The sequence below is a fragment of the Oceanobacillus timonensis genome, from assembly GCF_900166635.1.
Classification (GTDB): Bacteria; Bacillota; Bacilli; order Bacillales; family Amphibacillaceae; genus Oceanobacillus; species Oceanobacillus timonensis.
The window spans coordinates 230,686-288,356 of sequence record NZ_LT800497.1 but is presented as its reverse complement, the minus strand read 5'-3'; the positions used below and the strand labels follow the sequence as shown (position 1 = coordinate 288,356).

At 39.6% G+C, this 57,671-nt stretch carries 52 protein-coding genes and 1 riboswitch (2 of these 53 only partly in view); of the genes, 22 read left to right on the top strand and 30 right to left on the bottom strand.

Annotated elements, in window-relative coordinates; translation table 11 throughout:
• Positions 1–992: the 3' portion of an ureidoglycolate dehydrogenase gene (allD, locus tag B7E05_RS01785; RefSeq protein WP_080872033.1), read on the top strand. It extends 19 nt beyond the left edge of the window; 992 of the gene's 1,011 nt are visible here — the last part of the coding sequence; its start codon lies off the left edge, out of view; its stop codon occupies positions 990–992.
• Positions 993–1,166: 174 nt separating this feature from the next.
• Here the strand turns inward: allD and B7E05_RS01780 are convergent, their stop codons facing one another.
• Positions 1,167–1,931: a 2OG-Fe dioxygenase family protein gene (locus B7E05_RS01780; protein ID WP_080872032.1), complete on the bottom strand. Its 765-nt coding sequence runs from the start codon at positions 1,929–1,931 to the stop codon at positions 1,167–1,169.
• A 321-nt stretch (positions 1,932–2,252) separates the two neighbouring features.
• Here B7E05_RS01780 and B7E05_RS01775 point away from each other — a divergent pair, with 321 nt between their 5' ends.
• Positions 2,253–2,996 (top strand): spr1630 family ClpXP-sensitive toxin, encoded by a 744-nt coding sequence (locus B7E05_RS01775; RefSeq protein ID WP_080872031.1) that lies wholly within the window; start codon positions 2,253–2,255, stop codon positions 2,994–2,996.
• Positions 2,997–3,020: 24 nt separating this feature from the next.
• Positions 3,021–4,217 carry a spr1629 family repressor/antitoxin gene (locus tag B7E05_RS01770; RefSeq protein WP_080872030.1) on the top strand — a complete coding sequence of 399 codons (1,197 nt, stop codon included), beginning with the start codon at positions 3,021–3,023 and terminating at the stop codon, positions 4,215–4,217.
• Between the two features lie 241 nt (positions 4,218–4,458).
• On the opposite strand, the gene B7E05_RS01765 is transcribed toward B7E05_RS01770, so the two are convergent.
• From B7E05_RS01765 to B7E05_RS01680, 18 genes are all read right to left on the bottom strand, one after another.
• Positions 4,459–5,751 (bottom strand): amidohydrolase, encoded by a 1,293-nt coding sequence (locus B7E05_RS01765; RefSeq protein WP_080872029.1) that lies wholly within the window; start codon positions 5,749–5,751, stop codon positions 4,459–4,461.
• A gap of 71 nt (positions 5,752–5,822) precedes the next feature.
• On the bottom strand, positions 5,823–7,337 hold the full coding sequence (locus tag B7E05_RS01760) for an AbgT family transporter (RefSeq protein WP_080872028.1): 1,515 nt from the start codon (positions 7,335–7,337) through the stop codon (positions 5,823–5,825).
• A 15-nt stretch (positions 7,338–7,352) separates the two neighbouring features.
• Positions 7,353–8,789 carry a M20 family metallopeptidase gene (locus tag B7E05_RS01755; RefSeq protein ID WP_080872027.1) on the bottom strand — a complete coding sequence of 479 codons (1,437 nt, stop codon included), beginning with the start codon at positions 8,787–8,789 and terminating at the stop codon, positions 7,353–7,355.
• Positions 8,790–8,818: 29 nt separating this feature from the next.
• Positions 8,819–10,144 (bottom strand): hypothetical protein, encoded by a 1,326-nt coding sequence (locus tag B7E05_RS01750; protein ID WP_080872026.1) that lies wholly within the window; start codon positions 10,142–10,144, stop codon positions 8,819–8,821.
• A 356-nt stretch (positions 10,145–10,500) separates the two neighbouring features.
• Entirely contained in the window at positions 10,501–11,889 is a 1,389-nt protein-coding gene (ltrA, locus tag B7E05_RS01745; RefSeq protein ID WP_080872025.1) for a group II intron reverse transcriptase/maturase, read from the bottom strand.
• 476 nt (positions 11,890–12,365) lie between these two features.
• The gene (locus B7E05_RS01740) at positions 12,366–13,766 is read right to left on the bottom strand and encodes a purine-cytosine permease family protein (protein WP_080872024.1); all 1,401 of its coding nucleotides are present in this window, start codon (positions 13,764–13,766) and stop codon (positions 12,366–12,368) included.
• Between the two features lie 310 nt (positions 13,767–14,076).
• On the bottom strand, positions 14,077–14,430 hold the full coding sequence (locus tag B7E05_RS01735) for a PTS glucitol/sorbitol transporter subunit IIA (protein WP_080872023.1): 354 nt from the start codon (positions 14,428–14,430) through the stop codon (positions 14,077–14,079).
• A 43-nt stretch (positions 14,431–14,473) separates the two neighbouring features.
• On the bottom strand, positions 14,474–15,496 hold the full coding sequence (gene srlE / locus B7E05_RS01730; RefSeq protein ID WP_080872022.1) for a PTS glucitol/sorbitol transporter subunit IIB: 1,023 nt from the start codon (positions 15,494–15,496) through the stop codon (positions 14,474–14,476).
• Positions 15,497–15,505: 9 nt separating this feature from the next.
• A complete protein-coding gene (gene srlA / locus B7E05_RS01725; RefSeq protein WP_080872021.1) occupies positions 15,506–16,057 on the bottom strand; it encodes a PTS glucitol/sorbitol transporter subunit IIC in 552 nt (183 codons plus the stop codon).
• Complete coding sequence (locus B7E05_RS01720) at positions 16,041–16,514, bottom strand: transcriptional regulator GutM (RefSeq protein ID WP_080872020.1); 474 nt, start codon at positions 16,512–16,514, stop codon at positions 16,041–16,043. The genes srlA and B7E05_RS01720 overlap by 17 nt, the downstream gene beginning before the upstream one ends.
• Before the next feature lie 3 nt (positions 16,515–16,517).
• Positions 16,518–18,401 (bottom strand): BglG family transcription antiterminator, encoded by a 1,884-nt coding sequence (locus tag B7E05_RS01715; protein WP_080872019.1) that lies wholly within the window; start codon positions 18,399–18,401, stop codon positions 16,518–16,520.
• A gap of 26 nt (positions 18,402–18,427) precedes the next feature.
• The gene (locus tag B7E05_RS01710) at positions 18,428–19,225 is read right to left on the bottom strand and encodes an SDR family oxidoreductase (protein WP_080872018.1); all 798 of its coding nucleotides are present in this window, start codon (positions 19,223–19,225) and stop codon (positions 18,428–18,430) included.
• Positions 19,226–19,586: 361 nt separating this feature from the next.
• Positions 19,587–19,919: a YflT domain-containing protein gene (locus tag B7E05_RS01705; protein WP_080872017.1), complete on the bottom strand. Its 333-nt coding sequence runs from the start codon at positions 19,917–19,919 to the stop codon at positions 19,587–19,589.
• 133 nt (positions 19,920–20,052) lie between these two features.
• Positions 20,053–20,895, bottom strand: a complete 843-nt coding sequence (locus B7E05_RS01700; RefSeq protein WP_080872016.1) for an aldo/keto reductase — start codon at positions 20,893–20,895, stop codon at positions 20,053–20,055.
• Positions 20,896–21,042: 147 nt separating this feature from the next.
• A complete protein-coding gene (locus tag B7E05_RS01695) occupies positions 21,043–22,053 on the bottom strand; it encodes a TolB family protein (RefSeq protein ID WP_080872015.1) in 1,011 nt (336 codons plus the stop codon).
• Between the two features lie 3 nt (positions 22,054–22,056).
• Complete coding sequence (locus tag B7E05_RS01690; protein WP_080872014.1) at positions 22,057–22,929, bottom strand: permease prefix domain 1-containing protein; 873 nt, start codon at positions 22,927–22,929, stop codon at positions 22,057–22,059.
• Positions 22,926–23,249, bottom strand: a complete 324-nt coding sequence (locus B7E05_RS01685; RefSeq protein ID WP_080872013.1) for a PadR family transcriptional regulator — start codon at positions 23,247–23,249, stop codon at positions 22,926–22,928. The genes B7E05_RS01690 and B7E05_RS01685 overlap by 4 nt, the downstream gene beginning before the upstream one ends.
• Before the next feature lie 248 nt (positions 23,250–23,497).
• On the bottom strand, positions 23,498–24,394 hold the full coding sequence (locus B7E05_RS01680; RefSeq protein WP_080876182.1) for a macrolide 2'-phosphotransferase: 897 nt from the start codon (positions 24,392–24,394) through the stop codon (positions 23,498–23,500).
• 146 nt (positions 24,395–24,540) lie between these two features.
• On the opposite strand from B7E05_RS01680, the gene B7E05_RS01675 reads away from it, so the two are divergent.
• The 4 genes from B7E05_RS01675 (at position 24,541) to B7E05_RS01660 (ending at position 28,089) form a co-directional block, all read left to right on the top strand.
• Positions 24,541–24,915, top strand: a complete 375-nt coding sequence (locus B7E05_RS01675; RefSeq protein WP_080872012.1) for a DUF956 family protein — start codon at positions 24,541–24,543, stop codon at positions 24,913–24,915.
• Positions 24,916–25,341: 426 nt separating this feature from the next.
• Positions 25,342–26,322 (top strand): mannose/fructose/sorbose PTS transporter subunit IIA, encoded by a 981-nt coding sequence (locus B7E05_RS01670; RefSeq protein WP_080872011.1) that lies wholly within the window; start codon positions 25,342–25,344, stop codon positions 26,320–26,322.
• Positions 26,323–26,357: 35 nt separating this feature from the next.
• On the top strand, positions 26,358–27,155 hold the full coding sequence (locus B7E05_RS01665; RefSeq protein WP_245833218.1) for a PTS mannose/fructose/sorbose transporter subunit IIC: 798 nt from the start codon (positions 26,358–26,360) through the stop codon (positions 27,153–27,155).
• Between the two features lie 19 nt (positions 27,156–27,174).
• Entirely contained in the window at positions 27,175–28,089 is a 915-nt protein-coding gene (locus B7E05_RS01660; protein WP_080872009.1) for a PTS system mannose/fructose/sorbose family transporter subunit IID, read from the top strand.
• 58 nt (positions 28,090–28,147) lie between these two features.
• Here B7E05_RS01660 and manA read toward each other — a convergent pair whose 3' ends face one another.
• The 3 genes from manA to B7E05_RS01645 form a co-directional block, all read right to left on the bottom strand.
• Positions 28,148–29,104 (bottom strand): mannose-6-phosphate isomerase, class I, encoded by a 957-nt coding sequence (manA, locus tag B7E05_RS01655; protein WP_080872008.1) that lies wholly within the window; start codon positions 29,102–29,104, stop codon positions 28,148–28,150.
• Positions 29,105–29,292: 188 nt separating this feature from the next.
• Positions 29,293–29,865, bottom strand: a complete 573-nt coding sequence (clpP, locus tag B7E05_RS01650) for an ATP-dependent Clp endopeptidase proteolytic subunit ClpP (protein WP_080872007.1) — start codon at positions 29,863–29,865, stop codon at positions 29,293–29,295.
• A 37-nt stretch (positions 29,866–29,902) separates the two neighbouring features.
• The gene (locus B7E05_RS01645; RefSeq protein ID WP_080872006.1) at positions 29,903–30,568 is read right to left on the bottom strand and encodes a sigma factor-like helix-turn-helix DNA-binding protein; all 666 of its coding nucleotides are present in this window, start codon (positions 30,566–30,568) and stop codon (positions 29,903–29,905) included.
• A gap of 211 nt (positions 30,569–30,779) precedes the next feature.
• A riboswitch (purine riboswitch) is annotated at positions 30,780–30,881 on the top strand.
• 267 nt (positions 30,882–31,148) lie between these two features.
• Here B7E05_RS01645 and B7E05_RS01640 point away from each other — a divergent pair.
• The 4 genes from B7E05_RS01640 to B7E05_RS01625 all read left to right on the top strand — a co-directional run bounded on the left by B7E05_RS01640 (position 31,149) and on the right by B7E05_RS01625 (position 34,777).
• Positions 31,149–32,009, top strand: a complete 861-nt coding sequence (locus B7E05_RS01640) for a DUF3100 domain-containing protein (protein WP_080872005.1) — start codon at positions 31,149–31,151, stop codon at positions 32,007–32,009.
• Complete coding sequence (locus tag B7E05_RS01635; protein ID WP_080872004.1) at positions 32,006–32,455, top strand: hypothetical protein; 450 nt, start codon at positions 32,006–32,008, stop codon at positions 32,453–32,455. The genes B7E05_RS01640 and B7E05_RS01635 overlap by 4 nt, the downstream gene beginning before the upstream one ends.
• 103 nt (positions 32,456–32,558) lie before the next feature.
• Complete coding sequence (locus B7E05_RS01630; RefSeq protein ID WP_245832914.1) at positions 32,559–33,890, top strand: amidohydrolase family protein; 1,332 nt, start codon at positions 32,559–32,561, stop codon at positions 33,888–33,890.
• A 110-nt stretch (positions 33,891–34,000) separates the two neighbouring features.
• Positions 34,001–34,777, top strand: a complete 777-nt coding sequence (locus tag B7E05_RS01625; RefSeq protein WP_080872002.1) for a sulfite exporter TauE/SafE family protein — start codon at positions 34,001–34,003, stop codon at positions 34,775–34,777.
• A 42-nt stretch (positions 34,778–34,819) separates the two neighbouring features.
• Here B7E05_RS01625 and B7E05_RS01620 read toward each other — a convergent pair whose 3' ends face one another.
• Positions 34,820–36,088 carry a cytosine deaminase gene (locus B7E05_RS01620; protein ID WP_080872001.1) on the bottom strand — a complete coding sequence of 423 codons (1,269 nt, stop codon included), beginning with the start codon at positions 36,086–36,088 and terminating at the stop codon, positions 34,820–34,822.
• A gap of 3 nt (positions 36,089–36,091) precedes the next feature.
• A complete protein-coding gene (gene codB, locus B7E05_RS01615; RefSeq protein ID WP_080872000.1) occupies positions 36,092–37,351 on the bottom strand; it encodes a cytosine permease in 1,260 nt (419 codons plus the stop codon).
• A gap of 391 nt (positions 37,352–37,742) precedes the next feature.
• On the opposite strand from codB, the gene B7E05_RS01610 reads away from it, so the two are divergent.
• The 5 genes from B7E05_RS01610 to B7E05_RS01590 all read left to right on the top strand — a co-directional run bounded on the left by B7E05_RS01610 (position 37,743) and on the right by B7E05_RS01590 (position 43,371).
• Positions 37,743–38,732, top strand: a complete 990-nt coding sequence (locus tag B7E05_RS01610; protein WP_080871999.1) for a LacI family DNA-binding transcriptional regulator — start codon at positions 37,743–37,745, stop codon at positions 38,730–38,732.
• Between the two features lie 152 nt (positions 38,733–38,884).
• Complete coding sequence (hisD, locus tag B7E05_RS01605; RefSeq protein WP_080871998.1) at positions 38,885–40,168, top strand: histidinol dehydrogenase; 1,284 nt, start codon at positions 38,885–38,887, stop codon at positions 40,166–40,168.
• Between the two features lie 34 nt (positions 40,169–40,202).
• Positions 40,203–41,522: a GntP family permease gene (locus tag B7E05_RS01600; protein ID WP_080871997.1), complete on the top strand. Its 1,320-nt coding sequence runs from the start codon at positions 40,203–40,205 to the stop codon at positions 41,520–41,522.
• Between the two features lie 135 nt (positions 41,523–41,657).
• Entirely contained in the window at positions 41,658–42,608 is a 951-nt protein-coding gene (locus B7E05_RS01595; protein WP_080871996.1) for a 3-hydroxyacyl-CoA dehydrogenase family protein, read from the top strand.
• 1 nt (position 42,609) lies between these two features.
• A complete protein-coding gene (locus B7E05_RS01590; protein ID WP_080871995.1) occupies positions 42,610–43,371 on the top strand; it encodes an SDR family NAD(P)-dependent oxidoreductase in 762 nt (253 codons plus the stop codon).
• 182 nt (positions 43,372–43,553) lie between these two features.
• On the opposite strand, the gene B7E05_RS01585 is transcribed toward B7E05_RS01590, so the two are convergent.
• The 3 genes from B7E05_RS01585 to B7E05_RS01575 form a co-directional block, all read right to left on the bottom strand.
• Complete coding sequence (locus B7E05_RS01585; protein WP_080871994.1) at positions 43,554–44,243, bottom strand: copper homeostasis protein CutC; 690 nt, start codon at positions 44,241–44,243, stop codon at positions 43,554–43,556.
• A 42-nt stretch (positions 44,244–44,285) separates the two neighbouring features.
• Entirely contained in the window at positions 44,286–44,816 is a 531-nt protein-coding gene (locus tag B7E05_RS01580; protein WP_080871993.1) for a hypothetical protein, read from the bottom strand.
• Between the two features lie 233 nt (positions 44,817–45,049).
• Positions 45,050–46,174, bottom strand: coding sequence for a M20 peptidase aminoacylase family protein (locus B7E05_RS01575; protein WP_080876181.1), 1,125 nt, complete (start codon positions 46,172–46,174; stop codon positions 45,050–45,052).
• A gap of 213 nt (positions 46,175–46,387) precedes the next feature.
• Between B7E05_RS01575 and B7E05_RS01570 the strand changes: the two genes are divergently transcribed.
• The 6 genes from B7E05_RS01570 (at position 46,388) to pdxA (ending at position 55,356) form a co-directional block, all read left to right on the top strand.
• Positions 46,388–47,803 (top strand): YfcC family protein, encoded by a 1,416-nt coding sequence (locus tag B7E05_RS01570; RefSeq protein WP_080871992.1) that lies wholly within the window; start codon positions 46,388–46,390, stop codon positions 47,801–47,803.
• Between the two features lie 319 nt (positions 47,804–48,122).
• Positions 48,123–49,742: an FMN-binding glutamate synthase family protein gene (locus tag B7E05_RS01565; protein ID WP_080871991.1), complete on the top strand. Its 1,620-nt coding sequence runs from the start codon at positions 48,123–48,125 to the stop codon at positions 49,740–49,742.
• Between the two features lie 289 nt (positions 49,743–50,031).
• Positions 50,032–51,795 carry a sigma-54-dependent transcriptional regulator gene (locus B7E05_RS01560; RefSeq protein ID WP_080871990.1) on the top strand — a complete coding sequence of 588 codons (1,764 nt, stop codon included), beginning with the start codon at positions 50,032–50,034 and terminating at the stop codon, positions 51,793–51,795.
• A 255-nt stretch (positions 51,796–52,050) separates the two neighbouring features.
• Positions 52,051–53,043, top strand: coding sequence for a 2-keto-3-deoxygluconate permease (locus B7E05_RS01550; protein WP_080871988.1), 993 nt, complete (start codon positions 52,051–52,053; stop codon positions 53,041–53,043).
• A gap of 29 nt (positions 53,044–53,072) precedes the next feature.
• Entirely contained in the window at positions 53,073–54,368 is a 1,296-nt protein-coding gene (locus B7E05_RS01545) for a four-carbon acid sugar kinase family protein (RefSeq protein ID WP_245832912.1), read from the top strand.
• Positions 54,361–55,356, top strand: a complete 996-nt coding sequence (pdxA, locus tag B7E05_RS01540; RefSeq protein ID WP_080871986.1) for a 4-hydroxythreonine-4-phosphate dehydrogenase PdxA — start codon at positions 54,361–54,363, stop codon at positions 55,354–55,356. Before B7E05_RS01545 ends, pdxA begins: the two co-directional genes overlap by 8 nt.
• A 124-nt stretch (positions 55,357–55,480) precedes the next feature.
• Here pdxA and B7E05_RS01535 read toward each other — a convergent pair whose 3' ends face one another.
• The 3 genes from B7E05_RS01535 to rhuM all read right to left on the bottom strand — a co-directional run.
• Positions 55,481–56,242 (bottom strand): SDR family NAD(P)-dependent oxidoreductase, encoded by a 762-nt coding sequence (locus B7E05_RS01535; protein WP_080871985.1) that lies wholly within the window; start codon positions 56,240–56,242, stop codon positions 55,481–55,483.
• 204 nt (positions 56,243–56,446) lie between these two features.
• Entirely contained in the window at positions 56,447–57,526 is a 1,080-nt protein-coding gene (locus B7E05_RS01525) for a tartrate dehydrogenase (RefSeq protein WP_080871983.1), read from the bottom strand.
• Between the two features lie 75 nt (positions 57,527–57,601).
• Positions 57,602–57,671: the final stretch of a RhuM family protein gene (gene rhuM, locus B7E05_RS22335; RefSeq protein WP_245832910.1), read on the bottom strand. It continues 110 nt past the right edge of the window; 70 of the gene's 180 nt are visible here — the last part of the coding sequence; its start codon lies beyond the right edge, outside the window; the stop codon is at positions 57,602–57,604.

The window sequence follows — 57,671 nt, the reverse complement described above, 5'->3', positions numbered from 1 at the left end:
TGCAACATACAACGAAGCAAATATTTTTAAAGCATGGGGTAACAGAGGAAGCGGCTGAGGCAATTGCCGATGTATTAGTTCACGCAAATTTAAGAGGTGTCGATTCTCATGGTGTTTTACGTGTTGAACATTATATTAAACGCATTCAATCCGGCGGAATTAATCCAGCTGCTCAATTGCAAGCAACAAAAACATCCCCGTCTACCAGTATCTTAGATGGGGATAATGGATTTGGTCACTATATCTCAAAAACAGCAATGGACCTAGCAATAAAACAAGCAAAAGAAGCTGGAACAGGTGCGGTAGCAGTTAAAAACAGCAGTCATTGCGGTGCACTTTCCTATTTTGTTGAACAGGCAGCACAAAATAATTTAATCGGTATAGCTATGACGCATACAGATAAAGTAGTTGTTCCCTTTGGCGGAGCAGAACCCTTTTTCGGTACAAATCCAATGGCGTTTGGTTTCCCGGCAAATAAGGAGGAACCTGTGATATTAGATTTTGCTACGAGTACCGTCGCTTTAGGAAAAATTTTAAATGCAAAAGAAAAAGGAGAGGATATTCCTCATGGTTGGGGAGTCGACAACGACGGAGAAGCTACCCATGATCCAAGTAAAGTTGTTGCATTATCTCCTTTTGGCGGTCCAAAGGGATATGGGCTGGCAATGGTTGTGGAAATCTTCACTGCTATGCTGACTGGCGCAGCTTTTGGACCTCATGTTTCTAAAATGTATGGGGAATATGATAAAAACAGGGAGTTAGGACATTTCTTTATGGCAATTGATCCGGCAAAATTTGTGTCTGCTGATATCTTTACTTCCCGTCTGGACCAAATGATTGAGGAGCTAAGAAGAACTGCTCCTTCCTCAAACACGGATAGAGTTTATGTTCCTGGTGAAATAGAGACATACACTGCACAAAAAAGAGAACAAGAAGGCATTCCATTACCAGATTCCGTTCTGGCATTTTTGCAAAAGGAACTAGAAAAATAAGTAGGTAGATTATTCGCTTGTTATGTTTTTCTTATTCCTACTCTTCAGGTGCTTTAAAAGTTTAAAAATATTATAGATGCTCCTATTCAAATAACAAGGACTATATAAAAAACGTCATGTAAGGCAGACACCCCTGCCCTCGCATGACGTTTTTCAAATATGGAATATATTTTATTAATCGTCTACATCAGCTACAACCGTCTGCTGATAATCAATTAAGATAACAGAACGTACACCTGCTTCTTCTGCATCTCCTTTTTCAATCGGACTGACATAGTGCGAAACGGCCGAATCCTCCACGCCGTAGGACTCCAGAGGTTTTGTAATCTCAAATACTTCTATCACATCATCCTGATTAACTGTATCAAACGTTTCTCCTGCTGCTTTCGGAACACCAATCGCATTTGTACCGCCTTGGACATTTTCCCGTTTGATTAAATGGGCAAAAGTAAACGGCTCCCCATCCTGGTGAAAACAGTTTGGAGAAGAAACAGCTTTATCTGAATCATTCTCTACATACAATTTCACAAAATGCACGCCAACATGTATCGGCATAATGCGGTCTTCTTCTTTCCAGAATGTTTCATGGTAATCAAACAGAATAATTTTTTCTAACAGTTTATTTGCTTGTATTTCTTTATCTATATAAGGAAACTCTCGATATGAGCCCGTATACTCCGGATTAAATTTTCCCTGGAAGTACGCGGAATATTCTTCTCCGTTTTTCGTTAGTGTCGGAAGCCATTCAATCTGGCCAGATGTCGGCAGCACAAGGGCACGAGAATATCTTCTATAACGATTTAATCCTTTTGCATATTCATCGACAGGAAGATCCTCAAAATAATCTAATAAAGCTTGGTAATCTGCTTCGATTCCTTCATAGTCTAATTGCTGCATTAAATCATACCGCGCATAGCCTTTATTTTTTAAATGACTCATCTATAATTACTCCTTTTATTTCCATCGTTTTGCTTTTAAAGAATATGGAATCCAAATTTTAATTTTAGATGATTTGGGTGGAAAATACAAATAGGGGAAGGCTGCAGCGGTTATCAGTAATTGTATGAAAATGAAAATACATATATTCACAGAGAAAATAAAACGGTATTTTTATAATCAAATCATCATCGCATCTTTAAAATAAACAATTATTTTCACATTTACTTTAAAAAATATTATATTTTTCATGGATTTAATACAATCATTCTATTATGATAGAGTTAGATGTTTATTTAAAATCATATCTTACGAGGTGATTACATGGAGCAATATAAATTTGACCCAAATGACAGTAAATGTATCGTAGAAGCTATTGTAGAAGGTTACCGGGATTATGTAGACCATCGTAAAGAACGTCATCAACACATGGAAATCAGCTCTGCCTTTGCTTGGACAAAGGGAAACTTTATCGAAAGTAAGCTTGCCGAAAATAGTGACAGACTTCATTTAACATATAGGCGTGCTAAAGCTGGTTTGACATTGGATTATTTACAATTCGTTCATTGTGATACCAAAAAACTTTTTTTAATTAAAAATGCAGCCTACTTCAATAAAGATTGTTTTTCACAAGCGGTACTTCCCGGAAACACTAACCATAAAAAAGCGAAAAGAACTTATCTCCATGAACTTTCAAAAATAAATAAACACCTTGATTTCACACATACATCTAAGAATGTGAATCATCCAAATGAAATGAGCGAGCAACTTTCTTTATTTATGACTGACAGGCAAGCAAAAGAGGAACTGACAAATCTGCAAACAACTTATAATGAATTTCATATTCTTACCTATAAAATAGATGAAGCTTATCAAATATCTGATATCACGCATTATCTTCCAAATCCTGATGATAATAAAGCGTATATGATTGAAGACCTTTCTGAATATATTTCAGGTTCTGAATTAACCGATGAAGAAAGGGATATCATTGCTCCAGAACAAGATGATGATATAATTGACCCTGCAGCATTTGACATTGGCATATTAGAAGAAGATCAAGAATAGTTTTTACGACAAGGAGGGCAACGCATGTTTCAAGGTGAAAATCTAACTAATTTACGGATGATGCATGGATATTCACGTAAACAGCTCTCTGATATGTTGGGAATAACGGAGCAAGCAGTTTGGCAATATGAAAATAATTATACATCACCAAAAATGCAGATAGTTAATGATTTAAAGAGTATATTTCATGTAAAAAGCAAATATTTTTATAAAAAGGATGTACTCCAAAATGCGAATAACCAGATGAATATTAACATAATGAATATTGCTTATCGATCAAAAGAAATGAACCGGACGTCTAAAACACAAGCAGAGGCAAAACAAATGGAATTTCTCGATCGGTTTGTAGATTATTTATCCAATAAGATTTCTTATCCAACTCAGAGAATTATTCAGCTAAGAAACCGAGTCATTCATTATTTAAATTCTGCAACAGATAGTAGACAAGAAAAAATAAATGCAATAGCTAAGTTAGCACGTAAAGAGCTGGGTCTTAATGAGATGACGAACCATAATCTGATGTTTCTAGTTGAAAAAAGTGGTGTTTTTATTTTTGAAAGAGCTATTGGCGAGGAAATAGATGCTTATAGCTTATGGACGGAGCAGGATAGACCTTTTATTATCTTGGGAAACTTAAAACGCTCTGCCGTTCGTCGGAATTTTGATATTGCTCATGAACTCGGTCATTTATTACTCCATTATCGCGTAGAATTTACGAACTTAGATCGCAAAGAGTATAGAGCTCTCGAGAATGAAGCCAATCAATTTGCAGGTGCCTTTCTACTTCCTGAACATGTCCTGCAAGAAGAGTTTCAGTCCATTGCAAGACCAACTAATCCAGATGCTTATATAGATTTAAAGAAAAAGTGGTTTGTATCTATTCAGGTTTTAGGATATCAGGCATTGAAATTAGGTATTCTGGATTCTAAAAAACATCGCAACTTTTATGCTGCGCTTCATCGAAAAGGATATCAAAAACAAGAACCTCTTGACGATACCTTACCTATTCAAAAACCACAGAAAATCAAATCTATTATCGTTTATGCTGTGAAGGAAAGTATCATTGATATACGGCATATGATAGATGTCGATTGGAGGGCTGAACTTGGCTTCTTTTATCAATTAACAGGAATAGAAGAAAGCTTTTTTAATCAGTACTTGCAGGAAAAGCAGGATTTTGAATTGGCTGATGTTGCGGAGATTTCATCGCTTATAAGATAAAATGATAATAAATTCTGTTTCTCTTCCATAAGATTAGGTCTTATTCATTGTTATAGCCATGAATTATTTATGATTCAATGTCCCTTTCATTAAACTAAAATTGTTTAGTAAAATGTCATGGAACAAATTCATATTCTCTTCCCGTTTCAACGTAATATTCCTACTCTTTGACCTTCCAAGCTAAAAGAAGCAGAAAAGGCTAAACATCGCAATGGTTCGCCTTTTCTACTTCTTTTTCTTACTATCTTTCCTTCGCCCCAAGCTTTTCAACTGCTTGATACAGTATCTCCACCGCAGGCAATAACGTATCCTCATGAATATCAAATTTTTCATTATGATGACCTGCTGCTAATTCGGTTCCAAAGATACAGTAAGTTGCCAAACCGCCATTGCGCTGCACTCTTTCCATAAAATACGTTGCATCCTCTGATCCAGCGCTATCATTGCTTTCCAGCAATGCCTGATCCATTTCAGGGTGCGACGTGGCACATTGTTTTAAAATCTCTGCCAAGTCTAAGGAGCAATCACAATTCAATGCTTCACCAGCGACTTCCAATTGATAATCAAGTTGATACATTTTTGCAGCACCATCTACAATCGATTGTACCTGTTCTTTCACGTACTGGTTTATTTCTGAAGTCTCTCCCCTTGTTTCCGCGATTAATACTGCCTGATCAGGAATAATATTCCTCCCCGTTCCTGCATGCAACTCACCGACATTAACTCGCGAAGACCCGTTCGAATGACGAGCAATAGCGTGCATATTCAAAGCGGCAGAAGCTGCTGCGAGTAAGGCGTTTTTCCCTTCCTGAGGTTCAGCACCAGCATGTGACGCTACCCCTTGAAAGGTAATATTCAGCTTAGAAGTAGCCAGAAAACCGTTGTTTGCCGCTACAAAATGCCGATGCGGCACGCCAGTTCCAATATGGGAAGCAATAAAGTAGTCCACCTGATCGACTACGCCCGCTTCGGCCATTGATTTTGCGCCGCGAGTACCTTCTTCAGCGGGCTGAAAAATAAGCTTAATTGTTCCACGAAGCTTATCTTGATTTTCTGCAATCTGTGTTGCCAATCCCAAACCAATTGCCGTATGCGAATCATGACCGCAAGCATGCATCGTATTCGCGACACCTGAGCGAAACTCAAGTTGATTCGGAACATGGTCTGCTTCTTCGGATTCATGGATTGGCAGTGCATCCATATCAAACCGATACGCAATAGTTGGACCTGGCTGCGCAGTTTCCAGTGTTGCCACAATACCTGTATACCCTTCTGCAAAATACTCTACATATTTCTTATCAGCACCATTTTCCAAGGCCCATTTCACGTGTTGCTTCGTTTCCTGTTCTTCCGGTTTTCCCATACAGTCTGCTTCTGACATTACTTCTTTCCCCAGTGAAAGTTCATATCCCAATTTCTCCAGAACTCCTGCAACCTTGGAAGCAGTCCGGATTTCCAGGAATCCTGTTTCAGGATATTGATGAAAATCTCTGCGCCAATCAACTAACTGTTCTGCCAACACTTCTTGCTTCATAAAAATCATGACTCCTTCTTCATATTTATTTTTATCCTGTTGTCAAACTTCTACTGATTTGAGAATTCATTTTATAAATGCGGATAGATTCCTGGCCCAAACGGTATTCCTGTAAAATAGAATATTAGAATTAATATAATCCATGTCACAAGGAATGTAATGGTATATGGAAGCATGAGAGAAATATATGTCCCAATACTTGCCTTTTTATCATATCTTTGCATAAATGCCAGAATAATAACCATATACGGGAATAATGGTGTAATGATATTTGACGATGAATCCGCGACACGGTACGCTACCTGTGTAAATGCAGGATGATAACCTAACTGCATGAACATAGGCACGAATATAGGTGCTTCAATGGCCCATTTCGCTGATCCTGACGTAATCAGAAAGTTCAACAGTGCGGTGAAAATAATATAGCCGATAATCAAACCTATTCCTGTAAAGTTAATGGAGGTTAAAAAGTCTGCTCCATTTACTGCAAGCCATGTTCCAAGATTACTCCAGTTAAAATAAGCAGTAAATTGCGCAATGGCAAAAACGAGTACGATATAACTTGCCATGTCCTTGATAGATTCAGCCATATAACCACTGACATCTTTTCCTGATTTTATTTTTCCTACAGTGATTCCAAAGGTAACTCCTACAATAATAAATAGGAACAAAACAAGCGGTACGATCCCGTCTAAAAATGGTGAAGAAGGAATAATGCCGCCCTCTTCATTTGTCAACGGACTATTTGGAATAAATACTGCCACCGCAACAATGCCTATATATATAAGTCCTGCAATTACCGCGTATAACAGGCCTTTACCTGCATGAGGCAATTCTTCGGCATCCGCCTCTTCCACGGCATTCCCTTCATATTTACCTAAGCGTGGTTCGATAAAACGCGTTGTGACAAGGCCTCCAACAATCGTCAGAACAAATACAGATACAATGTTGAAATACCAGTTGTCAACAGGAGTTACAAGCATTGTTTCATCTACAATCTGGGCTGCTTCCGTAGAAATCCCGGCTAACAAGGCATCTGTCCCCGCAATAAACAAGTTAGCCGTAAACCCGGCACCAGCACCGGCAAATCCGGCTGTTAACCCGGCTAATGGATGACGGCCTACCTTGTAGAAAACCAATGCCGCAAGCGGAGGTATTAAAACAACCGCTGCATCGGATGCAAGATTTCCCATAATACCTGCAAACACAACTGTGTATGTCAAAAGGAAGGGCGGTGACTTCAGAATCGTTTTTCGAATCGTATAATCAAGCAATCCTACCTTTTCTGCCAGTCCAATACCGAGCATCATTACCAGAACTAAACCAAGTGGTGCGAAGCCTGTAAAGTTATCAAGCATCGATGTTAAGATAAATTCCAGTCCTTCTCCGGAAAGCAGACTCTTAATCGGTACCTCTTCTCCACTTCCAGGGTGAACAACAGACGCATTAAACAAATTAAAAATCCATGAAAGAATAATCATTAATACTGCCAGTCCAATAAATAACACAAATGGATCCGGTAGTTTATTTCCTACTTTTTCAACGATATCCAGAAATTTTTGAAAAAAGCTCTTTTTCTTTTTCATGAATTCACCTCTTCATTAGATTTTTTGTCCATTTAATTTCGATGGTTCTACATTTTGAGGAATAGGACATTGATATGGATTACTTTTCGCAAATGCTTGAAATTCTTCTCTCACCTCATTCAAGTCAGCTTCAGAAGTTAATAAACTTATTCCAGTAAGAGCCATACTCCCCGCAGCACGGAGCATTCCTTTATTAGCAATACTGCTTAATCCTTGTGCTGTCATTTGCCACGTGTGTAAAGGTGTACCCAGTACGGAAGTGGCTGTTGTCAATTGCGCTGTCGGGACCACCCAACTTACATCTGACACATCTGTTGAGCCATGAAACAGCTCGCTGGATGCTTCATACGGTGAAATACAATCTGAAATATATTTACCAGCAAACTCACTTCCATCACCAATGTAGCCAAACCCTCTCATCAACTCTACATAAAAGGATTGCTCTTCTTTGGTATACGTTTCCCAAATGGCTTCGGCAAACACTTCTTCTTCTTTTGTTGCTGCATCCGCACCATATTCCGTTAATTGATGGTGCAATATCTTTTCCAAACTGCGATTCGGAATATAATTTGAGCAAGCTTTATCAAACTCTACCGTCAACTTGGTTCCGGTCATTAAGGCAGCTCCTTTGGCAATATCTTTGACGCGTTCCAAGATTTCTTCTGCCTCCTGCACCCTTGCAGCCCTTACTAAATATAAAACTTCTGCATTCGATTGAACGACATTCGGTGAAATACCGCCGGAATCCGTAACCGCGTAATGTAAACGAGCATCGTCTACAATGTGCTCGCGTAAGTAGTTCACACCAACATTCATCAGTTCGACTGCATCTAAGGCACTTCTTCCCAGATGCGGGGAATTGGCTGCATGCGCAGCTGTGCCCTTAAAACGGAAAAATACCTGATAGTTTGCCAAGGTTGGACGGCTCATCACCGCATTCGCTGGTGATGGATGCCATGTCAACGCTGCATCAACATTATCAAAAACACCCTCCCGAACCATAAAGGTTTTCCCGGATCCGCCTTCTTCCCCTGGGCAGCCGAAGAAAACAACTGTGCCAGCGAGGTTATTTTCTTCCAAAAAGCTCTTCACGGCACAAGCTGCCGCAAACGCACCTGTACCTAATAAATTATGGCCACACCCGTGACCTGCATTATTTTTTAATGGTTCATAGTGCGTCGTCCCCGGCTTCTGACTCAAACCAGATAGCGCATCAAACTCTCCTAAAAATCCAATAACAGGCTTTCCTGAACCATACGCAGCTGTAAATGCTGTCTCTATACCAGCGACATTGCGCTCAACCCGAAATCCCTGTTTTTCGCACTCTCCTGCCAGATATGCTGCAGATTCATATTCTTCAAACCTGGTTTCAGGATGACGGAATATATAACTTGAAACTTCTGAAAAATAATCTTTATTCTCCTCAAGATAGCGTTTAATATATTCTTTCATTCTTATTGATTCCTCCTAGCTTATTTATTTTAAGTTTGTAATTGTAAAAGATTATCATCAATGAAACAATACACGTTTTTAGGTCTTCCTCGTTGATTGGACTGAATTTTCCCGCATTTTTTAATAATGTTGGCCTGTTCCAGCTCTGCCAATATCCTTCTTCCATTCCGTTCTGTACTTTGCAGCCATCTGGAAATATCCTCTGAAGTAAATTCCTGCTGGTGATACTTATGGGAATACACAATAATTCGTAATACATCTCGGGGACTTGCCGACCCATCGGCAAATTTTCTCGTTAATTCTTCTTCCAAACTTTTTAAATCCAGCGATTTCCCCAGCGAGTCAACAGACTTTTCCGATAATTCGCCCGCTCCTTCCACAAGGAGAATAGAGGCTTCTTTTTCATATACATCTTGACTCAAACCATACCTGACATTCTGTTCTGCATGCAGTACGTTCTCCCCAAAACCAATGGCTATAGATGCCTCAAGCTGATCTCTAATCTGGTATTCTTCAATTAGTTTCAATAAAGCACTCTCGGCCTGGTTATCAATCTCACCTTTGGTGGTAAAGATAAAGAATAAGCCATCCCCTTCTTCTACAAGTGACCCTTGAAGCAATTCCGTAATCTCCAGCAGGGATTTGTTCCAATTGAGCTGATGATACTTCCATTGAAAAAGCTGATGCTGTGTCATTGTTTTCTCTGCATTCTTTAATCTGCAGCCGATAATGGCCATTTGCCGATTCTCAAATAGATTCGCCTGAGCTTTCTCTACCAACAATTCAATTGTCAATTTAATAGACATATATGAAGCTGTTAACCGATATACCGGGACTCCCGCTTCCTTCAACTGATAATAAACTGCATTAAGAGTCGTTATTGCCAACTCTATCTTTCCTTCATCATAAAGCTTTTTATGAAAAGTAATGACATCTTTTCTCGAATAATCCGATTGAAAAGGCATGGTATAATATGTCAAAGCATCCAAATGATAAAAAGATAAAATTTTATCCAATTCTGTTCTGGCAATATTATCAATACTGATTTTAGTAAAAATCCTTCCTTCATTTAATTGCGCTTCAAGCAGTTCTCCAAAAAAACTCGACCCATATAAAGTAGGGTAACCCCCCTCGTCTTTTTGAATCAGTTTATTTTCCATAGCATACGTATAATTAAAAAGACCAGAAAACAACCATTGATCAACAACATAACGATTGATTTCAATTATTTCTGACATTTCTTCTATTTCTTCATAAGGGAAGGGTAGAAAAGTTATCGTTTCAAATTCCTTTCCCACTTCCAGAATCTTCTCCACGGACTCAGCAGGTCCAATCACACCAAATTTAAGATGCATATCGTCTACCACCTCCAATCAGATTAATTTTAGAAAATTCATCAATTAAGGAATACTTCCTTAATTGATGAAATATTACTAAAATATTTATTATTTGTCAACTACCTTTTAAAGGTTATAATATTCGTTAATAATGACTGTTTATCTCTGATTTTATGTTACTTATATTTATTTTCAAAACACTTATTAACGGAATTCTTCTTAAATCATGCTATTGATTAGAGAGAGACTGCCTACCTCAAGGTCTTCAGAACCAAGAATACAAACATTCACATCTCTACATCGAGTAGAGGGAAAAGCTAAGTAACTTCTCGCCCCTCTCACACCACCGTACGTACGGTTCCGTATACGGCGGTTCAATAGTTTGAGTGTACGAACTGGTATTGAAGAGCGATATCTTTATATCCTCTCGATGCCAGTTCTTTGTCTGTCAATGAACGGTGGAGTACATAGCTACCTGATATAATCCAGTAACCTTTTCTTGTATTCGACCATTCATAAGCTTTCCGTTTATCGATACCTAACTGAATTAGATTCTTTCGTTTCGTACGTGGATTTTTCCACTGTTTCCAGATATATTGTCTAATTCTTCGCTTCAACCACCCATTCAGATTCTTCATAAATCCTTTCATTTCTCCTATGCCATAGTAATTTATCCACCCTGTCATAAGTTGCTGGATTTCTTTTAAAATCCTATCGATACTTCGTCCACGATTACGTTTCGTGATTCGTCTGAGTTTCTGTTTAACGGTCTCTTTTGCTTTATAATGCGGACGAATCTGAACACCTTTCTTTGTGACGAGGAGACAGAAGCCTAGAAACTTTCGTTTCAGAGGGCTTCCAACCGCACTCTTCTCCCGATTCACGGTAAGACTTAAATCCATCTCGAGAAATTTCGTAATACTTTTCATTACGCGTTGACCTGCTCTTTTACTTTTTACATAAATGTTACAGTCGTCTGCGTAACGCACGAACCGGTGTCCTCGTTTCTCCAGTAAATGGTCTAACTCGTTTAAGTAAATATTACTGAGTAACGGAGACAGGTTCCCGCCTTGAGGCGTTCCTTCCTCTGATTTTTGAAAGATGCCGTCAATCATGATTCCACTTAATAAATATTGTCTTATCAAGCGTAGTACGCGTTTATCTGTGATCTGTTTTTCCACAAAATACATCAGTTTGTCATGATTGACCGTATCGAAATAGGCTTTCATATCCAAGTCCACCACATGTTTGTACCCTTGTTCGTAATGCGATTTTGCCCGTATGATGGCTTGATGTGCACTACGTTTTGGACGAAACCCAAAACTATTATCGGAGAACGTCGGTTCAAATATGGGTTGTAACACTTGGTTTATTGCTTGTTGAAGCATTCGGTCAATAACGGTAGGGATTCCAAGTTTTCTTATTCCGCCGTCTTGTTTTGGAATGTCAACCCGCATTACGGGTTGAGGTTTATACTTCCCAAGATACAACTGCGTTAATAGTTCTTCCCTGTGCTCCTTCAAGTATGGAAGCAGCTGGTCGTATGTCATACCATCCACTCCCGCTGCTCCCTTGTTTCTGACCACTTGAAGGTAAGCTTGATTTAGATTGTCCCTTGAAAGGATTCTTTCAAACAGATTGGATACACCATTTTGATTGTTCTTTTCACCATGAAAGGCACTATGCACTTCGACATACCCTTCATGTTCCACATTATCTCTCTGCCGATAGCCAGGTTCTCCTGTTTTCTGCAGTTCTCGCACCTTTCACACCTCCTAGACTTTTCAAAATTACGATTGTTCGGTCCTTCATGTTTTGGCCTTTTCACACTACTACGACCTCTGCTGACTTCTTGTGATTCACCAAGATGTCACCACCTTAGTTGTGTTGACTCGTTATTCTTCAACTTGTTCATCACCCTCACAAGACCTCCCCCGGTAAGAGTGAGAACTTTCCTCCCATATAACTGCTAGATTTACTGTATAGGTTTCGGGCAGTATTGGACTTCATCTTGTAGTGCAGATTTATCCGACCTAATCCAGCCTTCTATCTAATTTCTGTTCGTCAGTCCAGGAGTTTGCGTCTGACTTCCTTCAGCCACTATCTCACAATAGCCACCTTGTCTTTCGCTAACAGTTCCTACTGCCAAGCCTGTAGTGGACTTTCACCACCAAGTTCTCACCCATGCAGGGCGCACACTGAAAAACCTTCTACAAATTCATGTAGAAGGTTTCACGTATCAGGCTATATAGTCTCCTTTTTCAATATCATGCGCTTCTTTTTTAATATAGTATTTTCCTTTCGTTATCATGGCGATAACAACAGTTAAGATAGAGGCAAGTACTGCAGCAAAAAATGCTGCCGTGCTTTGCAGAAACTCTCCCATAAAACCCAGCGCAGCAATCGTTCCGAGACCACTTGCGATAACAAGTGAAGCAACACCTACCGGATTCCATTGATGAAGATTCTCTTGTCTCGCCTCATAATATCCAGGTCCAATTTTTAAAACCCGCTTCACAAAAACAGCATCCGTTACAAGAACAGCCGCCCAAGATAATAGGAAAACGCCCTGGAATGTCAACGCTGTGTCAAGATGGTTCACAATTTTTGCGAGCATCAAAACCATCGCAGATACACCTGTTACAACAACCCAAAAACGTCTGCCCGGTTTAAAATGAAAAATATTTTCAAAGAAACTGGATAATGATAGGGATCCACTATAGATATTCGTCACATTAATTCTTACTTGCGTAATCATCGTGAATAATGCGCCCCATATTCCAAGCAGTGTCACAATATATACACCCGGATTGGCTTCTCCTAGACGAACACCGAACCAAATTCCAAGTCCGCCCATCACACCGAAACAGAAAATTTGCGGGATAAATCCAATAGCGAGTATACCTATTTTCCGGTCTTTTGGTTTAAGAAAGCGAGCATAATCGGAAGCCAGAAGTGGTGTTAGTCCCATAATACCGTGCTGCATTCCGATGCAAAGCAGTAAGGCTGTTCCACCAACTTGCACATTTTCCGGCATATAAGTCCAAAAACTACCCTCATAAAGAGATGGTTTCATTGCCGCTACAATAATGGCAGCTAGTAAAAATAGAAAGAATAATGGCAATGACCATTTTTGTAATTTATCTAATTGCTTTATGCCAAACCAATTCAAAGGAATAACAAGTGTGCCGAAGAAAAGAATCAGAGCCCATTCCGGGATAACAGGAAAGAATTCATGTACAGCAGCAACTAGAATTAACCCCTCAAGTGCGCAATACATAATAAAATTAGTGGCGTAAATCAGAGAAGTCAAGGATGCGCCAATATAGCCAAAACCGCCGCCCCTTGATAATAAGTTTACGTTCATACCAGACTTTGCAGATAGATATGCAATGAATGTTCCGAGGATACCAGCAACAACAATGGCATAGACAGCAGATATAATGGCGTTAATTGCGCCAAATTGAAGTGCCATAACACTTCCCATTTGAAAATAGAAAATAGCAGTTGCAATGCCAAATGTAATATTCGTAATACTTAACCAGCCCATATTTCTTTTATGAACAGGGACTCTGCCCAATGAGTAATCATCACTTGATTCTTGGTCCTGATTTTGATCCGAAGAAATCTCAGATCTCATATGATCATCTCCTTTTGTACATTTTTTCACATATTCTGTGCCTCATATGTTTTACTTAAGAAAACGACTATTTTCTCAGTCGAACTTTTACATACTATCAATTAATTAGGAGATGAACAAACCCTATTATGGTGCATATTCCCCTGTAAAATACGGTTATTCTTCTTTTATCTGCTTAACGCCCCGTTTATCTTAGTAATAGGGTGGATAATCTGGTGTTTATATTGATCTCATCTTTCAATGTATATAAAATGCCCCACAAGCGGCAGTCCTTCCTGTCCACTTATGGGGGCATCATCAACCTATTCTATTATTTCCCAATCGTAATCGTACTCCCAGGCTTCACATCTACTATCTCTTTATCTTCTAAATAAAGGGATCCAGACTGCCCCGGTTCTGTACTACCATCAAATTTTAATGTGATATGTCCTAAATCGTTTAAGTTTTTCCTTACTGCCTTACCAACACTAGTAATTTGATAAGAAACATCGTCCAACTTTAACGTATCTCCTGCTACAATATCTTCCTCAACAGATACTAAATCAATCACGTAGCAGAAATCTGCTAACTCACTAGGCGCATTATCCCCAAATAAAATCATCATTTTTTCTGCTTCAAATGCTTTTGCGTCATTTCCTATACTTTTAATGGTTGTTTGATACATGATGGAACACTCCTAAATCTATTAATTTCCTTTTTTTACTTTATTATTTATACAGGCCAAAGCTTGCCAGCCAGGCGACAAACACCCTTGGTACACCATTTAAGAATCTGGAATACAAGACAGATGGTACGCCGACTTCAATTGTTTTTGTCTCTGCTTCTGCAAGACCCAATCCTACAGGAATGAAGTCTGCAGCGTTTTGTGTATTGATAGCAAATAATGCTGGTAATGCTAAATTCGGAGGGATATTTCCTTTACTGATTTCAACACCGATTAATGTCCCGAGTACTTGCCCAATAACTCCCCCTGGCCCAAGTAACGGACTTAAGAATGGCAAAGAACAGATAAAACCGATAGCCATGAGACCCCAGATATTCCCTGCCAGTGGTGACATGATATTTGCAAATAAATCACCAATACCGGAACCTTGAATAATTCCTATTAATAAGGCAACAAATCCCATAAAAGGAATGACTGTCTGTAGCATCGTTTCTACTGCATCACGCGCAGCTTGGTAGAAAGTATTAATAACTTTCCCTGCCCCTAAACCAATTTTAGTAAGCAAACTCTTATTTTCTTGCTCTGCTTTTGTTTCCATAATCTTTTTATCTTTTGAATAAGTTGCTTCTTGCTCCGTCTCTTCCTCTTTCTCAGCATCCTTGGAAGAATCTTTTTGAGCTGCATTAGAAGTTTCTTCTTCATCAGCCAGACTTACTTGATCCACGTCTACATTCGATACATAAATGTCTTCTGTAATATATTGTCTTAAAGGGCCGCTTTTCCCCGTGGACATGATATTAATTGTAGGGATTCCTTTTTGGGGATAGATGCCGCACCGTAATGTACCCCCGCAATCAATAATAGCTGCCATGATTTCATCTTCTGGTACAGATGTTTCAAAACCATTTACCGGTGTAGCTCCAGTGATTTCAGAGATTTTATCTACAATATCCGGTTTGTGGCCGCCCGTTACATACATTAATTTATCTTTTTTCCCACTTATGCCGATTACTAAAGGGCCGCCGTAACCACCAGGGCCTTTAACTATTTTCACTTTTTCACTCATGGTCTGCACCTACCCTTCTACATTTACTTTTTTGCTTAGTTTTACTTTTTGTTGTTTTTCTACATAACTTGTTGTAAAGTCCGTTATCCATCCACCAATAAAGTTCATTACTAAACCTACTAATAAATATCGGATAGCCAAGTCAGCCATAGGGAATCCAAGCTGTTGAACCCCATTAGCAATCCCTAAGAAAATAAACAGCTCAGCCGGGTTGATATGAGGGAAAATCCCGTTACTAGTATGGGCAAACTGACCTGCAGCTGCGAAGTAACTAGGTTTATATTTCTCAGGCATAAATCTTCCAAGTGAATGTAGCATTGGATTTGCCAACATAAAAGATCCTAAAAACGGAAGCACCATATACCTTAATAACGGATTTCCTGATGATTTTTGAGCAATTGTATTAATACGGTTTTCTCCAATTAATTGAATTAACGTATTCATTGCGATAAGTAACATTAAAACTAACGGTACGATGGATCCCATCCAATCAATAAATGTATCGGCTCCTGTTTGAAACAGATTAATAAATCCTTCTGCAATTTTAACTATGAACTCCATGTTTTTTGACTCCTTTCTTTGTGAACATATTATTTACTCTCTTCATTGCTTTCATCATTGGAGAAGGGATGCGTTCAATCTCTCCACCAGCTTGTACCACATTAAACGTATGCTTCGCATCTACAATGGCACGCCTTAAAAGTTTATTATAATTTGCGAAGTCTTCTTCCTGGAGCTTATTCATCTTCTTACCTTCTAAACCTGTCAACTGCTTAAATCTGGAGAATACGGTCACGCCTTGCATATAACGGGCTTCTTCGATTTCATTTTTATTATTTAATTGAAATAATACAAGGGTTCCTGACCTTATAACCGCCGGTCGCCTTCCAATTGCTACACGGCCATTTTCTCTAAGCTCTGTATAATGTTTTGTAAAATGCTTAATTTGGACAAAACCAAATAAATATTGGACAACAAAACCGACTGCTAAAATAATAATCAACATGATTAAAAACATAGGTTATTTCCTCATTTCTTGATTCAAGATATATGCAAACGACGTATAATCCGTATTGTCTGTCAATTTATCAAGTAGATAACTATTCGCCGTCATAGCTAACACCTCTTCATACACTCTGATCAAAACAGCTTCATTTCCAGCTTGATCCGGCGTCGCTAATAAAATAACGATATTGATATTCTGATAATCACGTAACGGTTTATCTAATAACGCTACCTTCATAAAAATACCGTTTTCAAAATGGCTTACATGGGGAAAAGCTAATTTCCCTGTAACCGTTGATTTCATTTGTTCTCGTGCAATAATACGCTCCACAAACGCTCTATCGACTGCTCCTTCACGGATTAACTCCCTCGCCAAAAAACGGATAACATCTTCATAATTATCAAACATATCTAAGTGATAAAAATCTTTTTCTTCAATAAAATCTACAAGCACACTTTGATTGAATAACTTTTTATTCTTCACATCTTTATAAACCAAGAATTGCTCGATTTTCAATTTCAGTAATTGCGTATCCAGTATATTTTCAATATAAACTACTTTATTAAACAAACGATTTGTCCAAACGGTAGAAACAATTAAATCAAATTGTTTAATATCTTCCGCTTCAAGTGCTTCTTCAGAAAACACCTCAATATCAATTTGGTTATGAAAGATTTTCTGTAAATTGGTTGTTAATAACTTCGAGGTGCTTAAACCTTGATTGGTGATGATAGCGACTGATTGAATATCCCTGATTTGTTGCTCCAGCTGCTCCAGGTATACACTAAAATATAAGGATAAAAATCCGAGCTCATTAATTGGCACATCCATATTAATTTCTTTTTTAATATTTTCAGCTAAAACCCGTGATAACTCATAAGCAAATGGAAAACGCTGCTGTACATCCTCCATCAAGTTGTTATTTACTTTCACACCAAAAATCAAACGGTTTATTAAATATTTGATATGAAGCTGAATGTCTTTACTAAACATGGATTCATCAATTTTGATGGTGAAGTAATAATTAATATCTTTGATTGTATTTTTTATAATACGTTCTAACATGGAATGCTCATGTTCATTCATCATTTCATCGATTATAGAGGCCCTGCGTCCAAGAAGCTGGAGAACAATAACGAATACTTCTTCATTTGGCTTTTCTAGATGATATTTATCGACGATGACTTCTTTTAGCGTTTTCATGTTTTTAAAATCTGCTGATTCAAACACCTGCTGATCAATATCTAAGTCTCCTTCGATAAAGTACCCATTTTCAAGCCGGGCAAGTGTCACTTGTACAGCCAATCTTAATCTGGCATAAGAAGATTCATCTAACCTATACTTCTTTTTCAAATCTAATAAATGCTGTTCGATTTGTTCAGGAATCAGCTGCTCTTGATAACTGTCTGGAAACTGTTCAATAATCACCATACGGATAGCAATTTCATTACCTTCCAGCCGCAGCCCTACATTTTGCGTACCTTTGATGTCTACTGCATAAGATTGCAGTTTATCTTTTAGCGCAGATACAATATTATTAATAACGCTTTTACTAAGAAATAATTCCTCGGCAATATCGTCGATTGTACTTTTCTGATGATCTAATAAATGATGGAAAACAGCGTCAAGGCGATCCTTTATTTCATTCTCATAACTGTTCATTTCTTGTCGTAAACTACCCATTCGATCAAAAAATTGATTTTCATCACGGATTAACATGGAAAGAATATGATGCTCCTTCATAATTTGAGAAGCACCTTTAAAATAATCATTAATTTGTGTCACGTAATTGGATAACGTTCGTTGCGATATATCCAGCATATGGGAAAGTTTCTCAGTTGAAATATCATCTGAGATAAGCACTTCTACAATTTTTAAATGCTTCTTATTAAGTTCCATAACCTCTCCCCTATTCCAACCGGGGATTAACCTCTTGATTTCCCCCCAGAGATATTAATAGTTGTTCCAGTGATATAACTTGACTTCTCAGAACCCAGGTAACATACCAAATCAGCAACTTCATTCAATTGACCGACACGGCGAATGGGAATGGACTTAGAATAATCCCCGTTTAATTGATCCACGGTTGTATTTCTTGTATAAGCAAGCGCTTCTTCATATTGCTGTGTTCTCAATCCGGTTTCTTCTAAAATTCCTGGTGCAATGGCAACTACACGTATATTGTGTTTTCCTAATTCCTTTGCCCAGCTTCTTGTAAAGCCAATAAGAGCTGCTTTGGTTGCAGAATAAACACTTTGCCCCTCCGATCCCTCTTGCCCAGCTTCACTGGAGATATTGATGATAACACCTTTTTGTGCTTTGATAAAATAACGGGATACTTCTTGACTGAAGAGAACTGGACCTTTCAAGTTAACGCCAAGCATGAGATCAAGATCCTTCATGTTCATTTCATATTCTGGTCTTTCTCCCTTAGCATCTACTAGTAGCCTTGGTAAATTAATACCTGCATTATTCACCAATACATCAATTTGGGACTGCTCTTCCAAAATAGAATAGACTGTACCACGAACCGCTTCTTCATTCGCTACATTCGTTTCTTTAAAATGATAATGTAGATGATCGATTGGATTATCCTGTAAATCTGTGTTATATACAATCGCACCTTGCTCTAAAAAAGATTGAACAATTTGTCTGCCGATACCAGATGACCCGCCTGTTACAATAACCACTTTATTCTCTAAATTCAACCAATTATTTGCCATAACGACGCCTCCTTATTTTTCTTCTGCCATCATTATATTTCTAATCGCTTTCAAAATTAATTTGTTGTTTTATGCAGATTGATGAAAAAGAGAAAATAATTCATTTTCCTCAACGTTTTCTTTGCCTCTATTTCAGTATATGTATTTATTTTGGCCAGCCTCATTTTCACCAATAACCATGCCCTTTTGCTAACTACTTCATAGCAAAAAGGCATGTCCATCTTTATCTATAATGGAAACTTATCGTTTGAACACCAGATTTCCCATACCAAACAAAACAAGCCGAATGCATCCTCCTTCAAAAAGAAGAATGCATTCGGCTTGTTTCATGACACTATTTCTATTTTCTTTACCAATAGAGTTAGCCTAATATACTTTTGGCTGCGTTATCTTTCACAATTAAAAATACTTTTCCTTCGTCCATATCCGCTTCGTATTCTTCAGCATTTTCATTAGAAATTCCCAATTCACGAAGCTTTTCTCTTAACTCGTCACCTTGTTTTTCAAAATCGTCTCCGATGTCCTGCTTGTTATAATCGATACCTGCTGTCGCTGTGTTCTTCACAATACGTGCTGTCCGGTCATCATCGTGCGAGAGAATGAAAATTACATCTGAGTTGATGTTGTTATCTTTCAGCTTATTAACGTCTTTTTCTAACATTTCATCGTTTGTATAAGATTTTACGAATGTCATATCTTATCTACCTCCTGTAAAATGTTACATTCATTGTTTTCCCGATTCACATAAAACGAAACATCTTCATGACAGAATTTATGATGCCACTTTGGATTTATTTTATACATGTAATGCAGTAACATCATTGTACTTAAATAATATCCAACGGCATTTTCCGTTTTGGTGCAGGAAATGCTTTGTCTATCTGCTGCAGTTCTTCTTCAGAAAAGTTTATCCTGGCAGCATCTATATTTTCCTGTATATGCTTTGGATCACTGGATTGCGGAATAGCCAGAACATCGTCGTGACGAATCGTCCACGCCAGCATGACTTGAAACACTGTCGCATTGTGCGCTCTAGCAATTTCCTGCAACACCTTGTTTGAAGTTATTTTATCTCCTCTTGTATCACCTTGAGCAGCGGGCGAATAAGCAATAGTCGGAAGTCCCCTGTTTCTCTGCAGCGGAAGTAAATCATATTCAATTCCTCTGCTGGCTATATTATACAGAACCTGATTTGCAGTACTATTTTCTCCGCCTTTTACTTCCCACATTCCCTCGACATCTTTGACATCAAAGTTGGAAACGCCCCAAGCGCGAATACGTCCCTCTTTCACAAATTTTTCTAAAGCTTCAATGGTTTCCGCAAGTGGTGTGCTGCTTTTCCAATGCAGTAAATACAAATCCAGATATTCCGTTCCTAACCGGTTTAAGGAGTCCTCCAGTGCCTTTTCCAACTCTGGCTGCTGCGCATGAAACGGGTAGAATTTAGAAATAAGATAAATATCTTCTCTGTTCACATCTTGAATAGCTTCCCCAACAAGCTGTTCCGAATTACCTTCTCCGTACATTTCAGCAGTATCAATCACTTCAATACCATTTTCCAATCCATATCTGAGTGCTTCGATTTCCTGCTTTCGTTTTGCCGGGCTGTCACCCATATGCCAGGTTCCCATCCCGATTGGAAATAATGATTTGTTTCCTAATTGAACCATTACAGAGCACCTCTTTTATCTGTTATTTCTTCTATTATTCCCTTGTGTAAATATAGGTAAACGATAAACTGAAGCTTCTAGTATAAAGTGAACCTTTCTCTCGTGGGGGTTTTATAGCCGCTTCTCCTTTATAAAGCGAAACTCCATTCATGGAATTTCTATTTGAATGCGTTCCCGTTCTTCACTATCCGCACTAATCACCCAATAGTTGTAATCCGGCTCAGAAGTAGCAAATGCTTTATCCACCGTAACAATCAGCTTATCTTGGTTATGAAAAAAGACTGGTTTGGTAACATGTTCACTAAATGACGTTATCTGCTCTGCTTGCTTTGTCTCTAAATCCATTTGGAACCCTTCGTAAATATAATTACCATCTTCACCTGTTTTGGCTACATCAGCAAAAGCAACATACTCTCCATCTGGTGACAATGCAGGCGAGGATATAATCGGTGCACCTGAAGCGAATTTTCCTTTTGGAACAACTTTTGTCTCGCTTTCATCTTCCAAATTGTGAAATACAACCTGGTCTTTTTCATCATAATTTCGATACATCAGTTCCTCTCCATCAGGCGTTACATCTAAGTCAGACATATCATAAGCATCTTTGTTTGTAACCTGCTCCGTCTCCTCTGTTTCCAAATCAACGCGGTAAACATCGAAACCATGGGGCCGCTCTGATGCAATTGGAGAATAATTTGTGTGTACACCAGCTTCAAGATAAAATAAAGTCTGACCATCGGGCGCAAAAGCAGCTTCGGTCACTAATCCTTCCTTATCTGTGACTTCTTTTTTCTCTCCACTTTCACGATCGATAAGCATCAGTTTTCCAAGCGGTTGTTCATCATCTTCTTCCCATTGTTCAACATAGGCAATTTCTTCACCATTAGGGGAAAATACCGGGTTAAGCAGAGAATTTCCTTCCGCGGCTTCGGCTACCAGTTCCGCATTGCCACCGTTAACAGGCGCTGTATAAACGGCAGATTTGCCCTCGTGTTCATAAATAAAGGTTATTTCCTCATCATCCGGTGAAATATCGGTAGACTCACCAAAACCGGAGTAACCCTCAGCGCCCCCGGCTAAATAGCCTGTTCCCCAAAGAATAAGAAATAATAGAACCACCCCGGCGATGAAGCTTATATTTTTCCATTTTAATGACATTTTTTACCCTCCAATAGAAAATCTGAGAATAGCAAAAGATATCACAAGAGCTAATGCAGAAACCAACAGTCCTGTCGCAAGAGATAGTACCGGTTTTCTGGCAATGAATCTCATTTGATATTTATAAAAAATCAACCAGATCAGAATCGGAATCAGCATAATAAAGGCTGCTACGCTTGGCCCGGTGAAAGCAAGGAATGTCCACAAGAAGAACAAACACACAACGATAATAATGATTCCATACAGCAGATTCATCATATAACTGAATTTGACGAATCCCTGTTTCTGCAGTTTGCGCTCTGCTTGATTGGTAGAATAATAGGAATTTCGAAAAACAAATAGAAGGTCTAATCCAATCAGAATAAACAAATAAACACTGAAAAGGACAGCCTGCCACTGTGATAAACTTTGCATCAATACAACATTAATCCCATTCCAGATAATGTGGAGCATAAGCAGTACATTCAGCAAATAAAAGTAACGCCCGACGAAGGAAATATTAATGGCTGCTAATACGACAGTACTACCCGCCAACAACTGAATGGCCAGCCAGACAGGATCAGGCTCACGGATAACAAAGGCAAGATTCACATAAAAAATAATGCCGAACAAGAGTGTAATGATACCTATTAGATACAATAACCCCCGTTGAAACGGATACTTCGATTCCTGTAATTCCCGTCCAATCCGATGCGAATTCCCAAATGCGTCTATTACTTGTTTCTCTGCTTGTTTTTCAGAGAGACCCTCGCTGATATAATTGCTTTTCGCCTCGTTTAAATGACTGAGCAGCTCCTCTCTTATCTCCTCACGTTCATCTTCTGGACTTTGCATCTGTTTCAGCACATCTTCTACATGTTTTTCAATCCGGTTCATGATAAATCCCCGGATGTTTTTGTTATTAAATGATTGATATTATTCCATTCTTCCAGTTTCTTTTCTAAAATAGCATTACCTTCATCTGTTATCTGGTAGTACTTCCTTCTGCCATGTTGTGTTTCCGACCAATAGGACTGAAGCCACTGCTTTTTCTCCATTCGCTTTAAAGCAGGGTAAAGTGTTCCCTCCCCCATGTTATACAATTGATCACTTTTGTCTTTCAGTACCTTTACCATTTCATAACCGTACATATCTTTACCAGATAGTAGATTAAGCAATAAAATATCAATACTTCCCTTCATGATTTCTCGGTCCATTTCATATCACCTCTTTTCGACATTGTATTACGATGTACATCGTAAAGCAAGGTATCAAAATAAAATTTAGAGAAACAGGTGAATGATTTTTCCTGTTTCCTACTATGAAGAAGATCAACGGAGTGAACCCTGCTTATTTTCAAAAAGGGTGTCATTCCTTTTTAAAGAAAAGCACCCATTAGCGAAACAGAAAATGACGATTCATCTGTTTCTGTCTTTCTTGATACAACGAAATCATACCATAAGTCTTACTTAATTACTCCCAATGCTTCCTTAGCCATCTGTTCATACTCTTCCACACCGGAAATCATTGCAAATTCTGCAATCGCCACTGCATAGGCCGCATCCAATTCTATAATATGCTCTTTCATTTTCGGCCAATAGATGCCGCCTGCTTGCTTGTAATAATGAATCAGTTTTTCCAGCGCCTCTTCGCCAAAAGCTTTATATTGAAAGACAAAGTCGTTGGAAACATCTGTTACCTTTGCTTCAGTCCAATCAATTAAACCAATGACCCTTGTGTCTCCATCAATCATCATATGTCCAGCATGCAAATCCCCATGCATCAGCCCTGTTTCTTGCGGCCATAATTCATCATTATTCAGCCATGCCTGCCAGCGATTCCAAAGGTCATCTGCAACGCCAAACTGCTTCTTCACCTTCTCTATCCTTTCTTTCATCGATGCTTTCGCTTCTCCTGCTGAATGGGCAGGGACACCCGCTTTTTTCACTGCTTCTTTAGGAACCGTATGCAAAGAAGCCAGTATCTCTCCCTGCGTCTGATGAAATTGCTCCGGAATATTTTCAATATCCATTTTCCATACGTAATTTTGTATGTCTGGGTCAATGGTACCAGCAGGAACACCGTCCAGTTTTTTATAGGCAATTAAATCTTTTTCATAAATCGACCAGACAGGAACTTGAAAGGGCACATACTGATGGGCCACTTCTAAAACTTTTTGTTCGTCCACCGTCCGCTCCATCACATCATCCCGTCTGGGAATCCTTAAAATCCATTCCGCTCCACCTGTATCTTCCGCATTAGCAACCAGAAAATCCAATCCTGATTCATTAAAGTGAATCGACTCCTGTCTTAAATCCAATCCATACGTTGCAGCTAACTCTGTCACCGTTTGTTTATCCAAATCTGCCACATCCTTCTCCGTTATTATCGTTAGATTTATCCTAGCAGTATGGTATTGGGTTTGCAATATCTCCCTTGTTCCAAGTCTTTTTACTTCCCTTTATAATGCGTGTATAATAATAATTAAAGAAGATAGGAGGAGATGAAATGGTCCAGTCTATCAATACAAAAGTCGATTTAGTTATTGAAGCAACGTCACATACAGGCGTATCTGATTATGGAAAGATTATGATTGGAGATAAAGGTTTTGAATTTTTCAACAAACGGGACGTTCGCAAGTATATTCAAATTCCGTGGGAAGAAGTAGATTACGTAATTGCTTCTGTGATGTTCAAAGGGAAATGGATTCCACGTTATGCCATTCAGACGAAGCAGAATGGAACATTTTCATTCTCCTCGAAGAACTCCAAAAAAGTCTTGCGATCTATTCGTGAATACGTTGATCCAAACCGTTTGGTGCAATCACTAAGTGCTGTTGACGTCATGAAACGAAACGTCAAACATGTATTTAAAAAAGGATAATAATATTTTAATAGATATCCTGTAACTTAGCATGTTTAGCGCTACCCTACCGTTGTTTCCTGATAAGTCGTTTTAGATAAGATAAATTAAAATAAAATTCTTATTGAAAGGGAAAAATTGGCGTGCTATAATTTAGTTGGGAGCTTAATAAAGTAAATTTCATAATATAATGAAGGCGGTTTCAAAAACGAATTTGGATAAGCCTTGTAATTATTTTTCGTGTTACTGACATATTCAGGCATGGGTGAAAGGTCGTGATTAAATGAAGCATAAAGGGGTCGATAGCATACCTCTGTCTTCATTTAATCCATTTTCATTCATGCCTTTTATTATTTTTAAGCGTTGTGAAAGCGCTTTACCATAGTTAAGATATTGCTTTATAAGCTCACCATGTTTTTTATTATCATAACAAGAGGAGGTAAAAAGATGGTAGGAATTATCATTGCTACTCATGGTGAATTTGCTACCGGTATCTTGCAATCCGCAGCAATGATCTTCGGTGAACAAGAAAATGTAGAAGCCGTTACATTGATGCCTAGTGAAGGCCCCAATGATGTTAGAGCAAAAATGGAGAAAGCAATCGCCTCTTTCGATAACCAAGATGACGTATTATTCTTAGTCGATCTTTGGGGCGGAACTCCTTTCAACCAGGCCAACAGTTTGATAGAAGGACACGAAGATAAATGGGCTATCGTTGCCGGTTTGAACTTGGCAATGGTGATTGAATCTTATGCATCGCGTTTATCCATGAACACAGCGCACGAAATAGCAGGCCATATTATAGGGACAGCAAAAGAAGCAGTGAAAGTAAAGCCGGAAGAATTGGAACCAGCAGCGGCTGCTGAAGCGGATGGCGATTCTTCCGGAGCCAGCAAAGGAGCTCCGGGGTCATTCGAGTACGTGTTAGCACGTATCGACTCTCGTTTACTGCACGGGCAGGTAGCCACTTCCTGGACGAGAAGTACATCACCCACTCGTATCATTGTTGTATCGGACACGGTAGCAAAGGATGAACTCCGTAAGAAGTTGATTCAACAGGCTGCTCCTTCCGGTATAAAAGCACATACCGTTCCTATTCAAAAAATGATCGAACTCGCAAAAGATGATCAGCATTTTGGCGGCCAAAGGGCGTTACTCTTGTTTGAAAATCCGCAAGATGCCCTTCGAGCGGTGGAAGGCGGCGTTCCGCTGGATACCATTAACGTCGGCTCCATGTCACACTCAACTGGTAAAGTCCAGTTGGATAAGGTACTGGCCTTTGATCAGAATGATATTGATGCTTTCAAAAAGCTCAAAGAATTAGGTGTAGCGTTTGATGTACGTAAAGTTCCGGATAACCATGGAGCCAATATGGACGATATTTTAAGAAGAGCTCAAGCAGAGATAGATAGACAGGCATCATCCTGATTATTGGATAAAAAGGAGGATTAACCACCATGGATTTGACAATGATTCAAATCATACTAATTATTATTGTGGCATTTATCGCTGGTATTGAAGGAATCCTGGATGAATTCCAGTTGCACCAGCCGCTTGTTGCTTGTACGCTAATCGGTTTGGTTACCGGCGAAGTAACCGCTTGCGTTATCCTGGGCGGCAGTTTGCAGTTTATTGCATTAGGCTGGGCAAATATTGGAGCTGCTGTAGCACCGGATGCAGCCTTAGCCTCCGTTGCATCTGCTATTATCCTCGTTTTAGGAGGACAGGGAACATCGGGTGTAAACTCTGCTATCGCAATTGCGATTCCACTAGCTGTTGCAGGTCTGTTATTGACTATCATCGTGCGGACCCTCGCAACCGGGATAGTCCATTTAATGGACGCGGCAGCGAAGGACGGTAACTTTAGGAAAATTGAAATGTGGCATGTAGTTGCCATCTGCATGCAAGGTTTACGTATTGCGATTCCAGCTGCGTTGATTGTAGCTATTGGTGCAGCTCCAGTTAGAGATATGCTCCAAGCGATGCCTGACTGGTTAACAGATGGTTTGGCAGTCGGCGGCGGAATGGTCGTAGCTGTTGGTTATGCAATGGTTATCAATATGATGGCTACCAAAGAAGTATGGCCTTTCTTTGCTATTGGTTTCGTACTGGCAACAATTCCAGATATTACGCTTGTCGGTTTTGGAGGTATTGGTGTAGCACTTGCCCTTATTTATATAGCACTGACAAAACAAGGCGGTTCTGGTGGCGGTGGCGGAAACACTGGTGACCCGCTGGGCGATATTATAGACGATTATTAAAAAGAAGGAGGATTTGAAGATGGCACAAGAAGAAATCAAATTATCCAGAAGAGACCGCATTGCTATTTGGTGGCGCTCCACATTCCTTCAAGGTTCTTGGAACTATGAACGGATGCAAAACGGCGGCTGGGCATTTTCCATGATTCCCGCAATCAAAAGATTGTATAAAACAAAAGAAGACCGTTCTGCTGCATTGCAGCGTCACTTAGAATTTTTTAATACACACCCCTATGTTGCTTCTCCGATTATTGGGGTCACGTTAGCGCTGGAAGAAGAGCGCGCAAATGGTGCACCTGTTGAAAACAAGGCAATTCAAGGTGTAAAAGTCGGCATGATGGGTCCTTTAGCCGGTATTGGAGATCCAATTTTCTGGTTTACCCTCCGGCCGATTCTCGGTTCCTTAGGGGCTTCTCTCGCAGTATCCGGAAATATCCTTGGACCTATCCTCTTCTTCGTTTTATGGAATGTGGTCCGGATGGGATTCTTATGGTATTCACAGGAACTTGGTTACAGAGCAGGAGAAAAAATCACTGATGACCTATCAGGCGGATTGCTTCAGGATATTACGAAAGGCGCTTCCATCCTGGGTATGTTCATCCTCGGTGCCTTGGTAAACCGCTGGGTCGATGTAAGCTTTACGCCAACCGTATCGGAAGTCCAGCTTGGTGACGGCGCTTATATTGATTGGGATAACTTACCATCCGGGGCAGAAGGAATTCAGTCGGCATTGCTGCAACAAGATGAGGGCCGGGCATTAACCCAAACAGAGGTTACAACCTTACAAGACAACTTAGACAGTTTAATTCCCGGCCTGGCAGGTTTGTTGCTGACGCTTCTCTGTATGTGGCTGCTCCGAAAGAGAGTGTCACCAATTACCATGATTCTTGGGCTGTTCGTCGTTGGTATTGTATTCCACGTGCTTCATCTGATGTAATCATGCGTCTAACTTGTATATGACGAGGAAAAGACCACCAGTGCTGTCTGGTGGTCTTTTAAGGGTGCGATACAATCATTTCCGCATTCCCTTGCAGTGAAAATTGCTTTATCGTGTTTGGAATAATAAAATGTGTTCCTTTTTCAATGGAGAATCTTTGATTACCTGTCTGAATTACCGCCTTCCCTTTTATCACACTCACCTGCAGAAAATCATTTTTTCGTTCCAGTACGGCGTCCCCTTTCAGGTCCCAATGATAAACTGTAAAATAACTTTCCTCGACCAGTTTGCGAGCCGTCAAGTCTTCTATTGTTTCTTGAATGCTTTCCGTTTTTGGATCTTCATGAGGTATATTTGTTACTTCAGCAGCCTGCTCCAAGTGTAACGTTCTCGCATTTCCCTGCTCATCCGTCCGTTCATAATCATAAACACGGTACGTAATATCTGAACTCTGCTGTGTCTCTAAAATCATGATCCCTGCTCCAATGGCGTGAATGGTTCCGCTGGGTACATAAACAAAATCTCCTGCTGTGACGGGAACACGTTTTAATAATGTATCCCATTCACCATTTGCCATGGCTTGTTTTAATTCTTCACGCGTCTTGGCGTGATGGCCTAAAACTAATTCCGCACCTGGTTCCGCATCCAGCACATACCAGCATTCTGTCTTTCCATAAGGAACGCCCTCCTTTTCCAGTGCATACGTATCATCTGGATGCACCTGCACGGAGAGATTCTGATTTGCGTCCAGTATTTTTACAAGAAGCGGGTACGTTTCGCCTGCAGCTTCTGCCCGATTAAATAAAATTTCATGGTCTTCCCACGCTTCTTGAAGTGTATGCCCTTCCAAAGGCCCATTTTTGATTCTGCTTGGTCCATTGGGATGCGCAGAGATTACCCACGCCTCTCCTGTATGCTCATAAGGTGTCGAGTAACCAAATTCTGTATGCAGCTTATTTCCTCCCCAAATCCGTTCCTGCAATACCGGTTCTAAAAAAATAGGCTCGTTATACATACCAATCCTCCTCAGAATATTTTCTCTCTTACAATAACTTTACTACAAGTGAGGGGTGTAACCAAAGGAGAACCCTTCCTGTTATCTAAACTTCTTTGTCATTCTTACAAACACATGATATTTCACCACCATGCCATGCCCATTGTAAAAATGGGCTGTCTCTTTATTGGACAGCCCAATTTCGCCAATTAAATAATTGAATCTATTAACCCATATTCTTTTGCTTCTTCCGCACTTAAAAAATAATCACGCTCTGTATCCGCCGCTACCTTCTCAACAGGCTGACCGGAATGCTCCGCAATAATCTGATTAAGTTTTTCCCGGAGCTTGATAATTCGCTTTGCTGAAATATCAATTTCTGTTGCTTGTCCGCGTGCTCCTCCTAGCGGCTGATGCAGCATGATTTCACTATTAGGAAGGGCAAAACGCTTCCCTTTCGTTCCAGACAACAGCAGCAATGCTCCCATGGAAGCGGCTAAACCTGTGCATATAGTACGAACATCCGGCTTAATAAATTGCATCGTGTCAAAAATAGCAAAACCTGCGGAAGTCGATCCTCCAGGGCTATTGACATAAATTGAAATGTCCTTTTCTGCATCCTCCGCAGCTAAAAATAACAGTTGCGCAACTATGCTGTTAGCCATCTGGTCATTTACTTCATCACTGACCATAATAATTCGATCCTTTAACAATCGTGAAAAAATATCGTAAGACCGCTCTCCACGGTTGGATTGTTCAATCACATAAGGTACCGTATTCATATTCATCCTCCTTGTAACACGCATAAATTACGACAGTCTATGCTGCCATCGAGAAAGCGTAAGAAGAAGGACGATGTGTCTGATAACGTAATAGCAGTATCGGATAATTTGTCATAAATATAGCAGGAATGAACGGATCATTTGCTTTAATTGCATGAACAACCACTTGAACAAACCTTTCCTCCGTATTTTCAGAAAGGTTGTCACCAGCAGCTTCTGAAACTTCTTCCTCATTTATATTCTGTATATGTTTTCTCGCTCTGTTTAGCATCGCTTTCACTGCTGTCTCAGACATTTCACAGTTCTCTGCAATCTCATTAATCCGATATGCGAATACATCCTTCATCAGAAATACCAGCAGTTGTTTGACCGTCATGAAAGAAAGCAACCTCATCACCAGTGCTTCTATTTCTTCATAATTACTTTTCGGCTCCAGTTTCTCTTCCAAAAAATGTTCTGATTCATTTAATTTGCTTCGATTTTTATCTATCCACACATGATAAGCTATTTTTTTCAGTAACGTTACATTCCAAGAATCCGGATTTCCATAGCTTATCAGTGCTTTCTTCACGGTTTCCTGTACTAATTCTTCTCCATCCCATTTATTTGGAGACAAGAAAAAACAATAATAAGAAAGTCGGCGGTACATGGTGTGAAAGCTAATATCTTCTTCATTTCTATTTATGCCAGGCCTGGCGCACATGTCACTCACTCCTTTTACGCTTCTCTATAACAGAAACGATTCTATCGTACAAAAAGATATGGGGTGATACATTTTTCTATATTCTTCTAATCAAGCTTTATTTCCTATACTATCGCTTTAATATGATAATTCCTATTAAAAAACCCTTTGACATTCTAATCACATTGATGTAAATTACTAATAAACGAACAATTAAATGAAACGAACAAAAAACGTTCGCATTTTGATTATCCATATAAATTTGGAAATAGGGTCCAAAAGTTTCTACCAAACTACCGTAAATGGTTTGACTATGGAAAATCACAATCGATCAATCAGATTAAGATGTTATCTTTTTCCACTTACAGGTATATGTTGCTGTGATGAGATTGAATTCTTTTCATCTCTCTTTCAGTGTACGTTAACGCACCCTTTGCTTAGATAAGTAAAGAAAAGCTGTCATATCACGTGTACCAGCCTAACCTGTATATGCTGTTGGTCTTTTTTGTGTTTTTCATATATCAAGCCGAAAACGCTAGTAATAGAAACATACTAGCGTTTTTTATTTTCAGGCAAGATATTTAAGGAGGAAAAACACAACATGGAAAAAGCACAGCAAAAAACCACGATTATGGGACATTTGAAAGAAAACTGGCGACTATATACGATTGCATTTGGAATTGTTCTTATCGCCGAGCTTATTGGAACCATCGAATTCAGTGTCGGTTCTGCTTTGATTGTGCTTTATCCGATGCTATTTGCTATTATCATCAGTATTATATTCGGAAAAGATGTACTCCGGTTCCTTAAAAAGAAAGAAACGAAAAAGGCTTCCCAGCTTGTTTTGGTTGCTATTTCTCCATTCATGGCAAAAATCGGTGTCATGGCAGGATCGAATCTTCCTGAACTTGTCAATGTTGGTCCGGCTCTCGTTTTTCAGGAGTTCGGAACGATTGGAACAATGTTATTTGCGCTCCCCATCGCTTTATTTCTGGGGTTAAAAAGAGAAGCCATCGGCGCAACCAGTTCTACCAACCGTGATAAAGATTATGGACTCATTTGCAGTAAGTACGGAGCAAACTCCGCGGAAGCACGGGGCTCCCTTTCGATATATATTATCGGTTTTCTCATTGGAACAACGTATCTCGGTTTATTAGCAAGTATTGTTGCATCTTTTGACTTTTTCCATCCACTGGCGCTGGCCATGGCAAGCGGTGTCGGCAGCGGCGTGATGATGGCAGCAGCTTCCAGTACCCTGGCAACCATTTATCCAGCTTACGCAGACCAAATCGTCATGCTGGCCGGAATGAGTGATATGTTATCGGCAATCACCGGAATTTACTTTACGCTGTTTATTTCGTTGCCACTAGTCAATAAATTGTATGCCTGGTTAGAGCCGAGAATGAGACGTCAAAGGAAATATAAAAATGCACCAGCAGCAGAAAGCAGGGTCTCACAATGAATATGAGCATGAAAGATTGGACCATTTCGCTTTTATTTACATCTGTCCTGACAACGATTATTGCAAACTTTTTTCAAAATGATGTTTCGATTTTAGAATCAATCCCTGGTGTATTAATTTTATCCAGCATTGCATTTATCGGTATATTTATCGCGAAACTGGTTCCGTTAAAAATACCCGCAGTAGTGTATGTTGCCTTGACCGGTTTGCTATTAGCCATTCCGATTTCACCGATTTCAGAACCAATTATTTACTGGACCTCACTGATTTCCTTTACAGCGCCAATTACTATCGTTGGTACGCTGGCAGGAATCGGACTTGATTTTAAAGCCTTTATGAGCCAAAGTTGGAAAATGGTGATTATCGCCATATTTGTATTTACTGGAACCTTCCTGCTGCAAGCAGTCTTTGCGCAAGCATTTTTAACCGTAACAAACGCTTTTTAAACGGAACAGGCCAAGTTGCCTGGATACTATAATGGAAATAAACGAACTTTTGAAAAGACTGATCACACAGTCTTTTTCAATGTGGTTTCAAAGGAGAATGAAAATGAATGCAGATTTACTGATAAAGCATTGTTCGATATTAACCCCTGCGTTTGAAATCAAACATGGGCAAAATATCGTTATCCAAGATCAAAAAATCATAGCGATGGAAGAAGATAACGCCACGCAAATATATCAAGCGAAAGAAATTTTAGATGGAAAAGGTAAACTTGTCATGCCCGGCCTTATTGATGCACATACCCATACGAATCAACAACTTTTGCGCGGACGAATTTCTGATGAATATCCGATGATCTGGACACGGATTATGGTTCCATTTGAAAGTAATCTGCGAGAAGAAGATGTAGCCATCAGCGCAGAATTAAGCTGCCTGGAAATGTTGAAGTCCGGAACAACCGGTTTTATTGATGCAGGCGGGAGTTATATGCATAAGGTTGCGGAAGCGGTAGCGTCTTCCGGGTTACGCGGTGTACTGTCTTGTTCTACAATGGATACTGGTGCAGCTATCCCCGAATCCATGAAAACAACTATGGAAGATAATATTCAAAAAAGCAAAAATCTGTTTGATACCTATCACGGCAAGGCGGACGGACGTATCCACGTCTGGTATTCCTTACGTTCGCTTATTACATGTACACCTGAATTGATTCAGAAAGTTTATGAATTGGCAAAGGCAGACGGAACAGGCATGCAGACACATATGAATGAATATCCGAATGAAATCAGCTACTGCCTGGAAAATTTCCAAATGCGTCCATATGAACTTTTAGAATCCTTAGGCGTACTGGATGAAAATTTCTTAGGTGCTCACAGTATTCTCCTATCCGAACATGAAATGGAGCTTATCCAACAATATAATAGTAAGGTTGTTCATTGCCCGATCAGTAATGCTGGAAAAGGGTTTACCAAATCTCCCGGTCTGATGCAAAAAGGCGTCGATATCGGTTTAGGGACAGATGGTGCCGCGCATTCCGGTTTGAGCTTATTCGATCAAATGAAAGTTTTCAAATCGTTGATGCGTGCTTTCTGGGGCGTTCCTATCTTTGATCCGGTCGTCATGCCGTCCAAGAATATTTTGGATATGGCGACACTTGGCGGTGCAAAAGCTATGTTACAGGATGATCAGTTTGGCACCATAGAGGTTGATAAAAAAGCGGATATGATTTTAATCGATATGGATCAGCCGCATATTGCACCGACACATCAGCTGACAAATACATTAATTGAATCTGCGAATAGCAAGGATGTGGCAGATGTGATTGTGAATGGAAAAATATTAATGAAAAACAGAGAAGTGCTGACACTGGACGAAGAACGCATTCAATATGAAAGTAAAAAGGCTATGGACGACTTGATTATTCGTGCTAAAATTTAATTATCATTTTTAAAACGGGCAGAGCGGTTTAACGCCATGTTAAAGCGCTCTTCTCCTTGTTTAAACAGTTTTATGAACTTCCAAGTTTTAAGAGAGTTGAGGTCGCTTCGATGTTAACGTTTTTTATTGTATTTATAGCAAATTTAATTATTGGGATATTAGTGGGATTATCCGGTGTCTCCGGCTTCCTGCTGCCGATTATTTATGTCGGCTTTCTGGGATTACCTGTCTATGACTCCTTGGCACTCAGCTTTCTGGCATTTCTGGTTGCAGGTGTTATCGGTGCCTATTCGTACTGGAAACTGAAATATATGGATTTCAAATTAGCCCTTTATTTAAGCATCGGCAGTCTGCCCGGAGCCTTTCTCGGTGTGCAAGTTAACGTACTGATTTCCGAAACCCTGGCGAAGTTGCTGCTTTACTTATTTGTCCTGTTTGCCGGACTTTCGATTATACTTAAGAAAAACAATGCAGAACCCGACAGTGAGGATGAAAATAGTAAATCGTTTATGTTAAAACAACCCGTATGGATTATCTTGCTGGGTGTGCTGACCGCAGTGATTTGCGCTTTAACAGGTGCAGGCGGTCCGATTTTAGTTGTACCATTGCTGGCAAGCTTAGGTGTCAATATCCGCACTGCCGTCGGTGTCGGGCTATTAAACTCTGTTATTATTGCCCTGCCGTCTATTTTTGGGTATTTCTCATATGCAAGCATTGATAATATGCAGAGCTTTATTTTGTTTAGTTTAGTTGGGACAACGATTGGGATTGTAGCTGGGTCCCGGATTGCTAACAGGGTGCCGGTGGAACAATTGAAAATTTTCATTGCGGTTATTACGATTATTTCTTCTGTTTATATGCTTGGCAGTTTGGTGTTGGAGCATTAAAAAAGCGCACCTTCCGGATTCCGGAGGTTGCGCTTTTTTACTTTATCGATCAAAGGTTACTTTTTCTTCTGTATCATTCAACAAAATTGACGCCTCACTCGGCTTCGTATGAGCGATCATTTCTCCATTTCTGAAGGAGTGTGTCACCACAGCCTGCTTACGAATCACATCGTATTCATTATCTGCGGATAAAACAATGAAATTCGCCGGTTTCCCTGCTTCAATGCCATATTGTTCTTCAATATGCAGTGTCTTAGCACTGTTTTTGGTAACCAGGTCAATCGAATTGACGATTTGCTCATAACCCATTAATTGCGACGCATGAATCCCCATATGCAATACTTGTAACATATTACCGGTTCCCAGCGGATACCAAGGATCAAAAATATCATCATGGCCAAAGCAAATATTCATTCCTGCTTCTTGTATTTCTTTTACCCGCGTTAAGCCACGGCGTTTTGGATACGTATCGAAACGGCCTTGGAGATGAATATTGACAAGCGGATTAGATACAAAGTTGATCTGAGACATCTTCAGCAGACGGAAGAGTTTTGATGTATACGCATCGTTATATGATCCCATCGCCGTCGTGTGACTTGCCGTTGTACGTTCTCCCCAACCGCGCTCATAAGCCTCTTTTGCGACCACTTCTACAAATCGGGATTGTTCATCATCGATTTCATCACAATGAATGTCTACTAATTTATCATATTTCTCCGCAAGATCAAACGCCACGCGCATCGAATCGACACCGTATTCTCTCGTAAATTCAAAATGCGGGATGCCGCCAACCACGTCTGCTCCCAATTGCAAAGCTTCTTCCAAAAGCTCTTTTCCATTTGGATAGGAGTGAATCCCCTCTTGCGGAAAAGCAACCAGCTGGATATCTATATAAGGAGCCATTTCCTGCTTCACTTCCAACATGGCTTTTAAAGCAGTAAGCTCTGGATCTGTCACGTCCACATGTGTACGAACATACTGAATTCCCTGGGCAATTTGCCATTTCAATGCCGTTTTTGATCGCTTTTTCACATCTTCTATCGTTAGTGATTCTTTGCGTTCAGACCAGCGCTGAATGCCCTCAAATAATGTTCCGCTCTGATTCCAAGCAGGCTCCCCCGCTGTTAACGTCGTATCTAAATGGATATGCGGTTCAATAAAAGGCGGAAGAACCAGTGAACCATTTACATCGACAATCTCTTTATCCTCAGACTGCGGTAATTCCTCTGTTATCTCGCTAAATTTACCATCCTCTATAACAATATGCCAAATTCCTTCTTTGCCTCTCAGCTTTGCATTTTTAATAATCATTGACTACCTAACCCTTTCTTCTAATGGTGCGATGACTGTTTCTTCTTGCGGCAACAACTTCATTCCAATCACATAAATAACAGATGTTCCTATTAATGCATTTATCGGCGGGATACCTGGCACAAAGTTAGCAATCGCCACGCCTCCTGCCCAGGCCACAATTGCCACCCAATTGACAGATTGAAACGTCATGGTTTCAAAAGGCGCATATTTTCTGCGGCGGACCAGAAAATAATCTGCTAATATAATCGCGCCGATGGATGGTAATGCCGATCCCAGCACATTTAAGAATCCGACAAAATTATTGTATAGCCACATTGCTGCAATTGTCCCGATAATTCCATTGAACACAACGATTTTCTTTTTAGGCAACTTCGTAATATTAGCAAATCCTAACCCCGAAGCATATAAAGCACTATCATTGGTTGTCCAAATGTTTAAACCTAACACTATAATAGCAGGAATCATCAATCCCTGTAAAAACATCACATCTGAAATATCCGCGATACCAAAAGCCATCGCGCCGATTGCGCCGAATAAAAACATTAATGAATTCCCCAGGAAAAAAGCAATAATATTTGCCGCCACGGCTGATTTTGCTGACTTAGCAAAGCGCGCAAAATCCGGAGTAAGCGTTCCTGCACTGATAAAGGAACCTACGCAAATGGTTAAGGCCAACCCTATACTGATTGCCTGCGCCGGCTCATAAGCAAATAACCCCTGCATTCCTCCAATTTCATGCGCTGAATCAACCATGGAATAACTACCAAAGATAGCAATCGCCGGTACAGCCACAAATCCTAATATAGTTAAAGTTTTCATTCCAAAAATCGCCGAAACTGTCATTAATAGCCCCAGAATACCGATAAGCAGATACACATTCCACCCTGTCGCTGTAGCAACTGGAATAGCAAACATCGCTAGTCCCACACCAAACCAGCACACTTGTGTAGAAGCGAGTAAAAAGGATGTTAAATAAGAACCCTTCTCCCCAAATGCGTAACGTGCTAATAAATGGGTCGACAACCCTGTCTTGGAAGCTATATAAGCAAGTGACCCCGTGTAAAGGCCAAGAATCAGGTTACCAGCCAGTACCACCCAGATGAAATGGGAAAACGTCAACCCCGTTCCTAATGTTCCTCCCGACATCATACTTGCTGAGAAGAAACTGAGTGAAAGCATTACCGCTAAAATCTTCCAAAACCCATTCCGATGCGTCTGAGGTACTGCTTCTAATGAAAACTCTTTATCTGTTTGTGACATACCAATTCCTCCAATATGTTAAATATAAGAAACTGGTACCGAAAGACTTCGGCAAAAGTCAGGTAGAACCAAGAAAAAAAGCTCCTTGTCCTATTCCTGACAAGAAGCTTTTGTTTATAATGCACACTTGAATACACTTTTCCCAAGTGATAATCATTATGTTCGCGCTGTCCTTGTCAGCCTCTCTGGACTGATTTAAAGGTACCAGTATTTAATTAATATATATTATGACATAAAATTGCTGCGTTGTCATGTTGGAAATATTGGAAGCTAGAAAGAAATTGAAAGATATTCGTTTCTCTATTAAATTACTAACCTACTCTCCTTCTTTCGAATATGCTAAAATAATTAATAAACCAACAATTACGCAAAACTTGATTGGAGTATGACGATGGAGAAAAATTTCGTTTCTGCAAAAGATGTAGCTAAATTAGCAAATGTATCACAATCCACTGTTTCAAGAGTATTCACTCCGGGAGCCAGTGTTTCTGAAAAAGTAAGAAGAAAAGTATTAGAAGTGGCAGAGGAATTAAACTATCAGCCAAATGCACTTGCCAGAGGATTAATTAACAAAAAAACCAATATCGTCGGTCTGGCAATGAAGGACATTCAAAATCCATTTTATCATGAAGTACTTGGTATGTTTTCGATGAAGTTAAGAGAACAGGGATATAATGTATTATTTGTCTATACGAAAAACGAGGAAATCCAACAAGAAGAGATCAACCATTTTCTCGAATACAATGTAGAAGGAATCATTATTACGGATGCCCTCCTTTCCTCCAAAGTGGTATCGAAAATTCATGATAATAATATCCCAATAACCTTATTTAACCGTTACCATAAAGACATTCCGTGCAACTCTGTTTCCAGTGATAATGTCCGTGCTTCCATAGAAATTGCAGCTTATTTCTATGAACAGGGATATCGAGATATTGTCTACATTACAGGTAAAAAAAATACATCGACAAATAAAGATAGGCAAAAAGGATTTACAGAATACTTGAAGGAGAAAAATATAGAAGCGACCATTTTAGAAGGAGACTATACGTATGAAAAGTCATATTACCTTACCAAAGCAATGATTGAAAATGGACACGTTCCTGAAGCTGTGTTTGGCGCAAATGATATTACTGCGATTGGATCATTAGATGCATTACGCGAAAAAAATATATCTGTACCGGATAAAACAGCTGTTGTAGGTTTTGATAATATAAAAATGGCTTCCTGGCCTTCTTACATGTTATCAACTTGGGAACAGCCAATTGAAAAAATGGTGGATGAAGCTATTTATCTACTCTTACACGATCATAAAGTGGATTCACCAAAGGCTGTGAAATTAAAAGGGCAATTTATTCATCGGAATACAACGAAGAAATGAGAAATTTGAATTTCTCCTTGACATTTGTAACCGTTTTCGTTTATCATCTTTTTTAAAGCTATTAAACATAGCTTTTTTATATCAATATTTTGCATACGCATTCAATATGATGCATTTTGCATACGTATGCAATTCATAAGGAGTGGAATAATATGTCAACATACTTAAAAGAAGGAAAGACCCCTTCCGATATTCAAGAAGCAGATACAAAGGTTGCTGATATTGTTCGTTCAACGATTCAAGATATCGAGGACAATGGTGATAAGGCAATTCGTAACCTTTCTGAGAAATTCGATAATTGGAGCCCGGAAAGTTTCCAATTAAGCCAAAAAGAGATTGAGGAAATTTGCGATTCTATACCGGAACAAACGGCGAAAGATATTGCATTTGCTCAGAATAATATACGTCAGTTTGCTGAACACCAAAAGAATTCCCTCAAAGATTTAGAAGTGGAAACAATGCCCGGCGTTATTCTCGGTCATAAAAACATCCCTGTAAATAGTGTAGGCTGCTATATTCCAGGAGGCCGTTATCCGATGGTTGCTTCTGCTCATATGAGTGTGTTAACTGCTAAAGTAGCAGGGGTCCAACGCGTCATCGCTTGCACACCACCAATAAATGGCGAAATTCCGGCAACAACCGTATACGCGATGCATATGGCTGGAGCCGATGAGATTTATATTCTTGGCGGCATCCAAGCAATGGCTGGGATGGCAATCGGAACAGAAAGCATTCAATCTGTCGATATGATTGTCGGACCAGGAAACGCTTTTGTAGCAGAGTCCAAACGTCAATTATACGGACGTGTCGGAATTGATTTGTTTGCCGGACCAACAGAAACACTTGTGGTTGCGGATGAAACAAGTGACCCAGAAATGATTGCCACAGATCTTTTAGGTCAGGGAGAACACGGACCAACATCACCTGGAGCACTCATTACAACTTCCAAAGCGATTGCAGAGAAAACTGTAAAAGAAATTGAGCGTCAACTGACAACCTTGCCTACCGCTGATGTTGCACGTGTTTCCTGGGAGGATTATGGACAAATTATTCTGGCTGAAGACGAACAGGAAGCATTGGCAGAAGCTGATCGCTTAGCTTTCGAACATGTGGAAATCTTAACGAAGAATCCTGATTTCTTCCTGGAAAACATGACGAACTACGGCTGTTTATTCCTTGGACCAGAAACAAATGTTGCTTATGGCGATAAAGTGATTGGAACAAATCATACACTGCCAACAAAAGGAGCCGCAAAATATACTGGCGGACTTTGGGTTGGTAAATTCCTGAAAACAGTAACTTACCAAAAAGTGACTTCTGAAGAGCAGAGCGCTTATCTTGGAGAATACGCTGCACGTCTTTGCCAACTAGAAAATTTTGCAGGACACGCGGAACAAGCATTATTACGCGTTCGTAAATATGGTGAAAAATCATAATGTATTTCTAACTGAATAGGGGGCGGGGGACAATATGATTAGTATGATGGGGTTAGTTGGAGGGTTGATATTATTAACCGTTTTAGTAATGAAGGGGATGAATTTGCTCATTGTTGCTCCAATTTCAGCTCTTTTTGTTGCAATATTAAATGGGTTGCCTTTATTTCCTCAACTTGCTGGTGAAGGACAAGTAGATTTTGTAACAGGGTATATGGACGGTTTCGCTGGATTTATTACTTCCTGGTACCTCATGTTCCTGGCAGGAGCCATTTTCGGAAAAGTAATGGAAGACAGCGGTGCCGCTGAGAGTGTTTCCAACTGGATTGTATCAAAAATAGGCATGAAATATGCGGTTCTTGCAATTGTTCTTGCCTGTGCGGTATTAACCTACGGAGGAGTTAGCTTATTTGTCGTTGCTTTTGCAGTCTATCCAATGGCTGTCAGTTTATTCAAAGAAGCGAATCTGCCCAGAAGATTTATTCCGGCTGCTCTGGCTTTCGGGTCTACTACATTTACAATGACATCTGCCGGATCTCCGGAAATTCAAAACTGGATTCCGATCCCGTTTTTAGGGACCACCCCCTATGCGGGTTGGCAAGTTAGTTTGATAGTCGCTGTTTTCATGTTGATTTTCGGCTATTGGTGGCTGATGAAAATGATTCGAAAAGCTGTTAAAAAAGGAGAAAGCTTCGAGGAAAGAGAAACGGATAACCAGGAAAAAAGAACAAGCTTACCAAATCCATTTTTAAGTCTTGTTCCTTTATTAGCAGTTCTTATCGTATCATTTATTTTCCATGATTCATTAGAACAATCAGCTCTTATCCTGGCTTTACTTAGTGGTATTATCGCTACCTGGTTACTTAATCGAAAATACTTTAAAGATTTTTGGTCAGCAGTAGGTGATGGTACAACTGGAGCATTAGTTGCTATCGGAAATACTTCTGCAGTTGTTGGTTTTGGTGGAGTTGCACAAGCCACTCCAGCTTTTGAATCAGCAGTTAATTTTATGACAGACCTTCCAGGCAATCCATTAATCGGAGGATCTATAGCTGTAATGGTTATTGCCGGCTTGACAGGCTCTTCTTCTGGTGGACAAACGATTGCATTACCTATTTTAGGACCACACTATTTAGATATGGGGGTTGACGCAGAAGCTCTCCACAGATCTGTGGCACTTTCATCAGGAACGCTTGATTCTTTGCCTCATGGTGGATATGCAGTAACAACGATACGTTCCATAGCTAGAGAGACACATAAAAGTGCCTATCCTGCATTTGGCGCAATGACTGTAGTTGTTCCGTTGGTTGGTGTCATTGTGGCTATTATTCTATTTTCACTAGGTTTGGGAAGTTGATCTGCACAAGAATTTATTTTTAAAATATATTTTTATGGAAGGTTATGTGTAGAAACATTATTCTGCATATAACCTTCTATCATTTACCTGTTGCAAATATTACGAACACGATTGAGAAGGACAAGGAGTGATATAATGGAGCGCTTATCTATTATTGGTTGTGGTACAATGGGCCATTCTATCGCCCTGGCAGCTGCTTGGGCAGGAATAGATGTCAAAGTCTCAGGGGCGACAGAAGAAGATATCTCAAAAGCGGATAAAGAATTGATTGAAAAGTTAAATATAATGTTTGACAACGAACTCATTAGCAAAGCAGAAATACAGCAGATAAGTGCGAGAATTACATTGCTCCCATCTTTGGAAGAAACGGCAAAAGAAGCTACGTATATTATCGAAGCAATCCCTGAAAAAATCGAAATGAAACAATCATTATATAAACAATTAGAACAACTAACAGATGAAAATGTCATTATAGCAAGTAATACTTCTGGTTTCATGCCTACTGCATTAGCCAAAGAAACCTCCCATCCGAAACGTTTTATCGTGACACACTTTTGGAACCCGGCACACTTGATTCCTCTTGTTGAAATTGTAAAAGGGGAAAAAACCAATGAAGAAACTGCAGACAGGACGATGCGTCTCATGAAAGTAATGGGGAAAAAAGCCATCTTATTAGAAAAAGAAGTTCCCGGTTTCATTGGAAATCGGTTACAATACGCTTTATTTCGAGAAGCCCAGGCTTTACTGGATGAAAAAATTGTCACAAAAGAAGATATTGATGCAGCGATCACTTACAGCATTGGCCGCAGATTGCCAATTACTGGCCCTCTCATGACGGCTGATTTAGGAGGACTGGATGTTTTCTCTTCTATATCGGATTATTTGTTTAAAGATTTAAGTACTGCCAACCAATCAGGGGCAACATTAACGAATTTAGTAGCAGAAGAAAAACTTGGTTATAAGAATGGAGAAGGCTTTTATCTCTGGGACCAAGAAATTTCTGAACAAATAAATGCCGAACGAGAAAAAACACTCATTCACTTTTTAAAACGTGATCAAGAAAATGGCTTATTCAAAGGAGAATAATATGAACTTTTCAGAATTCAAAAATAAGACCGTCATCGTTACTGGCGGAAGTAAAGGAATTGGAAAAGATATCGCCTTATCTTTTGCGAAATCAGGAGCAAATGTCATTGTTACCGGCCGAAATAAAGAACATTTAAATCATTTTCTTCCTGAATTGGAAGCTTTTAATGGTAATCATAAGACAATAGCAGCAGATGTCAATCATATTCAGAAGATGCGAGAAATAATTGATGAAATTGCAATGGAATATGGAACGATAGATATATTGGTAAATAACGCCGGTGCTAATATTGCAAAACCTGCATTGGAAGTTAGTGAGGAAGATTGGGATACAGTGCTTGACACGAATTTAAAATCCGTTTTTTTCTTATGTCAGGCTGTCGGAAAACATATGATGGAACAAAATAAAAAGGGGCGTATTATTAATATCGCCTCCCAAATGTCTTTTGTTGGTTACTTCAAAAGAGCTGCTTATTGCTCCAGTAAAGGCGGAGTAGTTCAATTAACAAAAGCATTAGCCGTAGAATGGGCTGAAAATGGAATTAATGTAAATGCTGTTGCTCCGACTTTTGTAAAAACAGATTTGACGAAAGAAATGTTTGCAGATGAAGCATTTAAAAAAGATGTGGAAAATCGCATTCTATTAGATAACATGCCAAAACCTGGCGATATCAGCGGTGCAGTGCTATACTTAGCATCTCATTTAGCCAACTTTGTAACTGGTGAAACAATTAAAGTAGATGGTGGATGGACCGCTATATAGAATGAATTGACATGTAATTAAATTAAACGAAAACAACACCGTTACTTACAATTGTATGAAAACAACACCAGATGTAGGGAGAAATTTATCCCCATTCATTTTTTTATTAATACCCTCACAAAATACAGGAACGGGATGTGTAAGATAATATTATCTATTTTCCTTACCCTCCTTTCCTGTAATCATCTTAATAAAATATGTTGTATTCTTTTTATAATGTCTTTATCCACCCTTTCTTCAAATGATTGCCCTTTTCTAACTCCACTACCAAAATGATATTCATTAGCTTGAATCGCACCATGTAGATCTTGTATATTATTGACATTCAACCCACTGCCCGGTAAAATACTCGGACCTTGCCATGTATGCTGTAACTGAACCAACCTGTGCAAAGAATCTGCTCCTTCCACACAACCATTCGTACCTCCGGAAGTTAAGATTCTTTTTATATTCTTCTGATAAGCAACTAACGTCTGATAAGCCTCTGTCAGATCTCGGACCTCATCAAATGCACGATGAAACGTCACATCTAATTTCGGAAATTCCCCAAATAAATCATCGAGAAAAACTGTATCGATGGTTTTCTTTTCTGTTAAAGCCCCGACTACAATCCGATGATGACCTCGTTCACACAACAAGTAAATATCTTTTTTCATAATTTCTTTATCCTCTAAAGTGTATATAAATCCAGCATCATGTGGCCTAATCATGATTTGCACGGGCAGCCTCACACTGTCAAGTACCTGTTGAATCGTTTCATAAGCGGGAGTCAAACCACCCAGCTGGATAGCTGAAACCAATTCTAATCTGGACACACCCAGGTTTTCAGCATCCTTCGCGTCTATTGCATTTTGGACAATACATTCAATCATTTCTAAACTCCTTCCAATGAACAATGCCTTCATGTTCAGCCTCTAACCACGAAACTTCTGCTCCCTTTCTATCACTACCGTATAATGATGTTCTTCATGAATCCGCAAAAGCTTCACTACCTGTACAACATTCGGATATGCCGGCACAGGGTCAGGATATTTTATCCAGTAACACTGTTCTTTTGTAAGATATGCAACACAATTTTTTAGTTTTTCCGTTTCTGCTTCCAACAGTTCCCGCAATTCTATAAGCGTATATTCCCGCTTCATCTTCGGCTTCAAAATAAAGGGCGCTTTCATTGTTTTTTTGCGGTATATATTAGACATCTCTCCATTATATCGCTTCACTTTAGGGCGGCGAAGTTTCATATAAATGCGGGCTACCGGTAAATAATAAGCAGATGTCAGCCGCGTAAGCTTCAGCAATAAATAACAATGATAAATCGATTCTGCAACACTCCACTTATCCGGCACAACCCGTTTATGAATCGATGACTTGAAAATATCTGTATGAAAATAGGTGTCTCGCATTGTATGGAGTTCTTCAAATAGAAGAGAAAGATCGTTCTGCATGATAATCACCTGACTGTTATTATATTTTATACCGAAAAAAACTATTTCTCTAACAATTTTATCATAATCTCTCTTCTCTCCCTCCCAAAATTTCCTCCTCTTCTGTCATGAACGTCACAGCACCCATAACTTCTCCTCGCAGCGCCTATCTACCCTTCCATATAAAAAAGCCAGTCCTTACTGCCATAACAGCAAAAATCAGCTTTCCCACATCGAATCATCTATTTTTTCTATCATACCTGATATACATTTAATATCGCCTTCGTTAAAATATCCACTCCCGTACATAGTGCATCTTTATCAAAGGTCATATTAGGATGATGTAATCCAGGGCCTAAATCACAGCCTAATCCCAGCATTGTTGCTTTTAATTCCGGCTTCTTCACCGTGTAAAAATGAAAGTCATCTCCACCGGGTGTCAGAAGCGATTCTACCACATTCCCCGCGCCCAATACATCTTGCACCGCTGTACGCATAAAGTTTGTCGCTTCCTCATTCGTTTCAGCGGCTGGTACGCCGTGGTAATCAGTCACATCAATATCGACATCATACAGATTTCGGACAGACTCCAAAATAGCATCCACTTTCTTTACCAGGACTTCCATCACTTCATTTGACTGGGCACGTAAATCCAAACTGAAGGATGCATTGCCCGGGATAATATTGGAACTTTTTGCCCCCGCCTGGAACTTCGTCATTTTTGCTGAATGCGGAACTCTTGGGTCCATATGCATTTGGCCCAGCATATTCACGATCTGCATCCCAATTTCAATTGCATTGTCATTTAAATGCGGACGTGCACCGTGTGCATCTTCTCCTTTAATGACTGCTTCATATGTTTTGGTCGCACCGTGCACAATCACAGGAGCCGCTTTCCCTGCAGCTACTTCCTGTTTTGGTCTGAGATGGATTCCGAACAGGTAGTCAACGTCTTCCACAACACCTTCTTCCACCATTTTCAGTGCACCACCGCCTTCTTCCTCTGCCGGCTGATAAATAAACTTGATCGCTACGTTATCTTGCATGTCCGGTATTTGCTGTAATGACCACAGCACACCTAATACCATCGACATATGAGCATCATGCCCACAGGAATGGTTTGGTTGAAATGTGCCATTCACTTCCTGCCATAACGCATCCATATCTGCACGAATACCAATTACCGGTAATCCTTTATCAAAATTTCCAAATTTTCCAACCACACCCGTGTGTTCAGAAAAAGTTATGGTTTCACAGCCCGCTTCTTCTAACCTCGCTTTGATATATGTTGTCGTCTCTATTTCTTCCCAACTGATTTCTGCATGTGTATGTAGATGTTGAAACGTTTCTAACATACTTGTTTGTATGCTTTTTTCCATTTGTTCTCCCCGACCTTTTTCAAAATAAATACCATGTTTTTGATAAAAAACATTCAAAATACCCTAGCAATCTATTTTACTTATTTATTATAATAGTATGTATGGTTTTAAAAATGTCCTTTATTTTCAAGTATTCTTATTATTAACATTGCTTTGAAGTATAAACTCTAATATAATCAATTTCAAGTTTAAGATTTTAAAAGGAGGCATCTTATGTCGCAACAAGAAAAACAAAAAAAGAAAAAGACATTCCAACTTCCTGATGCATATGTTATCTTATTTGCCATTTTGTTACTCGCAGCAATTCTTACATATATCATCCCGGCCGGGAGTTACGAGCGGGAAACAATAGAAGATGGCACGGAAGTCATTGTTCCGGACAGCTATAGTCAAATAGACCAGCAGCCCGTTAATTTTATTGATATGTTCAGTTCCATTCAAGAAGGGTTAATCGGCGGTGCCGGTCTGATTTTTCTTGTATTGACCATCGGCGGAACATTCGCCGCTATTGAAAAAACAGGTGCCATCGATAACTTAATCATGAAAACAATTAAACGAACGCAAAATCGGGAATGGCTTTTAATTTTAATGGTCGCCATTCTCTTTTCTATTTTCGGAGGTCTGGGAATTATCGCAAACTCATCAATTGCTTTTATACCAGTCGGGATTATCTTGGCGAGAGCGATGAAAATGGACGCGATTGTTGGTGTTTCCATTATTTATTTAGGTGCTTATTCTGGCTTTGCAGTCGGATTTTTAGACCCGCAATCAACTGGATTTGCGCAGCAGATTGCCCAGCTCCCTCTATTTTCAGGGCTTTCTTTGCGTCTCGTGCTATATGTCATCGTTGTAGGAGCTACAATCGCCTACATCATTTGGTATGCCAACCGCGTTAAAAAGGACCCGCAGAAAAGTATTTTGCGTGATAATCCATTTCCAAAGTCAGATGATAGATCCATGGATAAGGTGGAAGGCAAATTAACATCGACACATTTAACCATTTTATTCGTGCTTGTAGCTGGCATTGGCTTTTACGTATATGGTGTTTTCCAATTAGGTTGGGACATCAACGAAATGGCTGGTATTTTCGTTGCTTTAGCCGTACTTACGGCCCTTATTTCAAAAATGGGAGCCAACGAAATGGTAGCCGAATTTGTAGACGGGGCAAAAAAAGTATTATACGGCGCGCTCATTATCGGAATGGCCCGTTCGATTGTCGTTATCTTAGAAGATGGAAAAGTACTTGATACCGTCGTGCATGGGATGTCTATCGCTTTAGAGCCTTTTTCCAGCGTTATGGGAGCCATCGCTATGTTTATCGGTAATGGTATTTTCAACCTCATTGTGAGTTCCGGAAGCGGACAAGCTGCGATTGTGATGCCAATTATGACACCACTTGCCGATTTAATGGATATCCCCCGCCAAGTTGCTGTACAAGCTTATACACTTGGGGATGGATTCACAAACATCATCACACCTTTATCCGGTGTGTTAATGGCTAACTTGGCCATCGCCGGTATTCCTTGGACAAAATGGTTAAAATTCGCATTGCCGCTTGTAGGAATCTGGTACGTTATCGGCATTATCTTTATTATGATTACGGTTCTGATTAATTGGGGGCCGATGTGATGGCTAAATAAACAATACTGATACATTCAAATATAATCATCCCTGTCTATGTTTTTAGGCAGGAATGATTTTTTCTATGTGAATCACCGCCATTCATACTTTCTTATTAGAAGCACTATGTTCCGGTACATCACATTTCAATCCGACATCCCTCCAATTTTCCAGCTCTTTCTTTCTCTCTCATCCCCTATAAATTTCTTCAAACAGAAATTTCTTCGTACGTGTAATCCTTTCCAAAACGGGTATGTATATCGTATAGGCACAAATTTAGAGTTACATATGCAGATAGATACTTTTATATGAAAGGAGATATCAAAAAATGGAATTTTCTGCACTAGCTTATATTTTGCTTGCATTAAGTATCTTGGTAATAGCCATTATTGTTATCCCGCTCGTATTATTCGGCTACATATATTGGAAAGACAGACGACAGTCACAGCACGCTATTTTACGCAATTACCCGTTGCTTGGTAAGATTCGATACGTTCTGGAAAAATCCGGTCCGGAGCTCAGACAATATTTATTTGATGCAGATACTTCCGGTAAACCATTCTCCCGCGATGATTACCGTGATGTGGTTATCCCTGCCAAATACCAGAAAAATATGATTGGCTTCGGTTCCCGCCGCGATTTTGAGAAAGCAGACTTTTATGTCAAAAATGCCATGTTTCCCAAACAGCAGGAAGAACTGGAAGCAGATAATACAAACATCATAGATTCCAAAGTCTATGAAGTGAAAGAAGATAATCTGCTGAGCCGGAGAGAAAAATTACATGATCAACACATTCAGCCATGGCTTCTAAGTGATGAACACGCCGTCGTTATTGGTCCTTCCTGCAGAGAACCTTTCCGGGTGAAAGGATTGGTTGGGATGTCAGGGATGAGCTATGGCGCGTTGGGAGAGAATGCGATTACTGCTCTATCCAAGGGAATCGGCATGGCCGGCGGTTCCTGGATGAATACAGGGGAAGGAGGACTGTCCAGCTATCATTTAGCCGGAAATACAGACATCGTTGCCCAAATCGGCCCCGGTCTTTTTGGCGTCCGTACAGAATCAGGTGCTTTTAACTGGGATTTGTTAAAAGAAAAAAGTGAGATTCCACAGGTCAAAGCCTTTGAGCTAAAACTGGCACAAGGGGCAAAAACACGCGGCGGGCATGTGGATGCAGAAAAAGTAACAGAAAAGATTGCCGCTATCCGAAATATCGCACCATATCAGGAGGTAGACAGCCCGAATCGTTTTAATGAATTTGACGACGTTCCATCGATGTTCTCTTTTATCGAGCAGATTCGAAATCATACCGGTCTTCCAGTCGGCATTAAATTGGTTATTGGCAGTCCGCATGATTTAGAAGAGATTGCCAGTTATATGAAGGAAACCGGTTCTGGACCAGATTTTATTACGGTAGATGGATCAGAAGGCGGAACAGGAGCAACCTTTCAAGAGCTCGCAGATAGCGTCGGGCTCCCGATAAAATCAGCGATCATTATTGCGAATCAGACGTTAAACAAATATGGCGTCCGCAACCGCGTTAAACTGATTGCCTCAGGAAAACTTTTTACGGCCGATCGAATTGCCGTTATCCTCGGAATGGGAGCAGACCTTGTCCAGGTTGCCCGCGCATTTATGATTACTGTCGGTTGCATTATGGCACAAATTTGCCACACCAATCGTTGTCCTGTTGGTGTAGCAACAACTGATCCGAAGCTGCAGAAAGCTCTGGTCGTGGATGAGAAGGCTTATCGAGCTTTGAATTATCTCGTTACGCTTCGAGAAAGCCTGTTCCGTATTTCCGCAGCGGCAGGTGTTACTACGCCAACGGATATTTGTGCATCACATATTCAGTATAAGGATGCGAATCAGCGTGTTTGTTCGCTGGAGGAATTGGTTGAGAAAGAGGTTGTGAAGAACGATTACAACTGGTATGAAAGTAAATAAAAGGTTTGCTCTATCGCAGTACCTGTATTAAAAATCAATAGAGGCAAGCGCACAACCATATGCCTAGCAAATTTTCCTTCATGGAAATAATCCTTCCTCTATTTCGGTTAAAGTGAAATATGCGTGGTTCTATGATAGAATAAATCTGAGTCATCGTGAATCTCTCCGTATTGTTTTGTGTTTTAGTCGACTTTAACTATACGTTATTTCACGATGGCTTTCTATTTTTCAGCAATTGTATTTCCTTTTACAATGAAGCTTTTAAGAATGTATTAAAGTAGGTGTGGAAATGATAAAAACTTTGTTAATAGCACCATATAATGGAATGGCACAAGCCATGAAACAATTAGATATTCCGGAAGACTTTGAACTGGATACAAAGGTAGCAAACTTGGAAGAATCTATTTACCTTGCTAAAGAAGCAGAGAATCAAGGATACGATTTAATTATCAGTCGCGGAGGAACAGCGAGTTTAATAGAGAAAAATGTTTCAATTCCTGTCGTACATATTGATATTACGGGGTATGATATGTTGCGTGTTTTTACATTAATACAAGGTGCGCAACATACTGTCGCTTTTATCGGATTTGAAAATATATGTCGTGGTGCCAGAACACTAAACGATATCTTGGACTATGATGTTAAAATGTTCACCATCCATAAAAGGGACGAGGTCCGGTTATTATTAAATAACTTAAAAAAGGAAAATTATGAGATTGTTATTGGAGATGTGGTAACAGTTGAAGAAGCTCAAAAAATCGGGTTACGGGGATTTTTAATTACATCTGGCAAGGAAGCCATTTTTGATGCATTTGATGAGGCAAGAAGAATGTATTATATGTTTCAGAAAGTTTCATATAAAACAAATCAATATCTGCAGATTCTGAAGTCTATTCCGGCGGATATAGTCATTATTAACCAGCAGCATAACGTTCTTTTTACGAATCTTTCCTCGGAGAAAGAAAGAATAATTAATCATATGCTCCGTAATAAGAAATTGGATAAAAATATAAGCCAGGCTCTACTGCAAAATCAAAAACAATGGGTAAGTGTGAATTGGGAAGATGGCGATTTGGAGTTGCAAATATTTCCTATTACAGAAGGGAATAACAAACTGGCAGGAATCCACTTTTGCTCATATAAAAGACAAGATGAATCTGCAGCGCTTTGCATGATAACAAATATGACCCATCAGCCTATTATCGGAAACAGTCACTATTCCAAGAATATAAAAAGAAAAATACATGCATATTCAAAGACAAATGATAACTTGTTTATTTCAGGTGAATTTGGTACCGGTAAAATGGCTATTGCGCAATCCATTCACTTTCAAAAATTTGAAAACAAGCACCCTTTATTTGTTCTGAACTGTGAAATGATGGATTCTAACGATCTAGGAATCTTAAAAGATAGATGGCATTCTATTCAAAAAGGAACCATTGTTTTCGAACATACTGATCGTTTATCTTCCACAAATCAAAAACTTCTGATTGAGTTGTTTCATCAGACTCCGGATTCCATACAACTCATTTTCTTGTCGAAGCGTAATGCACCATCATTATTAGAGGAGAAACATATCCTCGTCTCATTAATTGAGGATATGGACCCTGTCTTTTTTCATACACAACCATTGCGTAATCGAAAAGAAGATGTGGGAGCGTTTATTTCTTATTATTTATCCAAATTCCATACCGAATTTGGCAATGAAACACTGGGAATACGTCCGGATGCTCTTGAAATACTTACACATTTAGAATGGCCAGGAAATTTGGTTGAATTGAAAAAGACCGTCCGGGAATTGAGCCTGCGTGCAGTTGGATATTATATAGAAGCTGAAGATGTGCATGAAGTGTTAAATGATGAAGCAACCAAAAATGAAGCCAAGTCACATGAAAAAAAAGGCTTTTATATTCCACCAGGTTTGACTCTGGAGGAAATGGAACAACGGATTATCCAAAAGGTACTGGAAGAAGAACAAGAAAATCAGACACGTACCGCTAAAAGGCTGGGAATGAATCGCACAACATTATGGAGAAAACTGAATGATAAATAAGGATACGATTTTAACAGGGGACCGTATAGCTTTCCAATTTGTTTATAACCAAGCAAATCGGAAAGCTATATGGTCCTTTTTAATTAAAAACTGTTTAATAATGCAACATAATTACATAAAATATCATTTAATTAAAATTTATATTATAAAACTGTTGCTTTTTTATGCAATAAATATTATTATTAATGGTGCAAACGCTTCATTAAATTTTTATTGTTGCATTTAAAAACATATATATACAGAGGGGGAGAAAGAATGAAGATAAAAGCAACAGTTGAAAAGATTCCTGGGGGCATGATGGTTGTACCGTTGCTGATTGCTGCAACTTTAAATACATTTGCACCGGATTTATTAAGAATTGGCAACTTTACACAGGCATTGTTTGTAGACGGTTCCAGTACGTTGATTGCGCTATTCTTGCTATTTACCGGGGCACAAATTAATGTTAAAAATGTCGGAGTAAGCCTGGGTAAAGGGGCAACTTTATTAGCCACAAAATGGGTAGTAGGTGCTATTGTCGGATTACTGGCATTCTGGATGATGGGAGATAATGGACTGTGGCTTGGTTTAGCCCCAATTGCGATTATTGCTGCGATGACGAATAGTAATGGCGGGCTCTATGTTGCACTGGTAGGGCAGTACGGAGATAAAACAGATCGTGCAGCTTATTCTTTATTAGCTTTAAACGATGGTCCATTTTTAACAATGGTAGCGTTGTCGATATTTGGTGTCATGGGCTTTGTTGAAGGAATGTTCTCGGTTGTTTCCTTCTTATCTGTCTTGCTGCCGATTCTAGTTGGTATGATTTTAGGAAACTTGGATGAAGAGTTGAGAGAATTCTTTCAATCAGGAAGTTCCGTGCTTATTCCATTCTTTGCATTTGCTTTAGGAATGGGAATCGACTTTTCCAGCATCATTGAAGGTGGACTAGGCGGCGTAATTTTAGGTTTATTAACTGTATTTGTATCTGGTACAGCAGGTTACTTTATCTTTAAGGCAATGAAGTGGAACCCAATTGCCGGAGCAGCGGAAGGTTCTACTGCTGGAAATGCAGTAGCTACTCCGACAGCAATTGCTTCTGCAAGTCCAGCTTTTGCAGCCAATGTTGAATTAGCAACTGTTCAAGTTGCTGCCGCAGTTGTTACAACAGCCATTCTGCTGCCATTTTACGTAGGTTTTCTGGTGAAACGGCTAGAGAAAAAGGGCATTAAGGTCCCTGACCATTATATAAAAGCAAATCAAAAATGAATCAGATCGTAAAGTAGGTGTTATAATTGGTGAAACAAATCGCTATAATTGCAGATGATTTAACTGGAGCAAATGATAGCGGCATTCAATTAACAGAAAAAGGAATTAATACTTCTGTTCTATTTGAAATTCCAGAACAAACAAATCTTCTTAGTGAAGGTATCGTGATAGATACAAATTCAAGGGCTTTATCAAATGAACAAGCGGTCTCCGCTACAAGAAAATCAACGAATTTTATCAAAAGACTTCATTATAATCATGTATATAAAAAAATGGACTCTACCCTAAGAGGCCATATTGGGCAAGAACTAAAAGCAATGGGCAATATACTGGATCCGGACTTTCTCGTTATCGCCCCTGCTTTTCCCGGCATGGGGCGAACAACAAAACAAGGTTATCACTATGTTCATGGCCAGTTAATTGCAGAAACAGAAATTGCAAAAGATCCAACGCATCCTGTAACGGATTCCTATCTGCCAGCTTTAATCGAGCAGCAAACAGGAGAAAAAGTCGGACTGCTCACACAAGAAGATTTGCAATGTCATGATGATTCTTTCCAGAATAAACTTGCCGCGTGGAAAGCAGAAGAAATTAGAATGGTTTGTTGTGATGCAGAAACAGAGCAAGATTTAAAAACACTTGCGCAAAAGTTTTCAAAAGTAACGAATCAGATTATCTGGGCAGGTTCTGCAGGATTAGCAGAAGTTCTTCCACAAGTTTTGGAGATTGAAAAGAAAAAACAGCCTACCTCCTATAGTGGTTCCAGCGCAGCCATGACCGTGTGCGGCAGTTTATCCGAAAAAACGCAGACACAAATTCATTATACGCTCCAACAAAAAGATGTAGAAGGTGTCGAGTTAAATCCATTGCAAATGTTCGAGGATCAATGGGAAATAAAAAAAAGCGAGTATATACAGACATGTATAGAAATCGTTAATCGTCAAAAAGATGTTGTACTCTATGTTCCATCAAACGAAAATGTTCGTAGAGAGGTAAAGGAATTGGCGACGGAAAAAGGATTCTCCAATAATGAAATAGGAGAAACCATCTCTGATAGAATGGCAGAATTAGTCGTAGACGTGAAAGACCAACTTCCAAGACTAGATCGTTTTGTCTTAACTGGCGGGGACACAGCAAAGTCCATCACACAAAGGATGGGAGCAATTGGAATGCATCTTATCAAGCAGCTCGAACCCGGAATTCCATTAGTATCCCTGATTGGCAAAGACAAAAGTCTGGTAGTGACAAAAGCTGGAGCATTCGGAAAAGAAAGTTCTATCTACCACGCTATGTTGGAATTGAAAGGAGAGAAAGTTTATGAATAAGAAACCGATTATAGGTATAACCATGGGTGACCCGGCAGGTGTCGGTCCAGAGATTATCGTTAAAAGCTTACAGGAACAAGAGATTTATCAGAATGCCCATCCAATTGTTATTGGTGACGCGAAAATATTACAGCGCGCTGCAAAAGATTTGAATACGACAATATCCATCGCACCGAAGACACTGGGAGATGATTTAACACAAACGACATACGGTGAAGTTGCCTGTGTGGATTTAGATCTTGTTCCGGAAGATTTAGCTGTGGGAGAAGTATCTCCAGCCGCTGGTGATGCAGCTTTCCAATATTTAGAAGCAGCTATTCAATTAGCAAATGAAAATAAAATACAAGCGATTTGTACCGCTCCATTAAATAAAGAAGCTCTACAAAAAGGCGGTCATATGTATCCGGGACATACAGAAATTCTTGCTGATTTAACAAACACGGAAGACTTTTCTATGATGCTATCTTCACCAAAATTAAAAGTCATTCACGTTACAACGCATATTGGCCTATTGGATGCCATCCAAACGATTAAACCAGATCGTGTGTTTAATGTAATCAAATTAGCAGATAAAACATTAAAAGATTCAGGAATAGAACAGCCAAAAATCGGTGTTTGCGGAATCAATCCGCATGCAGGTGAAAATGGTCTGTTTGGCTATGGGGAAGAAGAAGAAAAAATTATTCCAGCAATTCAATCGGCCAAAGAACAAGGCATTAATGTAGAAGGCCCTCTACCGGCAGATACGTTATTTTTCCGGGCTCAACGCGGAGATTTTGATATTGTCGTTGCGATGTATCATGATCAAGGACATGGACCAATCAAGGTACTTGGATTGGAAGCCGGTGTAAATATAACAGTTGGCCTGCCAATTATCCGCACCAGCGTTGATCATGGAACTGCTTTTGACATAGCAGGTAAAGGAATAGTGGATGAAGGAAGCATGTTGGAAGCATTAAGACAGGCAATCGAACTAGCACCAAAGTAAGATTTTCGCCAAAATTGAAACACAAGAAATACAGGTATGCAGAGTAGGAGGCAGAGCTTCCTACTCTTATTCATCTTCAAATGATATATGCCGACTTCTTCTATTTATTACATTGCATCAAACCCTACTGCAAAATAGACCCGCCATCAATAATCAATTCAATCCCTGTTACAAATTTTGATTCGTCCGAAGCTAGATAAAGTACACCATAAGCAACATCTTCAGATTGCCCAAGCGTATTCAACGGAATACCTTGTAATGCCGCTTCTCTTCCCTCTTTATTTCCTTCACCTACAAATGCCTCTACCATAGATGTTTCAATCGTTCCCGGATGTACGGAGTTCACACGTATACCTGAACCCGCATAATCTAATGCCACATTTTTGGTCAACTGTCTGACAGCACCCTTCGAAGAGTTATATGCCGGATTCCCAATGCCATAGATTCCTGAAAGCGAAGAAATATTGACGATACTTCCTCTTTCTGACTTTTTCATTTCTGGAATAACCGCTTTCGTTCCTAAAAATGCACCTTTTGCATTAATATCCATAATCTTATCCCAATTAGAAATATCCATCTCCTCTATATTTTGTCTGATTTGTCCAGTAACACCTGCATTATTAACTAAGATATCAATTTTTCCAAATTCCTTCATCGCGCTATCTACAACCGTTTGCCAATCTTCTGCCGAGGTGACATTATGCTTTAAAGCTAAAGCTTGACCGCCTGCAGCTTTTACTTCTCCTGCAACCTTTTCTAAAGCTTCATCATTTACATCTGTTATAACTACTTTAGCGCTTTCTTTCGCAAATAATTTTGCTTCCATTGCCCCCTGTCCACCTGCTGCACCAGTAATAATTGCTACTTTTCCATCTAACCTGCCCATCTGTTATCATCCTTTCGAATTATATAATAACTTGCTTTTATATCTAATTACCTTTATTATAACACCAAAGTATGCGCTTACAAATAAATAGAAATCGAAAATAATAATTTCCCAAACTATTATTAATAAATCGTGAAACCCTATAAAAAACTTCATGGCGATCGTACACTTTTTTAATCCATCACCATGAAGTTTATTCTCCACTTATTTGTTATCCAGCGCTCTGACCATCTTCTCTACAAAATAATCCCCAACCTCAGAAGTACTATGTTTTCCTCCTAAATCCGGCGTAAGTACTTTATTTTCATTCATTAACTCTTTGATGGTACCAACAACGACATTTCCCCATTTCTCTTCTCCAAAATGCTCCAGCATTTGTGCAACAGACCATATCGCTGCCAGCGGATTCGCTTTCCCCTGACCGGCAATATCAGGTGCCGAACCATGAACTGGTTCAAACATAGACGGATATTCCTTTTCTGGATTCACATTTGCCCCTGTCGCAAGCCCCATTCCGCCTGTAATCGCAGCGCCGATATCTGTCAAAATATCTCCAAACAGGTTGGAAGTTACTACGATTTCAAATCGTTCCGGCTGCATAACAAAGAACATGCTGGCCGCGTCTACTAAATAAGATTCCGTTTTGACATCCGGGTATTCTTTCCCTACTTCTTCAAATACCTCGTCCCAGAAAACCATCGAATAATTCAATGCATTTGCTTTACTGATGCTTGTCAGCGATTTCTTTTGTTTCCGCGCTTCTTCAAAAGCATATCGGATAATTCGCTCCGTCCCTTTCCGGGAAAAAACGCCGGTTTGTAAAACCACTTCTTCTTTTTTCCCTTTAAACAACCAATCCCCCGCTCCGGCATATTCTCCTTCACTATTTTCCCGGATAACAAGGAAATCAATGTCTTTTTCGGATTTGTTTTTAATCGGCGTCAACGCTTCATTTAATAACCGTACCGGGCGCAGATTCACATATTGGTCAAAGCCCTTGCGAATTTTCAATAATAAATCCCAGAGTGAAATATGATCTGGCACTCCGGGGTAGCCCACTGCCCCAAGATAAATTGCATCAAAATCTTTCAATTGATCTATCCCGTCATCCGCCATCATTTTTTGATGTTCTAAGTAATACTCACAGCCCCATGGAAAGCGTTGAAACTGAAAGGAAAGCGTGTCATCCAGTTTCTCGATTGTTTGTAATACTTTCACGCCTTCTGCAACAACTTCCGGACCAATTCCGTCTCCTGGTATAAGTGCAATTTTGCATTCTTTCATGTGTACATTCCCTCCATTTTTTTCGGTTCAGATAAGTATTTTGCTTTGACAAACGGGGTTAGGTTGTATATATTTCTAAATTGCTTTTTCAAGCAGCTCATCAAAATAATCTTCTCCTAAATTCCGCATATCTTTGAGACGTTCA

Coding starts and splice junctions, on each gene's coding strand:
- B7E05_RS01780 (WP_080872032.1), bottom strand. CDS start 1,931: ATGAGTCATTTAAAAAATAAAGGCTATGCGCGGTATGATTTAATGCAG.
- B7E05_RS01775 (WP_080872031.1), top strand. CDS start 2,253: ATGGAGCAATATAAATTTGACCCAAATGACAGTAAATGTATCGTAGAA.
- B7E05_RS01770 (WP_080872030.1), top strand. CDS start 3,021: ATGTTTCAAGGTGAAAATCTAACTAATTTACGGATGATGCATGGATAT.
- B7E05_RS01765 (WP_080872029.1), bottom strand. CDS start 5,751: ATGAAGCAAGAAGTGTTGGCAGAACAGTTAGTTGATTGGCGCAGAGAT.
- B7E05_RS01760 (WP_080872028.1), bottom strand. CDS start 7,337: ATGAAAAAGAAAAAGAGCTTTTTTCAAAAATTTCTGGATATCGTTGAA.
- B7E05_RS01755 (WP_080872027.1), bottom strand. CDS start 8,789: ATGAAAGAATATATTAAACGCTATCTTGAGGAGAATAAAGATTATTTT.
- B7E05_RS01750 (WP_080872026.1), bottom strand. CDS start 10,144: ATGCATCTTAAATTTGGTGTGATTGGACCTGCTGAGTCCGTGGAGAAG.
- B7E05_RS01740 (WP_080872024.1), bottom strand. CDS start 13,766: ATGAGATCTGAGATTTCTTCGGATCAAAATCAGGACCAAGAATCAAGT.
- B7E05_RS01735 (WP_080872023.1), bottom strand. CDS start 14,430: ATGTATCAAACAACCATTAAAAGTATAGGAAATGACGCAAAAGCATTT.
- srlE (WP_080872022.1), bottom strand. CDS start 15,496: ATGAGTGAAAAAGTGAAAATAGTTAAAGGCCCTGGTGGTTACGGCGGC.
- srlA (WP_080872021.1), bottom strand. CDS start 16,057: ATGGAGTTCATAGTTAAAATTGCAGAAGGATTTATTAATCTGTTTCAA.
- B7E05_RS01720 (WP_080872020.1), bottom strand. CDS start 16,514: ATGTTTTTAATCATGTTGATTATTATTTTAGCAGTCGGTTTTGTTGTC.
- B7E05_RS01715 (WP_080872019.1), bottom strand. CDS start 18,401: ATGGAACTTAATAAGAAGCATTTAAAAATTGTAGAAGTGCTTATCTCA.
- B7E05_RS01710 (WP_080872018.1), bottom strand. CDS start 19,225: ATGGCAAATAATTGGTTGAATTTAGAGAATAAAGTGGTTATTGTAACA.
- B7E05_RS01705 (WP_080872017.1), bottom strand. CDS start 19,919: ATGACATTCGTAAAATCTTATACAAACGATGAAATGTTAGAAAAAGAC.
- B7E05_RS01700 (WP_080872016.1), bottom strand. CDS start 20,895: ATGGTTCAATTAGGAAACAAATCATTATTTCCAATCGGGATGGGAACC.
- B7E05_RS01695 (WP_080872015.1), bottom strand. CDS start 22,053: ATGTCATTAAAATGGAAAAATATAAGCTTCATCGCCGGGGTGGTTCTA.
- B7E05_RS01690 (WP_080872014.1), bottom strand. CDS start 22,929: ATGAACCGGATTGAAAAACATGTAGAAGATGTGCTGAAACAGATGCAA.
- B7E05_RS01685 (WP_080872013.1), bottom strand. CDS start 23,249: ATGGACCGAGAAATCATGAAGGGAAGTATTGATATTTTATTGCTTAAT.
- B7E05_RS01675 (WP_080872012.1), top strand. CDS start 24,541: ATGGTCCAGTCTATCAATACAAAAGTCGATTTAGTTATTGAAGCAACG.
- B7E05_RS01670 (WP_080872011.1), top strand. CDS start 25,342: ATGGTAGGAATTATCATTGCTACTCATGGTGAATTTGCTACCGGTATC.
- B7E05_RS01660 (WP_080872009.1), top strand. CDS start 27,175: ATGGCACAAGAAGAAATCAAATTATCCAGAAGAGACCGCATTGCTATT.
- manA (WP_080872008.1), bottom strand. CDS start 29,104: ATGTATAACGAGCCTATTTTTTTAGAACCGGTATTGCAGGAACGGATT.
- clpP (WP_080872007.1), bottom strand. CDS start 29,865: ATGAATACGGTACCTTATGTGATTGAACAATCCAACCGTGGAGAGCGG.
- B7E05_RS01645 (WP_080872006.1), bottom strand. CDS start 30,568: ATGTGCGCCAGGCCTGGCATAAATAGAAATGAAGAAGATATTAGCTTT.
- B7E05_RS01640 (WP_080872005.1), top strand. CDS start 31,149: ATGGAAAAAGCACAGCAAAAAACCACGATTATGGGACATTTGAAAGAA.
- B7E05_RS01635 (WP_080872004.1), top strand. CDS start 32,006: ATGAATATGAGCATGAAAGATTGGACCATTTCGCTTTTATTTACATCT.
- B7E05_RS01630 (WP_245832914.1), top strand. CDS start 32,559: ATGAATGCAGATTTACTGATAAAGCATTGTTCGATATTAACCCCTGCG.
- B7E05_RS01625 (WP_080872002.1), top strand. CDS start 34,001: ATGTTAACGTTTTTTATTGTATTTATAGCAAATTTAATTATTGGGATA.
- B7E05_RS01620 (WP_080872001.1), bottom strand. CDS start 36,088: ATGATTATTAAAAATGCAAAGCTGAGAGGCAAAGAAGGAATTTGGCAT.
- codB (WP_080872000.1), bottom strand. CDS start 37,351: ATGTCACAAACAGATAAAGAGTTTTCATTAGAAGCAGTACCTCAGACG.
- B7E05_RS01610 (WP_080871999.1), top strand. CDS start 37,743: ATGGAGAAAAATTTCGTTTCTGCAAAAGATGTAGCTAAATTAGCAAAT.
- hisD (WP_080871998.1), top strand. CDS start 38,885: ATGTCAACATACTTAAAAGAAGGAAAGACCCCTTCCGATATTCAAGAA.
- B7E05_RS01600 (WP_080871997.1), top strand. CDS start 40,203: ATGATTAGTATGATGGGGTTAGTTGGAGGGTTGATATTATTAACCGTT.
- B7E05_RS01595 (WP_080871996.1), top strand. CDS start 41,658: ATGGAGCGCTTATCTATTATTGGTTGTGGTACAATGGGCCATTCTATC.
- B7E05_RS01590 (WP_080871995.1), top strand. CDS start 42,610: ATGAACTTTTCAGAATTCAAAAATAAGACCGTCATCGTTACTGGCGGA.
- B7E05_RS01585 (WP_080871994.1), bottom strand. CDS start 44,243: ATGATTGAATGTATTGTCCAAAATGCAATAGACGCGAAGGATGCTGAA.
- B7E05_RS01580 (WP_080871993.1), bottom strand. CDS start 44,816: ATGCAGAACGATCTTTCTCTTCTATTTGAAGAACTCCATACAATGCGA.
- B7E05_RS01575 (WP_080876181.1), bottom strand. CDS start 46,174: ATGGAAAAAAGCATACAAACAAGTATGTTAGAAACGTTTCAACATCTA.
- B7E05_RS01570 (WP_080871992.1), top strand. CDS start 46,388: ATGTCGCAACAAGAAAAACAAAAAAAGAAAAAGACATTCCAACTTCCT.
- B7E05_RS01565 (WP_080871991.1), top strand. CDS start 48,123: ATGGAATTTTCTGCACTAGCTTATATTTTGCTTGCATTAAGTATCTTG.
- B7E05_RS01560 (WP_080871990.1), top strand. CDS start 50,032: ATGATAAAAACTTTGTTAATAGCACCATATAATGGAATGGCACAAGCC.
- B7E05_RS01550 (WP_080871988.1), top strand. CDS start 52,051: ATGAAGATAAAAGCAACAGTTGAAAAGATTCCTGGGGGCATGATGGTT.
- pdxA (WP_080871986.1), top strand. CDS start 54,361: ATGAATAAGAAACCGATTATAGGTATAACCATGGGTGACCCGGCAGGT.
- B7E05_RS01535 (WP_080871985.1), bottom strand. CDS start 56,242: ATGGGCAGGTTAGATGGAAAAGTAGCAATTATTACTGGTGCAGCAGGT.
- B7E05_RS01525 (WP_080871983.1), bottom strand. CDS start 57,526: ATGAAAGAATGCAAAATTGCACTTATACCAGGAGACGGAATTGGTCCG.